The 55754-nt window shown below is 73.4% G+C and carries 53 protein-coding genes and 3 pseudogenes (1 of these 56 cut by a window edge); 27 read left to right on the top strand and 29 right to left on the bottom strand.

The features are described 5' to 3' along the window. Nucleotides 1-880: the 3' portion of a condensation domain-containing protein gene (locus tag ACFY3N_RS16385; protein WP_390817351.1), read on the top strand. The gene continues 440 nt to the left of window position 1, outside the view; 880 of the gene's 1320 nt are visible here — the last part of the coding sequence; its start codon lies off the left edge, out of view; the stop codon is at nt 878-880. 60 nt (nt 881-940) lie between these two features. Beyond that, complete coding sequence (locus tag ACFY3N_RS16380; protein WP_390817350.1) at nt 941-1459, top strand: RNA polymerase sigma factor; 519 nt, start codon at nt 941-943, stop codon at nt 1457-1459. 101 nt (nt 1460-1560) lie between these two features. Here the strand turns inward: ACFY3N_RS16380 and ACFY3N_RS16375 are convergent, their stop codons facing one another. After that, nucleotides 1561-2247, bottom strand: a complete 687-nt coding sequence (locus ACFY3N_RS16375) for a PAS domain-containing protein (protein WP_390817349.1) — start codon at nt 2245-2247, stop codon at nt 1561-1563. 681 nt (nt 2248-2928) lie between these two features. Between ACFY3N_RS16375 and ACFY3N_RS16370 the strand changes: the two genes are divergently transcribed. From ACFY3N_RS16370 to ACFY3N_RS16345, 6 genes are all read left to right on the top strand, one after another. Continuing rightward, nucleotides 2929-4215, top strand: a complete 1287-nt coding sequence (locus tag ACFY3N_RS16370) for a helix-turn-helix domain-containing protein (protein ID WP_390817348.1) — start codon at nt 2929-2931, stop codon at nt 4213-4215. Between the two features lie 331 nt (nt 4216-4546). Continuing rightward, entirely contained in the window at nt 4547-5101 is a 555-nt protein-coding gene (locus ACFY3N_RS16365) for a phosphatase PAP2 family protein (RefSeq protein ID WP_390817347.1), read from the top strand. A 220-nt stretch (nt 5102-5321) separates the two neighbouring features. After that, nucleotides 5322-5693, top strand: a complete 372-nt coding sequence (locus tag ACFY3N_RS16360) for a phage holin family protein (RefSeq protein ID WP_390817519.1) — start codon at nt 5322-5324, stop codon at nt 5691-5693. Next, complete coding sequence (locus tag ACFY3N_RS16355; RefSeq protein WP_390817346.1) at nt 5690-6172, top strand: DUF3618 domain-containing protein; 483 nt, start codon at nt 5690-5692, stop codon at nt 6170-6172. The genes ACFY3N_RS16360 and ACFY3N_RS16355 overlap by 4 nt, the downstream gene beginning before the upstream one ends. A 5-nt stretch (nt 6173-6177) precedes the next feature. Continuing rightward, nucleotides 6178-6315, top strand: coding sequence for a hypothetical protein (locus ACFY3N_RS16350; protein ID WP_390817345.1), 138 nt, complete (start codon nt 6178-6180; stop codon nt 6313-6315). Between the two features lie 110 nt (nt 6316-6425). Beyond that, nucleotides 6426-6701 (top strand): hypothetical protein, encoded by a 276-nt coding sequence (locus ACFY3N_RS16345; RefSeq protein WP_390817344.1) that lies wholly within the window; start codon nt 6426-6428, stop codon nt 6699-6701. Nucleotides 6702-6792: 91 nt separating this feature from the next. On the opposite strand, the gene ACFY3N_RS16340 is transcribed toward ACFY3N_RS16345, so the two are convergent. The 4 genes from ACFY3N_RS16340 to ACFY3N_RS16325 form a co-directional block, all read right to left on the bottom strand. Next, nucleotides 6793-8022, bottom strand: a complete 1230-nt coding sequence (locus tag ACFY3N_RS16340; RefSeq protein ID WP_390817343.1) for a protein kinase — start codon at nt 8020-8022, stop codon at nt 6793-6795. 8 nt (nt 8023-8030) lie between these two features. After that, complete coding sequence (locus ACFY3N_RS16335; protein ID WP_390817342.1) at nt 8031-8873, bottom strand: tetratricopeptide repeat protein; 843 nt, start codon at nt 8871-8873, stop codon at nt 8031-8033. Between the two features lie 97 nt (nt 8874-8970). After that, entirely contained in the window at nt 8971-12744 is a 3774-nt protein-coding gene (locus ACFY3N_RS16330; protein ID WP_390817341.1) for a protein kinase, read from the bottom strand. 9 nt (nt 12745-12753) lie between these two features. Further along, a complete protein-coding gene (locus ACFY3N_RS16325) occupies nt 12754-13437 on the bottom strand; it encodes a DUF7019 family protein (RefSeq protein ID WP_390817340.1) in 684 nt (227 codons plus the stop codon). Nucleotides 13438-13679: 242 nt separating this feature from the next. Here ACFY3N_RS16325 and ACFY3N_RS16320 point away from each other — a divergent pair, with 242 nt between their 5' ends. The 3 genes from ACFY3N_RS16320 to ACFY3N_RS16310 all read left to right on the top strand — a co-directional run bounded on the left by ACFY3N_RS16320 (nt 13680) and on the right by ACFY3N_RS16310 (nt 15670). Next, entirely contained in the window at nt 13680-14189 is a 510-nt protein-coding gene (locus tag ACFY3N_RS16320; RefSeq protein ID WP_390817339.1) for a DinB family protein, read from the top strand. A 333-nt stretch (nt 14190-14522) separates the two neighbouring features. Then, nucleotides 14523-14741, top strand: a complete 219-nt coding sequence (locus ACFY3N_RS16315; protein ID WP_390817338.1) for an EF-hand domain-containing protein — start codon at nt 14523-14525, stop codon at nt 14739-14741. Nucleotides 14742-14926: 185 nt separating this feature from the next. Further along, the gene (locus ACFY3N_RS16310; RefSeq protein ID WP_390817337.1) at nt 14927-15670 is read left to right on the top strand and encodes a hypothetical protein; all 744 of its coding nucleotides are present in this window, start codon (nt 14927-14929) and stop codon (nt 15668-15670) included. 250 nt (nt 15671-15920) lie between these two features. Here ACFY3N_RS16310 and ACFY3N_RS16305 read toward each other — a convergent pair whose 3' ends face one another. The 3 genes from ACFY3N_RS16305 to ACFY3N_RS16295 form a co-directional block, all read right to left on the bottom strand. Beyond that, on the bottom strand, nt 15921-18089 hold the full coding sequence (locus tag ACFY3N_RS16305) for an MMPL family transporter (RefSeq protein WP_390817336.1): 2169 nt from the start codon (nt 18087-18089) through the stop codon (nt 15921-15923). 26 nt (nt 18090-18115) lie between these two features. Continuing rightward, nucleotides 18116-18664: a TetR/AcrR family transcriptional regulator gene (locus tag ACFY3N_RS16300; protein WP_390817335.1), complete on the bottom strand. Its 549-nt coding sequence runs from the start codon at nt 18662-18664 to the stop codon at nt 18116-18118. A gap of 332 nt (nt 18665-18996) precedes the next feature. Beyond that, the gene (locus tag ACFY3N_RS16295) at nt 18997-19428 is read right to left on the bottom strand and encodes a hypothetical protein (RefSeq protein WP_390817334.1); all 432 of its coding nucleotides are present in this window, start codon (nt 19426-19428) and stop codon (nt 18997-18999) included. A 205-nt stretch (nt 19429-19633) separates the two neighbouring features. Between ACFY3N_RS16295 and ACFY3N_RS16290 the strand changes: the two genes are divergently transcribed. Then, entirely contained in the window at nt 19634-20377 is a 744-nt protein-coding gene (locus ACFY3N_RS16290; protein WP_390817333.1) for a VOC family protein, read from the top strand. Nucleotides 20378-20548: 171 nt separating this feature from the next. On the opposite strand, the gene ACFY3N_RS16285 is transcribed toward ACFY3N_RS16290, so the two are convergent. The 4 genes from ACFY3N_RS16285 to ACFY3N_RS16270 all read right to left on the bottom strand — a co-directional run bounded on the left by ACFY3N_RS16285 (nt 20549) and on the right by ACFY3N_RS16270 (nt 24522). Further along, the gene (locus ACFY3N_RS16285) at nt 20549-20842 is read right to left on the bottom strand and encodes a WhiB family transcriptional regulator (RefSeq protein ID WP_390817332.1); all 294 of its coding nucleotides are present in this window, start codon (nt 20840-20842) and stop codon (nt 20549-20551) included. A gap of 261 nt (nt 20843-21103) precedes the next feature. Then, a complete protein-coding gene (gene tpg / locus ACFY3N_RS16280; RefSeq protein WP_390817331.1) occupies nt 21104-21661 on the bottom strand; it encodes a telomere-protecting terminal protein Tpg in 558 nt (185 codons plus the stop codon). Between the two features lie 12 nt (nt 21662-21673). Then, nucleotides 21674-23905 (bottom strand): telomere-associated protein Tap, encoded by a 2232-nt coding sequence (tap, locus tag ACFY3N_RS16275; protein ID WP_390817330.1) that lies wholly within the window; start codon nt 23903-23905, stop codon nt 21674-21676. Between the two features lie 293 nt (nt 23906-24198). After that, the gene (locus ACFY3N_RS16270; protein ID WP_390817329.1) at nt 24199-24522 is read right to left on the bottom strand and encodes a hypothetical protein; all 324 of its coding nucleotides are present in this window, start codon (nt 24520-24522) and stop codon (nt 24199-24201) included. 235 nt (nt 24523-24757) lie between these two features. Here ACFY3N_RS16270 and ACFY3N_RS16265 point away from each other — a divergent pair, with 235 nt between their 5' ends. Further along, the gene (locus ACFY3N_RS16265; RefSeq protein WP_390817328.1) at nt 24758-25330 is read left to right on the top strand and encodes a hypothetical protein; all 573 of its coding nucleotides are present in this window, start codon (nt 24758-24760) and stop codon (nt 25328-25330) included. A gap of 353 nt (nt 25331-25683) precedes the next feature. Here the strand turns inward: ACFY3N_RS16265 and ACFY3N_RS16260 are convergent, their stop codons facing one another. Next, nucleotides 25684-26241 (bottom strand): TetR family transcriptional regulator, encoded by a 558-nt coding sequence (locus ACFY3N_RS16260; RefSeq protein WP_390817327.1) that lies wholly within the window; start codon nt 26239-26241, stop codon nt 25684-25686. Nucleotides 26242-26497: 256 nt separating this feature from the next. Between ACFY3N_RS16260 and ACFY3N_RS16255 the strand changes: the two genes are divergently transcribed. After that, the gene (locus tag ACFY3N_RS16255) at nt 26498-27370 is read left to right on the top strand and encodes an SGNH/GDSL hydrolase family protein (protein ID WP_390817326.1); all 873 of its coding nucleotides are present in this window, start codon (nt 26498-26500) and stop codon (nt 27368-27370) included. Between the two features lie 51 nt (nt 27371-27421). Here ACFY3N_RS16255 and nadE read toward each other — a convergent pair whose 3' ends face one another. After that, a complete protein-coding gene (gene nadE / locus ACFY3N_RS16250) occupies nt 27422-28252 on the bottom strand; it encodes an ammonia-dependent NAD(+) synthetase (RefSeq protein ID WP_390817325.1) in 831 nt (276 codons plus the stop codon). Between the two features lie 222 nt (nt 28253-28474). On the opposite strand from nadE, the gene ACFY3N_RS16245 reads away from it, so the two are divergent. Then, entirely contained in the window at nt 28475-29158 is a 684-nt protein-coding gene (locus ACFY3N_RS16245) for a LysE family translocator (protein ID WP_390817324.1), read from the top strand. Between the two features lie 55 nt (nt 29159-29213). Here the strand turns inward: ACFY3N_RS16245 and ACFY3N_RS16240 are convergent, their stop codons facing one another. Then, nucleotides 29214-30188 carry a MerR family transcriptional regulator gene (locus tag ACFY3N_RS16240; protein WP_390817518.1) on the bottom strand — a complete coding sequence of 325 codons (975 nt, stop codon included), beginning with the start codon at nt 30186-30188 and terminating at the stop codon, nt 29214-29216. Between the two features lie 121 nt (nt 30189-30309). Between ACFY3N_RS16240 and ACFY3N_RS16235 the strand changes: the two genes are divergently transcribed. Continuing rightward, nucleotides 30310-31830: an alpha/beta hydrolase gene (locus tag ACFY3N_RS16235; RefSeq protein ID WP_390817323.1), complete on the top strand. Its 1521-nt coding sequence runs from the start codon at nt 30310-30312 to the stop codon at nt 31828-31830. 331 nt (nt 31831-32161) lie between these two features. After that, a complete protein-coding gene (locus tag ACFY3N_RS16230) occupies nt 32162-32719 on the top strand; it encodes a hypothetical protein (protein WP_390817322.1) in 558 nt (185 codons plus the stop codon). Between the two features lie 120 nt (nt 32720-32839). On the opposite strand, the gene ACFY3N_RS16225 is transcribed toward ACFY3N_RS16230, so the two are convergent. Continuing rightward, nucleotides 32840-33505, bottom strand: a complete 666-nt coding sequence (locus tag ACFY3N_RS16225) for an NUDIX domain-containing protein (protein WP_390817321.1) — start codon at nt 33503-33505, stop codon at nt 32840-32842. After that, the gene (locus ACFY3N_RS16220) at nt 33502-33855 is read right to left on the bottom strand and encodes a DUF4406 domain-containing protein (RefSeq protein WP_390817517.1); all 354 of its coding nucleotides are present in this window, start codon (nt 33853-33855) and stop codon (nt 33502-33504) included. The genes ACFY3N_RS16225 and ACFY3N_RS16220 overlap by 4 nt, the downstream gene beginning before the upstream one ends. A gap of 247 nt (nt 33856-34102) precedes the next feature. Between ACFY3N_RS16220 and ACFY3N_RS16215 the strand changes: the two genes are divergently transcribed. Further along, on the top strand, nt 34103-34888 hold the full coding sequence (locus ACFY3N_RS16215; RefSeq protein ID WP_390817320.1) for a DeoR/GlpR family DNA-binding transcription regulator: 786 nt from the start codon (nt 34103-34105) through the stop codon (nt 34886-34888). Nucleotides 34889-34974: 86 nt separating this feature from the next. Here the strand turns inward: ACFY3N_RS16215 and ACFY3N_RS16210 are convergent, their stop codons facing one another. Further along, the gene (locus tag ACFY3N_RS16210) at nt 34975-36165 is read right to left on the bottom strand and encodes a PP2C family protein-serine/threonine phosphatase (RefSeq protein WP_390817319.1); all 1191 of its coding nucleotides are present in this window, start codon (nt 36163-36165) and stop codon (nt 34975-34977) included. Between the two features lie 616 nt (nt 36166-36781). Here ACFY3N_RS16210 and ACFY3N_RS16205 point away from each other — a divergent pair. The 3 genes from ACFY3N_RS16205 (at nt 36782) to ACFY3N_RS16195 (ending at nt 38932) form a co-directional block, all read left to right on the top strand. Then, the gene (locus ACFY3N_RS16205) at nt 36782-37411 is read left to right on the top strand and encodes an ABC transporter ATP-binding protein (protein WP_390817318.1); all 630 of its coding nucleotides are present in this window, start codon (nt 36782-36784) and stop codon (nt 37409-37411) included. Continuing rightward, complete coding sequence (locus ACFY3N_RS16200; RefSeq protein ID WP_390817317.1) at nt 37408-38172, top strand: hypothetical protein; 765 nt, start codon at nt 37408-37410, stop codon at nt 38170-38172. The genes ACFY3N_RS16205 and ACFY3N_RS16200 overlap by 4 nt, the downstream gene beginning before the upstream one ends. A gap of 136 nt (nt 38173-38308) precedes the next feature. Further along, entirely contained in the window at nt 38309-38932 is a 624-nt protein-coding gene (locus ACFY3N_RS16195; protein WP_390817316.1) for a hypothetical protein, read from the top strand. 177 nt (nt 38933-39109) lie between these two features. On the opposite strand, the pseudogene ACFY3N_RS16190 reads toward ACFY3N_RS16195, so the two are convergent. The 3 genes and pseudogenes from ACFY3N_RS16190 to rpmG form a co-directional block, all read right to left on the bottom strand. Then, nucleotides 39110-39229, bottom strand: a pseudogene (locus ACFY3N_RS16190) (50S ribosomal protein L36); the annotation flags it as partial. Nucleotides 39230-39266: 37 nt separating this feature from the next. Then, nucleotides 39267-39495, bottom strand: a pseudogene (locus tag ACFY3N_RS16185) (50S ribosomal protein L31); the annotation flags it as partial. 49 nt (nt 39496-39544) lie between these two features. Further along, complete coding sequence (gene rpmG / locus ACFY3N_RS16180) at nt 39545-39709, bottom strand: 50S ribosomal protein L33 (RefSeq protein ID WP_390817315.1); 165 nt, start codon at nt 39707-39709, stop codon at nt 39545-39547. A 349-nt stretch (nt 39710-40058) separates the two neighbouring features. On the opposite strand from rpmG, the gene ACFY3N_RS16175 reads away from it, so the two are divergent. Beyond that, nucleotides 40059-40283, top strand: a complete 225-nt coding sequence (locus ACFY3N_RS16175; RefSeq protein WP_390817314.1) for a helix-turn-helix domain-containing protein — start codon at nt 40059-40061, stop codon at nt 40281-40283. Nucleotides 40284-40508: 225 nt separating this feature from the next. Here the strand turns inward: ACFY3N_RS16175 and ACFY3N_RS16170 are convergent. Together ACFY3N_RS16170 and ACFY3N_RS16165 are read right to left on the bottom strand one after the other, a co-directional pair. After that, nucleotides 40509-40781: pseudogene (locus ACFY3N_RS16170) on the bottom strand (peptidase E); the annotation flags it as partial. 88 nt (nt 40782-40869) lie between these two features. After that, nucleotides 40870-41127, bottom strand: a complete 258-nt coding sequence (locus ACFY3N_RS16165) for a hypothetical protein (RefSeq protein WP_390817313.1) — start codon at nt 41125-41127, stop codon at nt 40870-40872. Nucleotides 41128-41616: 489 nt separating this feature from the next. Here ACFY3N_RS16165 and ACFY3N_RS16160 point away from each other — a divergent pair, with 489 nt between their 5' ends. Continuing rightward, complete coding sequence (locus tag ACFY3N_RS16160) at nt 41617-44442, top strand: SpoIIE family protein phosphatase (protein ID WP_390817312.1); 2826 nt, start codon at nt 41617-41619, stop codon at nt 44440-44442. A 149-nt stretch (nt 44443-44591) separates the two neighbouring features. On the opposite strand, the gene ACFY3N_RS16155 is transcribed toward ACFY3N_RS16160, so the two are convergent. The 4 genes from ACFY3N_RS16155 to ACFY3N_RS16140 all read right to left on the bottom strand — a co-directional run bounded on the left by ACFY3N_RS16155 (nt 44592) and on the right by ACFY3N_RS16140 (nt 46896). After that, complete coding sequence (locus ACFY3N_RS16155) at nt 44592-44954, bottom strand: peptidase inhibitor family I36 protein (RefSeq protein WP_390817311.1); 363 nt, start codon at nt 44952-44954, stop codon at nt 44592-44594. Nucleotides 44955-45000: 46 nt separating this feature from the next. Further along, entirely contained in the window at nt 45001-45333 is a 333-nt protein-coding gene (locus ACFY3N_RS16150; protein WP_390817310.1) for a hypothetical protein, read from the bottom strand. Nucleotides 45334-45527: 194 nt separating this feature from the next. Beyond that, the gene (locus tag ACFY3N_RS16145) at nt 45528-46361 is read right to left on the bottom strand and encodes an alpha/beta fold hydrolase (RefSeq protein ID WP_390817309.1); all 834 of its coding nucleotides are present in this window, start codon (nt 46359-46361) and stop codon (nt 45528-45530) included. 85 nt (nt 46362-46446) lie between these two features. Next, on the bottom strand, nt 46447-46896 hold the full coding sequence (locus tag ACFY3N_RS16140) for a DUF5707 domain-containing protein (protein WP_390817308.1): 450 nt from the start codon (nt 46894-46896) through the stop codon (nt 46447-46449). A gap of 237 nt (nt 46897-47133) precedes the next feature. Between ACFY3N_RS16140 and ACFY3N_RS16135 the strand changes: the two genes are divergently transcribed. From ACFY3N_RS16135 to ACFY3N_RS16125, 3 genes are read left to right on the top strand one after another with little or no spacing between them, the layout of a single operon-like run. Beyond that, nucleotides 47134-49473: a histidine kinase gene (locus ACFY3N_RS16135; protein WP_390817307.1), complete on the top strand. Its 2340-nt coding sequence runs from the start codon at nt 47134-47136 to the stop codon at nt 49471-49473. Next, nucleotides 49470-50153: a response regulator gene (locus ACFY3N_RS16130; protein ID WP_390817306.1), complete on the top strand. Its 684-nt coding sequence runs from the start codon at nt 49470-49472 to the stop codon at nt 50151-50153. The genes ACFY3N_RS16135 and ACFY3N_RS16130 overlap by 4 nt, the downstream gene beginning before the upstream one ends. Before the next feature lie 37 nt (nt 50154-50190). Then, nucleotides 50191-50502: an SCO4225 family membrane protein gene (locus tag ACFY3N_RS16125; protein WP_390817305.1), complete on the top strand. Its 312-nt coding sequence runs from the start codon at nt 50191-50193 to the stop codon at nt 50500-50502. Between the two features lie 54 nt (nt 50503-50556). Here ACFY3N_RS16125 and ACFY3N_RS16120 read toward each other — a convergent pair whose 3' ends face one another. Next, nucleotides 50557-51435, bottom strand: coding sequence for a GNAT family N-acetyltransferase (locus tag ACFY3N_RS16120; RefSeq protein ID WP_390817304.1), 879 nt, complete (start codon nt 51433-51435; stop codon nt 50557-50559). Nucleotides 51436-51668: 233 nt separating this feature from the next. Between ACFY3N_RS16120 and ACFY3N_RS16115 the strand changes: the two genes are divergently transcribed. Further along, a complete protein-coding gene (locus tag ACFY3N_RS16115; RefSeq protein ID WP_390817303.1) occupies nt 51669-52160 on the top strand; it encodes a hemerythrin domain-containing protein in 492 nt (163 codons plus the stop codon). Between the two features lie 253 nt (nt 52161-52413). On the opposite strand, the gene ACFY3N_RS16110 is transcribed toward ACFY3N_RS16115, so the two are convergent. Next, nucleotides 52414-55002 carry an MXAN_6230/SCO0854 family RING domain-containing protein gene (locus tag ACFY3N_RS16110; RefSeq protein WP_390817302.1) on the bottom strand — a complete coding sequence of 863 codons (2589 nt, stop codon included), beginning with the start codon at nt 55000-55002 and terminating at the stop codon, nt 52414-52416. Between the last annotated feature and the right edge of the window lie 752 nt (nt 55003-55754).

Below are 55754 nucleotides of genomic sequence, written 5' to 3'. Positions count from 1 at the left end.
GGCAGAGGCCGCCGAACCCGGCCTGCCGCGCTGGCCCGAGCCCGTCAGCCGGCTGCTGCCTCCGGCCGACGACGCCGACACCGCGAAGTACCTCGACGGCCGCCTCGAGGAGGCACGGCGGCGCCCGGTCGAGCTGGTTCCGTACGACGTGCGGCACCCGTCCGCCGCCGGCCCCGGGACCGGCCCGGACGGGCACATCGACGTCCGCAGACTGACCCTGGACGCGGACCTCACCTCGCGGCTGCGCCGGACGGCGCGCGGTTCGGGCGTCTCCGTGCACGCCCTGATCGCCGCGACGCTGCTGGCCACGGCCCGGCGGCGGCTGGACGGCGACGGTTCCCGCGTCCTCGGCTGCCTCTCCCCCGTCGACCTGCGCTCCCGGCTGTCCCCGCCGCTGCCCGCCTCCGCCCCGGTGCCCGCGGTCACCACCCACCTGCAGACCCTGGACGTGTCCGAGTCCTCCGAGCCGCTGGAGCTGGCCCGTACCGTGCACGCCAGCCTGAGCGACTTCCTCTCCCGCGGCGACCACTTCCACGAGGTGCGCATCACGCCGGAGATCCCCCGTCATCCCGCTCTGCAACTGGCCACGGTGATCGCCACCAACATGGGGGTCGTCCCCGGCCCGCGGCTGCCGAGCGGGCTGCGGGCGGTCGACGTGCGTCTGGTACCGGCCCGCGAGCACTACTTCCCGCAGGCGGGACGCAGCCCCGTCATGGCGTGCGTCGTCTCCTTCGAAGGCCGGCTCTCCATCGAGTTCCCGCACTCCACCGCCTGTTACAGCCCGTCCTTCATGAGGGCGTTCCGCGACGACGTGCGCGCCGGGCTCCTCCGCTTCGCGACCGCGGCGGAGGCCGGGCACGCCCGCGCCGCCACGGGCTGAGCACGGCCCCTCCCCGTTCCCGCACCCCCGCCCGGCTGCCGTAAGGAACCTCTGCCCGTCATGACCACCGTCAGCGAACTCCCCTCCCCCCTGACGCTGCTCCCCCGAGCCCAGGCGGGCGACGAGCACGCGATGAACCACCTGCTGACCGGCATCACGCCGTACGTCGCGCGCATCTGCCGGTCCATCACCCATGACGACGGCGCCGACGCCACGCAGGAGGCGCTGCTCGCCATCTACCGCGGCCTGGGTTCCCTGCGCGAACCGGCGGCGTTCTACGGCTGGGTGCGCTCGGTGACGGTCCGCGAGGCCGTCCGCACCGCCAAGCGCTACGGCGAGGAACGCTGCTGTTCCCAGGTGGAGTCGCAGCAGGAGACGAACCCCCTGGACGCGGTGCACATCAGCGACGTGCTGGAACGCCTGTCCCAGGCGCACCGGCAGGTCCTCACCCTGCGTGCCTACGGGCTCAACGAGGAGGAGATGGCCGAGGTGCTCGCCCTGCCCGTGGGCACCGTCCGCTCCCGTCTCTTCCGTGCCCGCCGCCGGTTCCAGGAGGCGTGGCAGCCCTCGGCGGCGTGAGACCGGCGGCGGCGTCCCGGGGCCGGACCCGTACGAAGGCGGCCGTGGCGGTGCGTCACCGCCACGGCTGCCGCCCGGGGCCCGACGAGCCCCGTTCCCCGCTACCGCACGCGGTCCGGGAGGACGCGCGGGGGCCACTGGCCCGCGGCGAACATCCCGAGCGCGTGCGCCCGCGCCACCAGGGCGGGGCGGTTGGGCGCGTCGAAGCGCCGCAGCATCTGCCCGACGCGGTACTCGATTCCCTGACGGCTCAGATAGAGACGGGAGGCCAACTGCACCGTGGACTCGCCACTCGCCACACCTTCCAGCACCCGCGCGTCGAGGGCGCTGAGCACGGGGCCGCCGGAGACCGCGTCCTTCGCCCGGCGCAGAAGAACGAGGAGGCCGACGATCTCACCCGAGGGTTTCCCGACGGCGACCGCGGTGACGTCCGCCGGGAAATTCCGGCCGGTGCCGTCCCGGCCCGTCACCCTTTCCGTGAATCGCCGACAGTGTCCCGAGGAAAGGGCGGCGAATCGTTCCCGCAGTCGTTCGGGAGCGGGTGAACGGAGAAGGTCGAGAAGGCCGTACCCGCTCATCTCGTCGACACTCAGGCCGAATTGGCGGGCGAATTCGGGGTCCGCGGCCGTGACGGCCAGGTCCCCGGGGGACACGTGGGCTGTGCAGGCGTCCGCCGGGCCGGCACCGTCCGGCGCGCCGCTTCCGGTGGGATCGCGGCGGGCGGGGGCAGCCGGTGCGGCGGCCTTCTTCCTGCGGGGCGAGGCGTCGGGGAAACTCGTGGTCGCCACGGACGTACCGTCCTTCTTCCTGCGCGTGGGGGGCTGGGAAGGGTGAGCGAACGCGGAGCGGACCGACGCGCTGTGCCTGGGTGTCGGCGAGCGCCCGGTGACGGCGCGCGCCACCTCGTCGGTGGCCGGGGCCGGGTGTCCGCGTCGCCCCGGGCCGGCCGGCGAAGGGCGCCGGACTCCCGGGTGGGTCAGGGTGAGCAGGGGCGGCGGCGGGGCGGCCGGCACCCGACTGCCGTGGATAACGTTGTCACGGCCATTCGATCTCGGTGTCCGACCTCGGAGGGAAGGCACCGGACGCACCGGCGGGCCATGCGTCCGGCCTTCGCGAGGGGCCCGGTCGGAAGCAGCGCGGCACAAGAACCTCCACATGACGAAGAGGGGATCGCATCAGGGGGGTGCCTTCGAGATTAAGGGTCGGCACCCCCCTTGGCAAGGGTTTGCCAGGTGACCTCGACAACCTGTCAACTCCCTTTCAACCGGACCGTTTTCGGGCAGCGTGAACCCCGATCCAAACCCTCCCCACGGAACCGGACACCGCCTCGGGAATGGCCGGTTGACCTGCACTTAACCGCTTGTCGCCCCATGCCGCGCTTCTTAGAGTGTTGGCAACCCGCGTGCCCGACCGGGCAGGCGGGCACCGCGAAGACCCTGCGGACCGCGCCACGGAACCAGAGGGGGGAGATGCTCGAACAGCCGCATTTCGGCCGCCGGTTGAAGAGACTCCGGCTGGCACGGGGCCTGAGCCAGGCCGGTCTCGTCGGCGAAGGCATGTCGACGGGATACCTGTCACGCCTGGAGTCCGGTGACCGGCGTCCCACCGAACGCGCCGTGTCCTACCTCGCCCACCGGCTCGGCGTCGACCCGTCCGCCCTGACCGGCCCGTCGGACGGCAGGTCCCTGACCGGGGTACTGGCCGCCGTGGCCTCGGCGCCGCCCGGGACGGACGACACGGCGGTTCTCAGCCGCGCGGTCGAGGAGGACGCGGGCGAGGATCCCGCCGCCCGCTGGCAGGCGCTGTGGCTGCTGAGCCGCGCCGCCGGCCGCGACGGCGACTACGAGCTGGAGCGCACGCGGCTGCGGGAACTCATCGAGCTGAGCGATCTGCTGGAGGCACCGGAGCTCCGGGTCCGCTCGCGCGTCCGGTACGCCCGCTGCACACGCGCACTGGGCGACATGCGCACGGCGGAACCGGCGGCCGTGGAGGCGCTGTCCGTCGCCCGCGCCGCCGAGCTGGGCGTGTCCGACACGCTGGCCGCCCTGATGGTGCTGATCAGCATCGAGACGGAACTCGGCAGGCTGGAGACGGCCGGCCGGCACGTCGCCGAACTGGAGCGGGACCTGCTGCCCCTGGCCACGGCCGCCCAGGCGGCCGAAGCGTTGTGGACGGCCGCCGTGGTCAGCACCCGACAGGGCGACGACGCGACCGCCCGGGCCAGGCTGGACACGGCCCTGGGCCTGCTGAAGAGCAAGGACGACCTGACCCTGTGGACCCGGCTGCGGGCCGCCGCCACCGCCGCCGCGCTGCAGATGTCACCGCCCCGGGTGACCGCCGCCGAGCGCTGGCTGGACGAGGCGGCCTCCGTCCTCCATCTGATCGGCACCCCTCTGCAGCTCCAGGAACTGCGGGCGCTCCAGGCCCATCTCGCCTTTCACCAGGGCCGGTTGGACGATGCCCGGGCCCTCAGTGAGGCCCTGCTCACCGAGGAGGACCTGCGCCTCTCCTACCGTGACCGGGTCCGGCTGTCGGTCCTCGACGGGCGGCTGATGATCCTGACGGGCCGCGCCGACGAGGGCATCGCCGCCCTGGAGCGGCTCGGACGGCAGGCGGCGGAGTCCGGGAACCTCGACCTGTCGGCCCACATCTGGCAGGCCCTGGCCACCACCCTGGCCGACGTCCGCTCCCCCGGGGCACGGACGGGGACACCGGGGCGGGGCGGCTCCGGACGGCATGGTGCCTCCGGCTCCTGAAGGGGCCGTGACCGACCCGGCCGCGGTATCCGGCATCGGAAGGGTGCCGGAGGAGAGTGCCGGGGTCGTCGTGCGTCCCGCGACGTTCGACGCCGACGGTCCGACGGGAACGTTCCAGGACGGGAACGGGACGTGCCCTGGTGGCGGGGCTGATCGCCGGCGTGGGCCGGTGGCCGCGTCGGCGCCGCACAAGAGGCGAAATCGTCCTCTCGTACCCCAACCTCAATCGACCGGACGCGCCGGGCGCTTGACCGAGGGTCGCCCGGCGCGCTCCGGCCCGGACCCGATGGTCTCGGGAATAGGTCGATGACCTGCGGGATACCTGCTTGCCATGAAGCTTCAGGCAGAGTTGCGCGACACCGACCGGTCGCTGACCAAACAGACGGCCTCGCGTGTCCCGCCCCGCGTCGGCAGGGTGCTCTCGGTGGTGGAGGAGGCCGCCGAGAGCTCGAAACTGTGGTGCGGCGCCGCCGCCGCGATGGGGTGGCTGGGCGGGTGGCGCGGCCGCAGGGCGGCGGTCGGCGGCCTGGCCGCCCTGGTCATCGCGCAGCTGACCTCGAACGGTCTGTGCAAGCAGCTGGCCGACCGGCCCCGGCCGCCGAAGGAGTGGTTCCCCCACGACGAGGTCGATGACCGCCCCGACTCCTCCTCCTTCCCCTCCGGGCACACCGCCGCCGCGGTGGCCTTCACCGCGGCCGTGGCGCCCGTGTGGCCGGCCGCCGGCGCGGCGTGTGCGGTACCGGCCGCCATGGTGATGCTGGAGCGGGTGCAGAGTGGCGCCCACTACCCGAGCGACGTGGCCGCCGGCGCAGTCGTCGGGCTGGCCGGCGCCTGGCTCGCCCGCCGCGCTCCGCGCCTGATCCTGCGTCATCGGCCCGGCGGTTGAGGGCCGGGGGCGACGGGCGGAATCCCACAGGGCCACCGACCACATCGCCTGTCCTGAAATCGTCGGTTCGGGGTACTCGCGTGGTCGTCGGAGACGGCCGGGCGCATGACGGGGCCCGGTCCGCAGGAACTCAGAAGGATGGGAGGTGATCGCCGTGTCGAGTACGCAGCCGCACCATGCCGGATCCGTCCCGGGCGCCGACCGCTCCGGCCAGGAACCGGTGAGCGAGCTGGTGCAGCGGGCCTCGCAGCAGCTGGCCGAGCTGGTGCGCGGTGAACTGCGCCTGGCTCAGGCGGAGATGAAGCAGAAGGGCAAGCTCTACGGCAAGGGCGGTGGTCTGTTCGGCGGCGCCGGCGTCGTCGGTTTCCTCATGGCGCAGGCACTGGTCGCCAGCGTGATCGCCGCACTGGCGGTGGCGCTGCCGGTATGGGCGGCCGGACTGATCGTCACAGCGGTACTGGGTGTGATCGCCGCGGTGCTGGCCATGAGTGGAAAGAAGCAGGTCGAGCAGGCCTCGCCGCCCGCGCCCGCGCAGACGGTCGAGAACGTGAAGGCCGATGTGGCCGAGATCAAGGAGAGTGCGCACCGATGACCCAGCCGCCCCACGACGAGCCCACCGCCGCCGACCCGGAGGAACTGCGCGAGCAGGTCGAGCGGACCCGCGCCGAGCTCGGGGAGACGGTCGGGGCCCTCGCGGCGAAGACCGACGTCAAGGCGCGCGCCCAGGAGAAGGCCACCGAGGTCAGGGAGCAGGCCGCGGCGAAGGCCGGGGAGCTGAGAGGGCAGGCCGCGCTCAAGGCCGGCGAGCTGAAGGAGAAGGCCGCCGGCCTGGCCCACCAGGTGCAGGACCGGCTGCCCGAACCGGTCAGGGAAAAGGCCGCACAGGCCGCCGGGCAGGCCCGGGAGAAGGCGGCACAGGCCGGTCGGATGTGGCAGGACAAGGCGCCCGAGCCGGTGCGGCAGAAGACCGCCCGGGGGACGCGACTGGCGCGTGACAACCGCAAGCCCCTGCTGCTGGCGGCGGGCGTGGCGGTGGTGGTGTGGCTGGCCCGCCGCCGTCGGAAGGGGTGAGCCGGGTGAAGGCGTCCAGGGCCGCCCACAAGCCGGCCGGTCCGGCGCCCGGTGCCGTCGGCGGCACGGCCGCGGGAACGCCGTTCGGGTGGTCGTGGAAGATGCCCGGCCACGCCGGGGACGCCCCGGACGCCACCGCCTGACCGGAACCCGGCCCGCCTGACGGGCACGCGGAGGCGGGAGGGCCGGCCGGACACGGACATGGCCGGCCCTCCCGCCCTCCGACCAGTACTCCCACGAAGGATCCCTCACAGTGATCTCCGATCAGCACGCGGCTGCCGCGCTGACCGCCGCGGCGGTCGTCGCCGCCATCCTGGTCGCCCGGGCGGCCGTCCTCCACCAGGGAGATCGAAGGCGTGTCGCCCGCGAGGCGCACCCGGTGCGCGGTCGCACCGCGCCTCGCGCCGACGGGGCCGCACCCTCCGCGGCCACGCTCTCGGATGCGGCCTCCCGCATCGTGCGGGAGGCCGAACAGCACGTTCATCACTGCTGGCAGCGGCTCCGGCCGCGGTTCGACCCGCCCGAGTGACCTGTGCGGGAGGGCCGGGACGGTCGGCGGCGCCGCGGGATCGGCGCGCGGCCGGCGGCCGCACGGATCCGCACCACCACGCCCCGGGCCTTCAGAGTGCCCGCAGGAGCGCGTGCTTGAATTCCTCGGCCGATGTGCCGGGCAGGCGCGGGCTGTCCACCAGCACCGCGTCGATCACCTCGGCGAGCCCGGGCGGGATCGAGGAGGAGCGTTCACGGATCGGCACCGGGGGCTCGCGCAGCACCACGGCGACCGGGTCCGAGCCGACCGGGAAGTTCCGCGGGGCGTGTCCGGTGAGCATCCAGTAGAGCGACGCCGCGGTCGCCCAGACGTCGACCTCGGGCCTGGCGAACTTGTAGTTCACGATCTGGGCACGCGGCATGAAGGCGACACTGCCGCCCACCGCCCCGGTACGGGTGAGGCCCGAGAGCCCGGCCCGGTCGAACGCCTTCGCGAGACCGAAGTCCGCGAGTTTCACCACCGGCGGGTCGCCCGGGCCGGACAGCAGGATGTTCTGCGGTTTGATGTCCCGGTGCACCAGTCCTCGGCCGGAATCCACGGAACCGTCCGCCAGCCGGACGCTGGGGATCGCGGCGTGGTGCGCGTACACGAGCGCGTCGAGCACCTGGGTGGCGATCGCGACGGCCTCCCCGGGCGGCATCGGGGTGCCTCGCCGCGCGATCAGCCGGTCGACGCTGCCGCCCTCGCAGTACTCGCAGCCGAAGAACAGGGTCTCTCCGAGGGTGCCGCTGCCCCGGAAACCGACCACGTTCGGGTGCCGGAGGGCTCTGGTGTTCTCTATCTCACGCAGGAACTGCCGTCCGGCCTCCGGCTCCGCGGCGACCTCGGCGGACAGCAGCTTCACGGCGACGAGCTCCCCGGTGCTCCTGTGGCGCGCCAGGTGGACGACGCCCTGTCCCCCGCGGCCCAGCTCCCTGAGCAACGCGTAGTCGTGGACGTCGAAAGGCGCGTCGTCGCCGGGCGCGGTGACGGACACGAGCAGCTCCGTGCCGCCGACGCGCACCACGTCGCCGTCGGCCAGCGCCCGTTCCCCGCCGGGCCGCGGCTCCGGCTGCCGGCCACCGATCTTCACGCCGTTGACGTAGGTGCCGTTCAGGCTCCCCAGGTCGCGGACCCGCACCTCGGGCGGATCGATGTCGAACCGGCAGTGCCTCCGCGAAACCCGCGCGTCGTCGCGCGGCATCCGCAGCTCGCAGTCACGCGCCCGGCCCGCGACGAGCGTCGTCGGGCGCGTGTACGCGTACGCCTTCCCGGCGGCGGGGGCGGTGCCCCTCACCGTCAGTGTCACCGTCGTCGGCACGGTCTCCGCTACTCCCCCTCACGCCGCCGGGTGTCCTCGTAGAGGCGGCGGGCGATGCGGGCCTCCTCCGGGCGCCCCAGCCGTTCGAGGGCGTAGGCCTTGTTGTGGTAGTTGTGGGCGAGGTCGGGGCCGATGCCGATGGCGGTGTCGATGGCCGCCACCGCTTCCTCGTACCGGCCGAGCTTGATCAGTGCGGCCCCCCTGGCGCCGTGGGCGTGGCCGATGGCGTGCGCGCCCCCGACGGCCTCGTTCGCGGCGTGCAGCCGGACGGCCTCGTCCAGGTCGGCGAGCGCCTCGGCGGGCCGGTCCAGGTCGGACAGGGTGACCCCTTTGTTGACGAGTGCGTCCGCGTAGCGGGGCTCGATGGCGACGGCCCGGGCGTAGGCCTCGACGGCGTTCTCCGGCTGCCGGAGGTCCAGGAAGACGTTGCCGCGGTCGAACATCGCCTGGGCGTGGGCCGGATCGCAGCGGTTGGCCTCCGCGAAGGCGTCGAGGGCTTCGGTGGGCCTGCCCAGTTCCCGCAGCGCGATTCCGCGCAGGAAGTGGGCGGCGGCATACCCCGGGCGCAACCGCACCGCCTCGTCGAACGCGGCCAGCGCCCGGTCGATCCGGCCCGCCTCGCCGAGTTCCTCTCCCCGGTGGTAGTGGACGGCTGCCTTCGAGGGGGGACGGTCGGAGGCTTCCTGCCCGGGGCGGGCCCTGTCCAGTCTGCCGCCGCAGGAGCCGCAGCCCCGGTTCCCCACCAGGCCGAACGCGCGCCCGCGCCGCCTGGCGGCGCACAGGTGGCAGAAGGCCTCGCCGCACTCCCGGCAGAAGAAGTACTCCGTCGACCAGTGTTCCGGGTCCGCCACGGCGACGGGATTCCCGCCGGGATGACCGGACACCGAGATGAGCCGCTCACAGGCCCAGCCTGAGCAAGCGAGTACGGTCACAGGTGTCTTCCCCCGTTCATCGTTTCCTCCCGGGCGTCCCCGGCCGGGTACGCCCGCTGTCGCCGCCCGGCCCCCGCATCCGCCGCAGCTCGGCGCGTACGCCCTCGGGCCGCAGCCATCCGAGGCCCGCGTCGGCCAGTGTGTCCAGCAGGCGCCGGAAGTCCTCCTCCGCCCTTTCCGGTCCACCGTCTCCACCGGGTGCCGGGAAGGCGTCCAGGTAGGGGCGTGCGCCCTCGTCCCAGTCGGCGGGCGCGGGGAAGTCGTACTCCCAGTCGAGCTCCCAGACCCGCATGATCCTGTCGGCGCCGCAGGTCAGCAGGGTGCGGCCGTCGGAGCTCAGCCCGGCCAGCCGGGTCGTCGCCGTGCGCCCCCGGACGACGTGCCGGTACGTGCCCGACGACAGGTCCCATACCCGGACCGTGCGGTCCTCCCCGGTGGACAGCAGGAAGCGGCCGTCCGCGGTGGCGATCGCCTGCGCGGCTTCGGCGTGGGTCAGCTCGTGCAGGCAGTCGCCGTTCCCGGGGTCCCAGACGCGGATCACCCCTTTCACGTCGACCGAGAACGCGATACGCCCGTCAGGGGTCACCTCCAGCGAGGTGACGCGATCCATGGTGATGCGGCCGGTGGCGGCACTCCTCAGCAGCGGTCCGTCCCGACCGGTCGTCAGGTCCCACGTGGGGATCATGCTGTACACGCACACCAGCCCGGTGCGGCCGTCGATGCTCATCGCGCACAGGAAGGCCCCGTCGGAGCACTCCATCAGGGTGTGCAGGCTGCGCCCGGTCGCCAGGTCCCACACGTGTATGCGGTGGTCGGCTCCGCCGGACACGGCGATCCGGCCGTTGGTCCGCAGCGTCACCGCCCGGGGGCCGCGCGGGCGCTTCCAGGTCCGCGGTCCCAGCCTGCGCAGGCAGCGGCCTTCGAGGATGTCCCACACCCGCAGTTCCCCGTCCCTGCCCGCGGAGACCGCGATCCGTCCGTCGGGGCCCACCTCCACCGCCGGCACCTCGTGGCGGTGACCGGTCAGGGTGTGGAGGCAGACGCCGGTCCCTGTGTCCCACACCCGGACCGTGCTGTCGTCACCGGCCGTCACCGCGCGTCGGCCGTCGGGGCTGAACACGAAGGCGTTGACGGCGCCCGTGTGACCGTCCAGAGTGTGCGAGCCGCGCCCGGTCCGCACGTCCCACATCCGCAGGCCCTCGATCCTGTGGTCGGACATCGCGAGGCGGCCGTCGGGGCTCAGGACCGCGCTCTCCGCGTCGATGTCGACTTCGAGGAGCTGCCAGGCGGCCCGCAGGCCGCTGCGCCGGCCGCGTCGGCCGGCGCGGGCCCACTGGTCGAGCACATCGCGGTTGCGCTCGTGGCCGGGTACTCTCCGGGCGGCACGGAGTTCCTCGGCGGCCGCGCCCGGCCGGCCGTCGTCGAGGAACCGGGCCGCCCGTTCCAGGGCCAGTCCCACGACGTCCGCCTCCCTGACCAGTTCGACGGCGGTCCTCGGCCGGGGATGGCTCCACGGCGACGGCGGACCGCCGGGCACCAGGTCGAGCACCTGCACGGTCCCCTCGGCGGTGGGGACGACTCCGGTACGGCCGTCGCTGCTCAACGCGGCCCCACGCGCGAACCGCGGACCGCGCAGCGTGCGCAGGCAGCGTCCGGTCCGCGGTTCCCACAGCCGCACGACGCCACCGGAATCCTGGGACAGCGCCCGGCTGCCGTCACCGCTGACCGCGAAGTGGCCGCCCGGATGCGTCCACGTGTTCGCCGCACTCCGCGAAGGGCCCGCCTCCAGGTCCCAGACCTCCGTCGTCCCGCCGTCCTGAACGGTCAGGGCGACCCGCCCGTCGGCGCTGAAGACCACACGGGCGCGCCACAGCTGTACGGAGTGCAACAGCTGACCGGTGGCCGGGTCCCACACGCGCAGCCGCTGCGTCGCCGCCTCGAAACGCAGCACTCGGAGACCGTCCGGGCTGACGGCGACGGCCCCGCCGTAGCCCGCTGACGGATGGTGCCGGCCCTCCTGCAGGGTCCGGACCAGGCGCCCGGTGCCGGTCTCCCAGACCAGCACCGCCCCGTCGGGGCTCGCCGACACCAGCAGACGGCCGTCCGGACTCAGCGCGACCGACTCGACGTTCGCCGCGTGAGCCGCGAGCCGGTGCAGCCGGCGTCCGGTGGCCACCTCCCACACCAGAACGGATCCGTCCGGGCCGCCGGAGGCGACCAGCCGGCCGTCCGGGTCCAGCGCGACCGCGTCGGTTCTCCGGTCGTGGCCGCGCAGGGTGCGCAGGCAGTGTCCCGCGGTCAGGTCCCACACCCGTACGGTGCCGCCTTCGCTGCCCGGCGGCGACGGGACGCTGTTGTCGGCGCCCCCTGACACGGCCAGCCGCCCGTCCGGGGTCAGCGCCACCGTTCCCACCCCGTTGAGGTGGCCCCGCAGTTCCAGGGGCGGCCGGGGCCCGGGCATGCGCTGGGCGAGTGCCAGGGCTTCGGCGACTCCCGGCTCGTGGCCCGCCTGCCCGGCCGCCTCCCGAAGCGCCGTCAGAGCGGCTTCCCGGTCGCCGCGTTCGAGGTGGACCAGGCCGAGGAGGTACTCGTCGGTCCCGTGGTGGTCGTGGCCGGCCCGGATGTCCCGCAGTTCGGTGATGAGCCGTTCGTCGGTCAGCCGGCCCTCGCGCCAGCGGTGCAGACCGCGGTTGTAGACCGTGTGCGGGTGGTGCGGATCGGCGCGCAGGGCCTGCTCCCAGAGAGCCGCCGCGCGCTCCGGGTGCCCGAGGTCGAGCATCGACAGTGCCTGGTTGGACAGTCCGTCGGCGAGCAGCGTCGCCGCCGCCGGCCGCTCACGGGGGTAGGGTTCGCCGGTCTCCCGGGCATAGACGCCCATCAACTCGTCGGCCAGTTCGTCCATCCGTGCGGGACGGGCGGTCGGATCCTGGCGGAAGCACCGTCCCAGCAGCTCCACCAGCCCGGCGGGCATCGGCGGAGCCGGCAGACCGTCAGTCCCCGCCCGGTTCCGGTTCCGGTCCCGGTCGACGAACTCCTCGAACGCCTCGGCGGCGGCCTGGCCGTAGCGAGTCGGCGGATGCCCGGCGAAGAGCTCCAGCACGCTCACCGCCCAGGACCACACATCCGTGGCGCGCGTGAGGCGCAGAGGCGCTCCCCCGGCGGCCCGGGCCTGCTCGGGTGAGCAGTACGCGGGGGTCATCCCGGCGAAGCTGACCGCGGGTCCGGCCGACGGCCGGGGGCCGGTGGGCTCTTCCGCCGCGGCCCGGGCCTTGGCCAGACCGAAGTCGGTGACCTTGACCGTCCCGTCCCGTGTCCGCATCACATTGGCGGGTTTGACGTCCTGGTGCACCAGCCCCCGCCGGTGGGCGTGGTCGAGTCCCCAGGCGAACTGGATCGCCGTGTCGAGGATCCCGCGCAGCACGCGCCGGGGGCCGCCCCGGTAGATGTGGCGGTTCCGGACCCCCTCCGCCAGACTGCCGCCGTCGACCCACTCGGCGAACACCCGGGGCACGCCGCCGAGCCGGCGGACGTACGCGCAGTGCACGGTGTGCGGATGGAGGCCGAGGTCGACCCAGGACTGGGCCTCGGCCTCGAAGTGCCGCAGCCTCCCCGGTGACGAGACCAGTTCCTTCCGAGGCACCTTGACGGCCAGATCCACGTTCCAGCCCCGGTGGCGGACCCGGTAGACCAGTCCCATGCCTCCGCTGCGCACGACGTCGAGGACCTCGTAGAGCCCGAGGACCACCTCGCCGCGCCGCCATTCGTCAACGACGCCCCGCCCGCCGTCCATCCGACGCCCTCAGTCCACGAGCGCGACGTACAACGGGGATCCCAGCAGCACCCTCATGCCGTGGCGGGAACCGGACCCGGAGGAGGGGCTGGGCCCGTGCAGCAGCCGTTTGGCGAGGAACTCGACCCTCTGCGCGGGTCCTCTCAGCAGGGCGGTCGCCCGCTGAACGGCCCTCAGCGGGATCAGCTCCGCGTCGGGGGACGCCTGAGCGGCGTCCTCGAAGAGTTCCTCGATCTCCGGGTGCTCGGCGAGCCCGTCGAGGAGCGAGGGCGTGAGGGAGCGCGCGAGAACGGCGTGGTCGCCGTCCGGTGCGGGGAGCGGCGAGCCCAGGACGTGCCGGCTGGAGCCGCCCAGCCCGACGACGGTGCGTTCGGTGCGGCCGCCGAAGTAGACCAGTGACGATCCGGTGCCGGTGGTGAACGGTCCCCACCGCATGTCCATCAGGCCCCTGAAGAACTGTCCCGGCTCGTCGACCGTGCCCACGTCGCCGGCTTCGTCGAAATGACGGACGACGCGCTCCAGCCGGGCGATCCGGTCGGTGCCTTCGGACACCTCCGTGCCCCGCTTGGCGCCGACGACCTTGAGACCGACGCTGACCTCCGACGTCCGCTTCCGGGTGAACGCGGGATCGATCTGCTGGAGCAGCATGTCCACCTTGGTGTCGCTCACGTAGAGGTAATAACGAAAGGACAACGGACTCCCCCGAATCAGCTCTCACTCCGCCCGTGCGCAGTCCGCGGACCGCCCGGACGCGCGCCCCGCCGCCCGCGCGCCCGGCCCGTCGGGTGGCCCGCCCCCGCGTGGACGCCGGTGCACCTGAGGCTACACCGCGCCGCAGAGCCGGGAGGAGGGAGGAAAAGCCAAATTCGGAGGGCGGGAGTGGAAAGGGATACTGGTCCTGTCCTGACGGCGAACACGGACGAGGAGCACGCCCAGTGGCCAGTGACACCCGGTTGGATCCGCCCGGTTTCGGCAGTGAACGCGACACGCTGCGGGCCTTCCTCGACTACCACCGCGCCACTCTCGCCATGAAGTGTCGGGGCCTCACCGATGAGGAGCTGCGGCGGCGGTCGATGCCGCCGTCCACGCTTTCGCTGCTCGGTCTGGTGCGGCACCTGGCAGAGGTGGAACGTGCCTGGTTCCGCCGGGTGTTCGAGGACAACGACGCACCCATGGTCTGGTCCGACAGGATCGACTTCCAGGCGGCGTACGACGTGGGCGCGTCGACCGGGGACGAGGCGTTCGCGGCCTGGGAGGCCGAGGTGGAGAACTCGCGCCGTATCGAGCGGGAGGCGCCCTCCCTGGACCGGGCCGGACATCAACCACGCTGGGGCAGGGACGTCTCGCTGCGGATGGTGATGGTGCACGTGCTCCTGGAGTACGGCCGCCACAACGGTCACGCGGACCTCCTCCGCGAGGGCATCGACGGGACCGTGGGCGCCTGAGTACGCGCCACCCCCTCCGCCGAGGTCCTGTTCAGCCGTCCGCGGGCCTTCGCCGATCGCGGCGGTCCCGTTTCGACGGTGCCGGTGGGCGGCCGGGGGAAGTCGGGTGCGGTCCGGGCGGCGCGCCTGGCGTGGTGGAGCAGCATGAGGGCGGGCGCGGGGTCGCACACCGGGTGGATCCGCGGGATCCGGTGTGCGGGTCCGGGGCGTGCCGCAGAGGGGTGACGCAACGGGCGGGGCGCCGGGCGAAGAGGGCGAACCCGCTCGTCCGGTCGCCCGGAGAGCGGCGGATAGGCTGGCGCCGCCAGTGAAGATCACGGAAGGAAGACGTACATGGCGGACAGGGTGGAGAAGGCGGCGCGGAGTGTCTTCGAGCGCTACGACCTGGACGGTGACGGCCTGGTCACCGCGGAGGAGTACCGGCAGGTCGTGACGGAGCTGGAGGGCAGCGGGATAACCGAGTCGGAGGCCCGGGCACTGATCGACTCGCTCGACACCGACGGTGACCGCCGGATGTCCTTCGACGAGTTCTGGGCCGCCATGAACCGCTGACACCGGCGGCCGGGCCCGGGCGGTTCCGGGTGGCCGTTCCACGGCCGCCCGGGCCCCCGGCGGGTGCGGCGGTCGCCCGCCGGTCCGCCCCCGCCCCGAGGAGCGCCGGAGCCGAGCCCGCCGGCACCGCCGGCTCGGCCGTGCCCCCGGCTCATCCGCGGACCGGTCTCTGCTTGGATCTCCGTATGACGGACTGGTCTCTGCTCCACCACGCCTACGGGACCGCGGAAGACGTTCCCGGCCTGCTCGACGCGGTCGGCCCGGACCCGCGGGATCCGGGCTGGGACGCACTCGCCTCCCGCCTCTACCACCAGGGCGGCGTCCATTCGGCCAGTTACGCCGCCCTGCCGAAACTGGCGGAGAAGGCCCGGCAGTGGTCGCTCGCCGAACGGCGTATGCCGCTCTACCTGGCCGGCCAGATCGTGGCCAGCCGCGACATCCGCGACGAGGCCGGGGATCCCTTCGTCACCCACTCCGCCGACATAGCCGAACTGCTGGCGCTGACGGAGGAGGCACTGGGCGATCCCGCCCTCGCCGACGACTCCCCGACCTACGTCCAGCTCCTGTCGTCCCTGCTCTGTTTCGAGGGGGTCGAAGGCTGGGGCGAGCACCTCGACCAGGTGAACGGAGAGGAGTACGAAGTCCCCTGCCCGGCCTGCTTCTCGGAGAACTTCATCGTCTTCGGGGAGGGCGGCCACTACTCCACCGCCGACGAGATGTACTTCCAGCGGCCCCCCGCTCACACGATCCCGCTCCGGCCCCGGGACCCGGCCACCGCCGACGGGCTGCTCCCCAGGCTCCACGCGCGCGCCCTCTCCGACGGTCATCCCGAGGTCGCGGGGAAACTCCCCTACGTGTTCGGCCGCGCCCACTGCGTCCACTGCGGTGAGCTCTTCAGCGTCCCGGAGGCGATCCTCGCCCGCTGGTAGGGCAAGCGCTTCCGCCCTCACGGGAGGCCGGGGTCCTTGATCTGCAGGGGTCGCCGGTCCTCCGCTCCGGTGGAGCGATCGGTCCCCGCACACGGGCCGGCGCCGGCTCTCCCCGGCTCCGGCCCGCTGAAGCGGTGGACGAACCGTTCGTGCACAGCGCTCGGTTCGTTCACCCGGGCGCGCGAGAGGACGGGACCCGCTGTGCGGGTCCCGTCCTCCGGGGTGCGGTCCGGGCCGGCCGGAACGCGGATCAGACCGGGACGGGGGTCTCGTCGGGGGTCTTCGCCTCCAGTTGCCGGTTCAGCTTCTCGCCCTCGATGTCGAGGTCGGGCAGGGCCTTGTCGACGGGCCCGGGCAGCCACCAGGCGGCACGCCCGAGCAGCGACATCACCGCCGGGACCAGCGCCATGCGGACGACGAAGGCGTCGATGACCACGCCTACGGCGAGGGCGAACCCGATGGATTTGATGATCGGGTCGTCCATCAGGACGAAGCCCCCGAACACGGACGTCATGATGAGCGCGGCAGCCGTGACGACGCGGGCGTTGTGGCCCATGCCGCTGACCATGGCCGCCTGCGGGTCGGCGCCGTGGACGAAGTCCTCGCGCATGCGGGAGACGAGGAAGACCTCGTAGTCCATGGCGAGGCCGAACAGGATGCCGATGAGCAGGATCGGCAGGAAGCTCACCAGCGGGCCGGGGGTGTCGACGCCCACCAGGCCGGCGAGGTGGCCCTCCTGGAAGATGGCGACGGTGATGCCGAAGGTGGCGCCGACGGTGAGCAGGAAGCCCAGGGCCGCCTTCAGCGGTACCAGGACCGACCGGAAGACCAGCATGAGCAGCAGGATGGACAGGCCCACCACCAGGAGCAGGTACACCGGCAGGGCGTCGGCGAGCTTCTCCGAGACGTCGATGCCCAGGGCGGTCGCACCGGTGAGGGCGATGTCCGCGCCCTCGATGTCCGCGACCCGGTCGCGGATGTCGTGGACGGCGTCCTCGGTGGCGGCGGCGGTCGGACCGGCCTCGGGGATGACGGCCAGCAGGGCGGTGGTGCCCTGCTCGTTCAGCTGCGGCGGGGCCACGGCCAGGATGCCGTCGGTGTCCTTGATGAGGGCGGTGGCCTTCTCGGCGGCCGCTCCGGTGGACCGCGCGTCCTCACCGTTGACGACGGCGATGAGACGGCCGTTGAAGCCCTCGCCGAAGCCCTCGGACGTCAAGTCGTACGCCTCGCGCGCGGGGGAGCCCTCCGCGGCGGTGCCCGCGTCCGGCAGGGCTATGCGCATGTCCTGGGCCGGGAGGGTGAGCGCGCCCAGCCCGAGGATGCCGACGACCAGGAGCGGGACGCGCAGCTTGGCGACGAGCCGGCCCCAGGTGAAGCCGAAGCCCTCGGCGGCGGCGCCGTCCTCGGCGGTGTATCCGCCCGCGCGGCGCTGCTTGCGCGGCAGGATCTTCTTGCCGGCGAAGGAGAGGAAGGCCGGCAGCAGGGTGAGGGCGACCAGCACGGCGACGGCGACGGTGCCCGCCGCGGCCAGGCCCATCACGCTCAGGAAGGGGATGCCGACGACGGAGAGGCCGGCCAGGGCGATGACGACGGTGGCGCCGGCGAAGACGACGGCGGAGCCGGCGGTGCCGGTCGCGCGGCCGGCGGCCTCCTCGGGCTGGATGCCCTCGGCGAGGTACTGGCGGTAGCGGGAGGTGATGAAGAGCGAGTAGTCGATGCCGACGGCCAGGCCCAGCATCAGTGCCAGGACGGGGGCCGTGGAGGTCAGTTCGATGACGCTGGTCAGGGAGAAGAGGCCGGCCATGCCGACCGCGACGCCGATCAGCGCGTTCAACAGGGTCATGCCGGCGGCGACCAGCGAGCCGAAGGTGACGACCAGGACCACCGCGGCGACCAGGACGCCGAGCGCCTCGGTGGAGCCGATCTCCACCTCACCGCCCATCACCTCGCCGCCGTGCTCGACCCGTAGGCCCTCGGCGTCGGCGCCGACGGCCTCGTAGGCCGACTTCTGCTCGTCGGTGACCTCGTCGGCGGCCTTGTCGAACTGCACCTGGATCAGGGCGTAGCGGCCGTCCTGCGAGACGGAGCCGGTCCGGAACGGGTCCATGGCGGCGGTGACGCCGTCGATCCCGGCGGCTTCCTTCACCACGGGTGCCACCGCGGCGGGGTCCAGCTTCTCGCCCTCGGGCGCGGCGACGACGATGGCGCCGGTGGCTCCGCCCGCCTGCGGGAACTGACGGTCGAGGTCGTCCAGTGCCCGCTGGGACTCGGTGCCCGGCATGGAGAACTTGTCGCTGGTGGGGCCCATCAGGGTGGCGGCTCCGACACCCAGCAGGATCAGCAGGAGCAGCCAGACCGCGGCTATTCGGCCTCTTCTGCGGAAGGAGAACCGCCCGAGCCGGTACAGCAAGGTCGCCATGGAGGAGGAGTCTTTCCGTTAGGGGGTCAACTGGGGGTGTGGTCAAGCGTCCGCAGCGCACTGCGGATCATTTCGGTGCGCAGCACCTCGTCCGGCGCCACCTCGTCGTCGGTGGCGCCGGTGACGAAGACGGCGCCCAGCACCATCCACGCCGCCACCCGGGCCGGTGCCTGCCGCGAGCGGCCCGCCAGCGCGTCCAGCAGCCCGTCCGCCAGTTCCATGACGTTGAGGTCCTGGTGGCAGGACATCTCGACGACGTCCTCGAAGAGGAGCCGGATCTCGCGGCGGAACCGCAGCGTCAGGTCGACGTATCCGACGACGGTCTCCTCCACCAGCCGGCCGCCCTCCAGCCCGGCCACGCGGTCGAGCAGCGTGGCGAGGGCGTCCTGGGCCGGGGTCAGCAGCTCGGTGAGGATCTTTTCCTTGCCGGCGAAGTGGTAGAGGAGGGACGCCTTCGAGCAGCCCGCGTCGGAGGCGATGTCCTGCAACGAGGTGCCGCGGAAGCCGTGCACGGCGAACAGTCGCAGTGCCGACTCCAGGATCTGACCGCGCATGGCGGAGGCGGAGCGTGCCATTCCTCAACCATAACTGTCCGATCGGTCAGTCCTGACCGATCGGACAGCACGACGCTATGACGTGCGCCACTCCTCCCGACCGGAACGTGCACGAGGCGCACCCGGCCGGCTTCGGCGACTCGCGCGCGGAGGCGCCACTCCTCGAAGAGCGCGGCACCGCGGGACTGTTCGCCGCGCCTCCGGCGCCGCGCCGGACCGGATGGCGCTCACTGCGGACCGGGTGAAGCCGTGGACAAGGACCCTGGCGGGCGGGTCGAGCCGGACGGGCGGCGGAGCGCCTCCGCCGAGGGTGCCGACCCGCACCGCACAGCGGGTGGCCCTCGCATGGAGCCCTACGCGACCCAGCAGTAGACACCCTGGCCCCGGGATCGGGCGTGGCCGGCGAGAGCGGCCAGCTCCCCCAGGATCACCTCGGCGATCTCCGCGCCGATGTCCTCGCCGTCCTCCGCGCGCCACGCGGCCCACGAGACGGCGACGTCCCGCAGCCTGGACCGCTCGGCATCGGCGAGTGCCGCGGCCAGGCGGGGCGAGAGCGCGAAGACGACGCACCCGTCATCGTCCCGGCCGGCGACGACACAGGGCTCGCCGGCTTCGACGAGCTCCTCGAAGCCGCCGCCCACGAGAAGGCATTCCCACTCGACCACGGCCTCTTCGGGATCGAAGTTGCCGAAGGAGAGCGACTCGGCGCGCCTCGGGCCGGCCCGGAGGGCCGCAGCGGCAGATGCGTCGTCCGGTGCCACGAAGAACTCGACGATGGTGCTCACCGGGGCATCATGCCCGACCGCCTGACCATCCGGCCGGGCCGATCGGGTTCCGTTGCGACCGTGCCGGTCATGACCACGCGCCGACGGCCGCGACCGGCGCGCACCCGGCCAGGGCGGCCTTCTCCGGCCGGGTGCGCGGTCGGCCCGGCTCCCTCCCCCGCTCCCGCCCGGCTCGCCACCGCGTCCACCGCTCTACGATCACCTCATGAGCATCCGCTGGACCTACGCCTTCGTCGACCGCCCCGCCGCGTCCTGCGGCCTCGCCCACGCGTTCTGGACCGTGGTGACGGACACCCGGTTGTCCGAATTCCGGGGCGAACGGCAGGAGTTCGTGACCCTGCTGCCGGAGGGCGGGGCCGACGCCTGCGTGAAGGCGCAGGGGGTCGGCGCGGGCTCCGGTGACGCGCACCTCGACTTCGCGGTGGACGACGTGCGGGAATTCGTGGGGTCGGCGCTGCGGCTGGGGGCGGGGACGGTGGCCGAGCACGAAGGGTGGGCCGTGCTGCGTTCGCCCGCGGGGCAGTTGTTCTGCGCCGTTCCCTGGCACGGGGAGTCGGTGCGCCCGCCCGTGGTGCGCGGCAGCCGCCTCGACCAGGTCTGCGTCGACGTGCCGCCCTCGATGTATGAGGTGGAAGTCGGCTTCTGGAGCGGCTTGCTGGACGACTGGAAGTCGAGGTCCGGCTCCCGCCCGGAGTTCCATGTGCTCGCGCCGCCACCCGGGCTGCCGGTCCGCGTCCTGCTGCAACGGCTCGGCGAGGAGCGCCCCGCCTCCGCCCATCCGGACCTCGCCTGCACGGATGTCGAGGCGACCCGCGCCTGGCACGAGGAGCTGGGCGCGAGCCTCGTGGCCCCGGGACCCCATTGGACGGTGATGCGGGATCCGGCGGGCGGGGTGTACTGCCTGACGGGACGGGACCCGGAGACGGGCGACCTGGCCGCCGGCGCCTGAAGGAGCCGTACGGAAAGACGGATCCTGATGCGGGCGTGCCGCGCCGACGACGGTGTCCGGCCCCGGATCGGCCGGATGCCCCGAGGTGACACGGCATGCCAAGAGCACGGACACCGGTCCGCTCCTGGCCGGACGGGGCCGGCCGGGAGCGGACCGGTCGCGGGGATCCTGCTACCTCCGTTCGACGAGCAGCGCCCGGCGGATGGCACGGCGCTGCGCGGCGGTCGTGGCACCCCAGATGCCCGCGTCCTCTCCGTGCCTGATGGCCCAGAGACGGCAGGGAAGCAGGACCGGGCAGCAGCGGCACACCGCACGGGCCCTCATCACCTGGGGATCACGGTCCCGCTCGACCAGCGGGAAGAACAGCTCCGGATCTTCGCCCACGCACGCGGCCTCGCGCAGCCATTCCCGTCCGGCACCGGACGGGCCCGCAACGGCGTGGGAGAGGGAACGGTCGCATGTCATGGCACACCTCCGCCTGCTGCCGGTCAAGCCGGCAGGTGGCTGCGGCATGAGGGTGCCGCAGGCCCGGCAGGGGTCGCGTTCTCCACTGTACGCAGCAACCGGCGGACGGACAGCCCTCATGCCGTGCGGAGCCGCTCACCCGCGACGGCCGAGGGCGAGGAGGTCCGCGTCGACGAGTCGTCGTTCTCCGCGGTCACCGCCGTGCGGCGCCGGATCCCGCGGTGAGACCCGCCCTTGTTCCGGCTGTTCGGGGCGCGGCTGCTACAGGTCGAACTCCAGGTGCTCGATGTCGGTGAAGCGGACTTCCTCCAGGGAGCCGGCGCGGCGGCCGCCGTCCTGGAAGTACACCTCCTTGAGCGCTTCGGCCGCGATGTCCCGCAGCTGCTGGTCACCGGCGCCGGCCTGCTGGGCGTCGAAGAGGCGGGCGGCGTACTGCGGAGGCAGGGCGACGGTCAGGTGCCGGATGCGGTCCTGGTCCGTCGACCCGATGGGTGCGGTGTAGCCGAGCCGGGCACGGGTGTCGATGACGATGCCGCCGGTCGTCGCCGCCCTCTGCCGTGCCCTGGCCCGGATCTGCGGCTGCCAGCGTCTCCTCACCTCGCGCTCCAGGCGGGCGGCGAGGTCGGGGCGGGGTTTCTTGATCTGGCCCCTCACGTACCGTTCGACGGTGCGCTGGGAGATGCGCAGCGTCCGGGCGACCGCCCTGGTGCCCTTGAGCTGCCTGACCAGGTAGCGCATCTGTGCGGGCGCGCTCTTGGGTGCCGGGCGGGTGAACGATTTCTGCACCGCGGCGTCCAGACCGTCCCCGAACAGGCTCATCGTCGCCTTCCCCTACTCTCCGTTGTCGATGTCGGTGACGGTGCCGTCCTTGATGTACCGGGCGAGGTTGAGCCCGGGGGCGTCGAACCGGTCGCGGATCTCTTCGCCCCACAGGACGGTCTGGGTGCCCTCGTGCTTGACCAGGCCGGGGTTGACGCCGAGCTTGAAGCCGCCGGGCAGCGGCCTGCCGTCACGGTAGGGCAGGAAGTCCAGCGGGCCGGCGCCGTCGGCCGCGTACACGACGCAGTCGGAGAGGACCGCCACCGGGTACTGGCCGGTGAACGCCGCGTGCTTGACGATCTTGCGGTGCAGGTTGATCCGGGTGCGGGAGATGACGGCCGCCCGGATGTCCGGCCGCCAGGTGGGCCGGGCAAGGGCCCGCCACGGCTGCCCGGGCCGCCAGCCCTCGCCGCGCGGACGCTCGCGCAGTTTGCCCAGGCCGCCCTTGACCGTCGCCTTGATCGCCGAGGCGACGACGGCCAGCTGCGGGTCGCGCCGCCGGTAGCCGTCCATGGCCGCGAGGAAATCGGCCGGCGCCATGTCCGCATGGACGCCGAGGTCGGCCATCGTGGCCAGGTAGGCGTCCCGCAGCCGCTGGTACCAGCCGTCCAGATAGCGGCCGTTGTCGTAGCGGACGTACGCCTCGACCGGCCGCACCTCGTAGCCGAGCTCCACCGCGTAGGCGACGGTGGGCGTGGCGTACCAGGCCGGGCCCCCGGGGCGCTCGCCCTTCGGCGTGAACGGGCTGGGCAGCAGGCTTCCGTCCAGCTCCGCCCACGTGTCCTTGCCGGTCCTCACCCTCGACAGGTCGACGTGGGACAGGTCGACCAGCCAGGAGCCGGGCAGCTTCGGGTCGAACACCGGCGCCCTGACATGCGTCGGCGCGCCGAGGCCGACGACCAGGCCGTTGGCGCCGGCGGCAAAGGCCATGTTCACGTCGATGCCGACCAGGTGCCGCAGGGCGCATTCGTCATCGGTCATCGGCCGCGCCCAGTCGTACGCCTCCTCGAAGAGCTTCTCCCCGGGGCCTCGGACGTGGAAGCGCGGCAGGTCCGCCAGGAGCGGGTGCCCGTCGGGGGCCTCGCAGGGGGCGCAGTCCACCGGGTCCTTGCCCAGCGAGCCGGGGTTGTGCTCGGAGCGGCGCCGGCCGTCGGCGTCGGGTTCGGAGGCGCGGGTCGGCGGGTGGAGCGCGGTCATCAGCTCCAGGCCGGTCACGGCCGTGGAGCCGCGCGGGGTCATCACCCGGGAGGCGTACACGCCCAGCACGCGGGCGAGGTCCGCCGGCGGGAGCTGCCCGGCCGCGCCCCAGTGACGGGTGTCCAGCGCGTGCCAGGACGGGACGCACAGTTGCACGCACTGGCGCTCCGAGCCGGCGGCGGGACGGTAGATCCGCGCCCACGGCCCGAGGCCGCGCTTGGTCAGCTTCCAGTCGGCGCGGATCAGTTGCTTGACGGCCTTGTGGCCCTCCGGGATCCGCCCAGCGAGCCGCTCCTCCTCGGTGAGGGTGACGGGCAGGCCGTAGCGCTCCAGGGCGGCCCCGGTGAGCACGAGCAGCGGGTCGGCGTCCTTGCCCGGTCCGGACAGCCTCGGCTGACCGAGCTTCGCCTCCTTGAGCGTCCAGTCCACCAGGGCCGGAAGGGACCTGGCGGGCACGTCCAGGACCAGACCGCCGGCGCAGTACGCCAGTACCCGCCCCTCGGCGTCGACGTCGACGACCGCGAGCGGCCCGTTCTCGAAGCGCGGGTCGGCGCCGCCCGCCGGGGGCTCGGCCGGGGCCGCCTTCCGCGCATCCGGGCGGCGCGGCGCCGTCGCGCCTCCGGCGGTGCGCGCCGGGCGCGGCGCGCCCGGCTCGGCAGGGGCGGGGGAGGCGGGAACGGCACGGGTGCTCTCCGATGTGGTCACGGCCGCACCGGCGGACGGCTGCTCCGCGGACAGCGCCCGCTCCCTCGGCTCGGGCCGACCGGTGAACGCGACCGGTACCGGGGCCGGGGCGGCGGGTGCGGGGTAGAGCTCCGCGAGCTTGTTCAGCAGCCGCGCGTACGCCTCACGCTCAGGGCCGCGCGGCTCGACGGGCTTCCTGACCGACTCCCACCCGGACACCGTCGCCCGGCGCACCTTCAGCGCGGTGGCCACCTCGTCCAGTGTCAGACCGTGGGCCTGACGCAGCCGCTTGCGCTCCTCCACCGGCGGCAGCGGAGCGCGGGACGCGACCAGCGCGTCGACCGCGTCGAACAACTCGGACATGGAACACCTCCTGACCCGGACCCTATCCCATCCACCGTACGGATAACGTAATTTTCACGTACGAAATGCGTACGATTCGCGCTCAAGGGACGCACCGGTTCATGGACAGCGGTGCCGGCCGGACGGATCGTCACGGTCCGGGGCGGTACGGGCGGACACCGTCACCCGGTCACCCGGGAGCGGGTACGGCCTTCGGCCGCAGCACGCGGCTCACGGCCTCCCCGTCCGGCCCGGTGTCCCCGTCGGTGGTGTCCCAGGGGCGCTGCCGGTGGTGGCGGGTGAGGCCGGCGGCCTCAGTTCCGCGCGTCGGCGTCGAGGTGCGCGAGGCCCTCTTCCCAGCGCCGGCGGCGCTCGTCCTCGGGCTGGTCCCACCAGGGGGTGCCGCGCTCCCCCAGCGCGACCTTCGCCCGGTGCACCCGTGCGCGTGCCGCCCGCTCGGCCTTCGGGTCGCCCGCGGTGGTCGCGGAACGCACCGCCCGGCGGGCCGACATGAGATGACGCCGGAGGCGGGCGGCGATCTCCTCGGGGACGGACGGATCGGTCGCCCGCCACTTCCGTCCCCTGATGACCAGGAAATGCCCGTCGGGGGTCTTCTCCGGCGGCCGGTGCGCTTCCACGGAAATGATTCTGCCCGCTCCGGCGGTCGGCGTGCGGGACCTCACCGGCCGGTCACGGCACCGCCGGCCGAGACGGAGCACCGACGTGTGCGGGCACGTGCACGCGCGGGCGGCCGGTGCCGGCCATCGGGCGGCGGGCCGTGTCATCGGAATGCGGAACGGACGGCGTTACAAGGGGTGGAGAGGCGCCCTCCACCCTGTCCGATCGGAACGATCCACAAGGAGTCCCCCATCCATGACACGGATGACGGTAACGAACAAGTGCGTGGCCGCCGTCGCGGTCGCGGTCGCGCTGGCGGCAGTGCCGGGCGTGGCGCAGGCCGGCGCACCGGCTCAGGTGCCGGCCGCGGCGCATGCCCACCACCGGACCGGCGAGCCGACGTCGGACGCGGCCGGGTCGGTGCGGGTGGTGGCACCGGGTGAGCGCGTCCGGGCCGGGGCGGGTGTCGAGCTGTGGCTGACGGAGGAGGGCAGGCACTGGTCGACACCGGAGACGGACCACCAGTTCCGGAGCGTGGTCGACGGCAACATCGACCTGCGCAGCCCCGGCATCGGCCTGACGGCGGAAACCGTGGGCGACCGCTACTTCCTTTCCGGCATCTACGTGGCCAAGCACCACTCGGTCCGGGTCGTCGTCGACACGAGTGAGGGCGAGGTCACCGCTTCCGTGGTGCGGCTGCCCGGCAGGCCCGGCTGGGGCGTCTGGTACGCCGACGTCCCCCTCCACGAGGACCTCGCCGTCAACGGCGTCACCCTCTACGACGGGCACGGGAGGGACATCGCCTCCCTGACCCCCTCCCGGCCCTGAGCCCGCGTCCCCTGGGGTGCGGCGAACGGGTCGCTCACGGCGGCACGGGGCTCCCCGCCACCCGAATCGACCCGGGTGGCGTCGGGACTCCGCGTCAGGACGGGGCGAGGACGCGGAACTCGCGGCCCTCCGGGCCGAGAGCCTTCGTGTTCACCTGGACAGGACTCGGCGCCATGCCGGCGACCCTGTCCACCCGCTCCCCCGTGCGGGTCGAGCGGGGGCCGGCGCGGGTCCGCGGCACGCGAGGACGGCACCTGGGAGCCTTCGTCGGCAGCCGGGAGTGAACCGACTGTTCCTTCCTGCCGGGCTGCGCACCGGACCTCGACCCCGTGGAGAGCATCCGGTCACCGCCGTCAGTGGTTCCGGGGCGTCAGCACCCCTTGGAGCAGCGCACCGTACCGTGACACCAGTTCCGTGCGGTCCATGCGGAGCAGTCCTTCGTCCCCGACCACCCACAGGGCGTACAGCAGTCCCCCCGCCAAGGCGGCCGCCATGCGCGCGCGGACGTCGGCGTCGGGGCCGGACAGGCGGCGGCGCAGTGGTGCGAGGAAGAGGTGCTCGTGCGTGTCGCGCAGACGTTCGCGGATCTGCGGTCCGTTGCTGCCGTGCACCAGGGCCAGGAAGACGCCCCGTGCGGAACCGTCGAGTTCCACGAGGAGTTCGGCGAGCCGGTCCCCCAGGCGCTCCAGTGGCACGCCGAGCAGCGGCTCGTCATCGATCGTCAGGTGCATCGTCTCCAGGAACAGGAGTTCTTTGCTCTTGAAATGACGGATCACCAGGGCGGGATCCGTGTCGGCCGCCGCCGCGATCTGGCGGACGGTCGTCCCGGAGAAGCCCTGGTTCCGGAACAGCCGGGCAGCGGCCGAGTGGATGGCCTCGCGGGTCGTGGTACTGGAGCCGGTCTGCAGCATGCGGGACACGATAGGGGGCCCGACGCTTCGCAACTGCGGGTTCGCGCGTTCGCGGAGGCGGGCCGGGGGCCTTTCGTGAGCGTTTCGAGAAGTCCGGTCAACAATGTTGACTCCTCGTCGGGGGGCCTGCACATTACCTGTCGGTAGAACCGTTCGGTAATGGCGCGGTCCGGCACTCCCCCGGGTTCGAACCGTCCCGTGCCCGCCAACGGCACACCCCGCCGACCGCCGCCCCACCACCGAGAAGAGGGATCACATGCCGAAGCGCGTCCTGCGGAATGTCATGGCCACATCATCCGCACTCGTCAGTGCGTTCGCCCTCAGCCTCACGGGCGGCACCGCGCACGCCTCCGCCTCACTGGACTACGTCGCCCTCGGCGACAGTTACAGCGCCGGCTCCGGCGTGCTGCCCGTGGACCCCACCAACCTGCTCTGCCTGCGCTCCACCGCGAACTACCCCCATGTGATCGCCGCCCGGACGGGCGCCCGGCTGAAGGACGTGACCTGCGGCGCCGCCCAGACGAAGGACTTCACCTCATCGCAGTACCCCGGGGTCGCGCCCCAGGTGAACGCGCTCGGTGCGGACACCGACCTGGTGACGCTGACGATCGGCGGCAACGACAACGGCACCTTCATCAACGCCATGACGGCCTGCGGCGCCGCGGGCGTCCTCAGCGGCGGCAAGGGCAGTCCCTGCAAGGACACGTACGGCACCTCCTTCACCGACCAGATCGACGCGAACACCTATCCCGCCCTGAAGAGCGCCCTGCAGGCCGTACGCGCCAAGGCCCCCAACGCCCGGGTGGCGGTCCTGGGCTACCCGTGGATCACACCGGCCGAGGCCGACCCGTCCTGCTTCGTGAAGCTGCCCGTCGCCGCCGGTGACGTGCCCTACGTACGCGGCATACAGGCCCACCTCAACGCGGTCGTCGAACGCGCCGGCGAAGAGGCCGGCGCCACCTATGTGGACTTCTCCCGGGTCTCCGAGGGGCACGACGCGTGCAAGCCCGGCGGAACCCGCTGGATCGAGCCTCTCCTCTTCGGCGGCAGCCTCGTGCCCGTCCACCCCAACGCCCTCGGGGAGCGGCGCATGGCCGAGCACACCATGAACGTCCTCGGCCTGGACTGAGGGCGGCGGGATTCGGCGGAGTGCTGTTCCGGGCCGTGTGGAGACCGCCCGTCAGGGGGCGAGGGGCATCCGGCGCTTGTGGTCGGTGAGGCGGTAGCGGCGGACGATCGTGTCGAAGTCCCGCTCGTCCACCGGTTTGCCCTCCAGGAAGTCGTCGATGGCGTCGTAGGTCACCCCGAGCGCGTCCTCGTCGGCCTTGCCCTCGTCGAGGCTCTCCAGATCGGCCGTCGGGACCTTCCACACCAGCTCGGCCGGCGCGCCCAGCGCGTCCGCGAGGGCGCGCACCCGGCGCTTGGTCAGGCCGGCCAGCGGGACCAGGTCCGCGGCGCCGTCGCCGAACTTGGTGAAGAACCCGGAGACCGCCTCGGCGGCGTGGTCCGTGCCGACGACCAGGCCGTCGTACGCGCCGGCCACCGCGTACTGGGCGATCATGCGCTGGCGTGCCTTGATGTTGCCGTGCGTGAAGTCCTGGTGGTGGGCGTCGCGGAAAGCCACCCCGGCGGCCAGCGCGGCCTCGAGCGCGGCATCACCGGCGGGCTTGACGTCCACGGTCAGCACATGGTCGGCCCGGATGAAGGAGAGCGCGAGCTGGGCGTCGTGCTCGTCGGCCTGGACCCCGTAGGGCAGGCGCATCGCGTAGAACCGCGCTTCGTGCCCGCCGGCCCGCGCCCGCTCGACGGCGAGCTGGCAGAGTCGGCCGGCGGCGGTGGAATCGACGCCACCGCTGATGCCGAGCACGAGGGACCGCCGGCCGGTGGACGTCAGCCGCTCGGCGAGGAAGGCCACCCGGCGCTCGATCTCCCGCTCGGCTTCGAATGCCTCGGCCACACCCAGTTCCCGGGCGATCTCCTGCTGCAGGGCGATGGACGCCGACTCGCTCACGTCTGCTCCTCGTTCCGGCTCACGATGTGCTGTCGCCTCCCCTGCTACCCCGGAGCTCCCCGGGGAATCCGGACGGGAGGGACGAGCGACCGGAACGGCCCCGCGGGGTACTCGGCGAGTCCATCGCCCCGGTCGCCGGCGGGCGGATCCCGTCGCCCGACCGGCCTCATGACCGACGCCCCGGGCGGCGAACCGGCCACGGGGCCGACGAAAGGAGAACGGGTGGCGGTCGATCCGGTGGGTTTCCTCGGTGTGGTCCTGGTGGCGTACGCGGTGCCCGGCCCGGACTTCCTCGTGGTGGTGAGATCGGCCGCCGAGCATCCCGCCAAGGGCCGGGCCGCGGCGCTGGGTGCCCAGACCGGGCTGTGCGTGCACATGCTCGCCGCCGCCGTCGGGCTCTCGGTGATCGTCACCCGTTCGCCCATGGCCTACGACGCCGTCAGACTGCTCGGCGCGCTCTACCTGGTCCACTTGGGCGTTCGGGCGGTGCTGGGCGCCCGGAGGGCCGCTCGCGGGCGGTCCTCCGGCCGGAGGGCGACCGGCGTACCGGAGGAGGGCCTCCCGCCGGGGACCGGGAAGGACGAGCCGGCCGGCGGCCGGTGGCGGTCCGGCTTCGGCCAGGGTTTCCTCACCAATGTGCTCAATCCCAAGGCGGCGCTGTTCTTCATCAGCGTCCTGCCGCAGTTCGTCGACGGCGAGGGGAACGGCGACGGCTCGACGGCACGGCAGATCTTCCTCCTCGGCACCCTGGACGTCCTCATCGGTGTCGTCTACTGGTTCGTCCTTGTCACCGTCGCCGCGCGGCTGCGAGCGCTTCTCGCCCGTCCGAAGGTCCGCCGTCGCTGGGAACTGACGACCGGCTGGCTGTTCATCGCCCTCGGCATCGGGGTCGCCGCGGCGTCCTGAGGCGTCCTCACCGTCACTCCCCGTGCCCGTCGTATCCCCCGGTACCGGGCACGCGTCAGGCCGTGGACGGCCCTTCGGCGAGCGGATGCGGCGGCCCGGCGGTGTCCCGCTCCAGCGCCGCGCGCAGCCAGTCGTCCGCGGAGCCCGGGGTCGGCTCCGGCCGACCGCCCGGCGGGGTGAGCACCACGGCCGTCAGCTCCCAGTACCGGTCCAGACGCGGCCCGGCCGCGAGCCGCGCGGCCAGCAGACGGCGGAACTCCCGGGTGTCCCGGCTGCCGTACGCGCTCGCGTACGCCGCCACGTAGGCGTCCAGCGCCTCACCCGGGTGAGGATCCCGGGCCCGGCGCAGCCGCGGGCCCGCGAGCTCGTACGCCTCGGCGAGGCCCGCGTACAACGCGGCCGCCCCGCGGGCCCCGGCCACCCGGTGCACCTCCGGCTGGGGCTGCCGGCCGTCCGGGCAGGGGGCCGTCGTCATCGCGTACAGCCGGGCGAAGGCGAGCACCTGTACCGGGGCCGGCTCGTCGGGCGGCTGCGGAACGGCCGCCTCCAGGAACGCCGCCGTCGCCCGGGCCGGCATCCTCGGCGGCAGCCAGGCACGCCAGAACCGGGCCAGCGGCGCCGTGCTCGGCGGGGTGCCCACCGCACCGATCAACCGCAGCCGGTCGGCCCGCTCCGCGGGCGGGCACTCCCGCACGAGCCGCAGCGCCGCCTCCCTCCAGCGCAACGTCCTCAGCTCACCGCCCAGTTCGCGCAGGCGGCCCGCGACGGCGTCCTCCAGCGCACGGCCCGCCGGATCCTCGTCCTCGAGGACCCGGCGCACCTCGGGCAACGACAGGTCGAGGGTGCGCAGGGAGCGGATCAGACGCAGCCGCTCCAGCGCTTCGGGACCGTACCGGCGGTGTCCGCCGCCGCTGCGGGATGCCTCGGGCAGCAGACCCCGGTCGGAGTAGAAGCGGACGGTCTTCACGGTGACACCCGCGCGCTCGGCGAGCTCGCCGATGCTCCAGAAGACCTCGTGCGACGTGGGCAGTTGAACCTCCCTCCGGGGGAGTTCCTACGGTACCGGCGCGCGCGGGCCGGACGTACCCCGGTCCGCGGGCCACGGCGTGCGCGACCGGCGCGACGTCATGCGACGGACCCGAGGAGGGGCCATGACCGTATTCATCATGGTGGCGGGCGCGTTCACCGGCGCCCAGGTGTGGCAGGAGACGGCCGCGCGGCTGGCCGCGGCGGGCAGCGAGGCGCGTGCGGTCCCGCTCACCGGACTCGACGCGGGCCGCCCCGCCGCGTCGGCCTCCGTCGACCTGGAGACACACATCGCGGACGTGATCGCGGCGATCGACGCGGTGGACGCGGCGTCCGGCCGGGAGATCGTGCTCGTCGGTCACGACTACGGCATCCATCCGGTGCTCGGCGCCGCGGACCGGCGGCCACAGCGCGTCGCCCGCGTCGTGCACCTGGACTGCGGGCTGCCGCAGAACGGCGTCCCGGCCCTGGCCGCCGTACCGGACCGGGCCCTGCGTGAGCGGTTGGCCGAGCGGGCCCGGCACGGTGGGAACGAGGGCGAGTTGGCGCCACCGTCCCGTGACGAGTGGCAGCGCTGGGGCAGCGTCGCCGGCCTCTCCGACGCGGTGCTGGACCGGCTCACCGCTCTCGCCGCGCCGCAACCGCTGGGCACCCTGCTCCAGCCGCTGCGGCTGACCGGAGCGGTGGCCGCGGTGCCCAGCACCGGGGTGCTGTGCACCCGTAACGGCGTCAGCGTCGACCTGGTGCAGCGACTCGTCGACTTCGGCGACCCCGCGCTGGCGGCCCTGACCGGCCCTCGGGTCACCTTCTTCGAACTGCCCACCGGCCACTGGCCGATGCTGTCCGGCCCCGCCGAACTGGCGGACGTCCTGCTGCGGGCCGCGGCCGGCGGGGGGCGCCGCCTGCGGCCGGTCGGCGCCGGTGCGCCGCCCGCCCATCTGCGCCCGTTCCCGCTGGACGTACCCGAACTGCCCCGGGACCGCAGGGGGCGGACCGACCTCTACGTTCCCGGCGCCGAGGGCCCGCGACCGGCCGTGGTCTTCGTGCACGGCGGCCCGGTGCCCGCCGGGGCCCGGCCGACCCCGCGCGACTGGCCGACCCTGGTGGGACACGCCCGCCTGGCCGCCGCCGAGGGCGTGGTCGGAGTGACCCTGGACCACCGGCTGCACGACGTCGCCGACTACGAGCGCGCCGCCGACGACGTCACCGCCGCGGTGGAACTGGTGCGGGCCGATCCCCGGGTGGACCCCGACCGGATCGCCCTGTGGTTCTTCTCCGGTGGCGGTCTGCTCGCCGCGGACTGGCTGACGAAGCCCCCGGCCTGGCTGCGCTGCCTGGCCGCCTCCTATCCCGTCCTGGCGCCGCTGCCCAACTGGGGTTCGACCGGCAGCCGGTTCCACCCGGTCCGGGCGGTCGCGCACGCGGGCGCCCTGCCCCTCGTCCTCCTCCGTGCGGGGCTGGAGACACCCGAGGTCGCCGCCACCGTGGAGGCGTTCGTGACCGCGGCCGAGGACGGTGAGGCGCACCTGGAGCTGGTCGACGTCCCGAACGGCCACCACGGCTTCGAGACCCTCGACGCGCCCGAGGAGACCCGCCCGGCCCTGCTCCACGCGATGCGCTCGGTGGTGACCCACCTGACCGGCTGACGCCCGGGCTGCGCACCGTACCGCCCCGCCCGGTTCCCACCGGACCGGGGCGGTACGGTGCCACCATGTGCATCTCGACCGGCGAGGCCGCGTTCTCCGGCACGATCGTGTACTGCGGGCGGCAGCACCATCCCGTGCACGGCCTCATCCACGTCCTGGGCTACCAGAACACCGCCGTCAACCTGGCGGACGGCCCGAACGCCATGCTGCTGCACCTGCCCACCAGGCGACTCACTCCCCGGCACTTCCTCTCCGCCGGGCGCACCGCCGACGTCCTGCACCGTATGGTCGCCGCCGTCGAACACGTCGCCGCCGCGGCCGACGGCATCGCGTGGATGAGCGCGGAACCGCAGCCCGTCCAGTCTTCGACCACGACGTCTACACCGTGCTCCTGGCCGCCGACCCCACCGCGGTCCCCGCCGCGCTGCGGCAGGTGCCGCCGCACCGGCGCCCCGCCCTCGACGCGGACCTCCTCCGCTTCTACGCCGACCACTTCCCCGACCACACCGTCGCCGTGTGCTGCTTCGACAACGCCGACGCGCAACGCGCCAAGCCCCTGCTGCTGTGGTACCCGCCCCTCGACCCCGACCTGCTGACCCTGCCGTCCCTGGACAGCCACACCGGTGAGGCGCCGGACCTCGACGCCGCCGTGCCCGTGGACCACTGGGTCCTGTTCTCGACCGACCGGGCCCCCGCCGGCTGGGGCGCCTCCGTCGACCACCCCCGGAACATACGCCATGACCTGCGCGCCTTCCTCCCCACCGCCGTCATGGGCCGGCACTACGGCGCAGGGCGGACCCTGCCCAACGGGGACTTCGCCCTCAGCCACCGCGACCTGCTCGCCGGCGACCTCGACCGCATCGGGCGCCTGCGACCGGCCCGCCGCTGAAGGGTACGTACGGCCCGGGGCGCACACCTCGGTCCGGCACGGTGCCGCCGGCGCCTTCGGTGCCGTGACGGGGCATCGGGCCATCCGCGGTCCCGCCGTGCGCAACGGCAGCGCGCGGGGTCAGCCGGCCAGGTGCCTGAACGGTCCGTCGAGAGCGGCCCACTGCAGCAGCATGATCGTCTTGGCGTCCGCGATCCCGCCCCTGCGGATCATGCCGAGGGCCGTACGGAAGGGCAGGTCCAGGACCGTGATGTCCTCGCCTTCGCCGGCGAGGCCTCCCCTTCCCCCTGCCGGGGTGGCCGTCTCGTAAGGAGCGGCGAAGAAGTGCAGACGTTCGGTGACCGAGCCGGGGCTCATATACACGTCGAAAATATGCTCGACCGCGCCGACGGTGCAGCCCGTCTCCTCGGCCGCCTCCCTGCGGATCGCCTCCTCTGCCGTGTCCCCGTCCAGGAGGCCGGCCGCGGTTTCGACGAGCATCCCGTCGGGATGGCCGTTGACATAGGCGGGCAGCCGGAACTGACGGGTCAGCAGAACGCTGTCGCGGTCCGTGTTGTAGAGGAGGAGGGTGGCGCCGTCGCCGCGGTCGTAGGTCTCGCGTTGCTCGCGGCTCCAGTGACCGTCGCCGTGCCGGTAGTCGAAGGTCGTCCTGCGGAGGACGTACCAGTCGCACGACAGTACCTCGACGTCGAGGACGCGCACCCGCGGGTTGCCCCTGAGATCGCGGCCGTGCCGGTCGAGACCGGTACGGCCGCGCCGGTCCGGCGTGCCGGTCCCGGCGGTCACCGGGCGGCCGGGATGTCGTCGACGCCGGTGTAGACGGCCTTCCCCCGGGCACGCGCCCGGGCGACCATCAGGTCGGCGCCCTCGGACGGACCGCCGATGCGCAGCACCGCGTCGCAGCGCAGGAGGAGCTGCTCGGCCACGGGGTGGAATATCTCCTCGTAGGCGGCGTCGCCGGGGCCGGTGCTGCCGGCCGTCTCCAGCAGCGGGAGGGCGAGCGCCTCGCCGGTGACCCCGAGGTGGCCGGCGCGGAAGAGCGCCAGGGCGGTCTCGTTCATCGCGCGGACGTTCGCCTCCAGCTTGCGGGGATCGTCGCCGGTGCCCGATCGGTACGGTCCGGCGACCAGGATCATCAACGAGTGCGGGTGGGTGTTCACGGAGCGGCTCCTCGGCCTTTCACGGGATCCGGTGCCGGGCGGACCCCGACAGGGGAAGACCTGCCGGAGTCCTCGCCGACCGCGGATCAGGTGCGGTCGGTCGACGGCACCCGGAACCCGTTTCTAACATGACAGTGTGCTTTCGAACAACGACATGTGCGAACTGGCACGTCACTCATCGACCTGAGCGTTCAAATGAACACGACTGTGTTAGAAATGCGCCATGAGTGTCGCGAATCGACTAGACCTGACTCTGCGCCTGGTCCAGGGCTCGGGCACCTTGTCCGTGTCGGAGCTCGCCGAGCACCTCGGGGTGTCCGAGATGACCGTGCGCCGGGACCTGAACGCACTGGAACGCCAGGGCCTGGTGCGCAGGGTCCACGGTGGCGCGGTCGCCACCCGTCGGCGTGAGGAGGGCGGAGGTTTCGCCGCCCGGGGAGAGTGGCAGACCGCCACGAAGGACCGGCTGGGTGCGGCCGTGGCCGCGATGGTGGAACCCGGCTCGCGCGTCCTGCTGGACGCGGGGACCACGACGGTGCAGGTCGCGGAGCACCTGGCGGAGCGTGCACCGCTGACGGTCGCCGTGCTGAGTCTGCAGACGGCGGCCGTTTTGGCGGACCGGCCGGAGATCGAGCTCGTCGTCGTGGGCGGGCGCTCGCGACCGGGTGAACGCTCACTGGTGGGGCCGTTGGCCCTGCGCACCCTGGAATCGCTGAGCTTCGACTGCTTCGTGATGTCCATCGGAGGAGTTCACGCCGAGCGCGGCTGGTCCGAGTTCTCCTTGGACGACGCGGCCGTCAAGCAGACCGGGCTCGCGCAGTCCGCCCGCACGATCACCGTCGCGGACGCCACCAAGCTCGGTGTACGGGCGTTCAGCCGGGTCGCCCCCCTCGGTGCCGTGGACCATTTCGTCACCGATGCCGCCGCCGACGACCCGCAGACCCATCCCAACGGACCGTCCACCCTGCAGGCCCTGTGTGAATCAGGTGTCGAGGTCCACCTGGTCTGAGCGTCCGTCGGGGAGACGCGGCCTCCCGGGGCGACGCCGGTCGCCTCCGGGACGGCCGGAAGGGTGCGGCGGGCCGCCGCGGCTCATCACTGCGGATCCGGTCCGGTCCCGGCCGGTCTGCGGCGTGTGCCGTGCCAGTCCAGTATCAGGACCGTGGCGTCGTCCCTGAGGTTGCCGTGGCAGGCCTCGAGCACCGCGGCGGTCAGGCTCCGGACGGCTTCTCTCGGATGCAGCGAGCGGGTGTCGTGGGCGAGTGCGGCCAGGTCGACGGCCGCGGCACCGCGCTCCTGCATTCCGTCGGTGAGCAGGATCAGGCGGTCCCCGGGCCGCAGTTGCAGTTCCTGCAGACGGTAGGGGGTCGGTGCCACCACGCCGAACGGCAGGTTGACGGCGAGCCGGATCTCTTCGACGGTGCCGTCGCGCAGCCGCAGCGGCCGGGGATGCCCGGCGTTGACCAGTTCGCAGAAACCTGTTTCGAGGTCGACGCACAGCAGCTGTCCGGTGGCCAGGCCACGGCTGTGGCTCAGCAGGGCCTGGTGGGCGTGGTTGGCCTGCATGAGGGCGTCACAGCCGCTGCGGCGCGCCCGTCGCAGTGCGCCGACCAGCAAGGTGGCCAGCAGGGCCGAGTTCGTGTCGTGGCCCATGGCGTCGGTGACGGACAGGTGCAGGGTGTCGCGGTCGAGGGTGTAGTCGTAGGTGTCGCCGCCGATGTCGTCGGCCGGGATCAGCCCGGCGGCGAGGGTGAACTGGGCCGCCTCGCAGCAGGAGGCCGAAGGAAGCAGCTGGTGCTGGATCTCCGCGGCCAGGCTGGTCTCGGTGGTGCGCCGGCCCAGGTGGTAGAGGTCGGTGAAGCGGCGGTCCGTGACGATGATGTAGGCCAGCGCGTGGGCCGCGTCGCGGACCTGCCGGAGCACGGTGTCGTCGGCGGACTGCAGGGTCACCTCCAGCACACCGATGCAGTCGCCGCGGTTGGTGACCGGCGTGATGACGCGCCGTCCGCCCTGGCTGTCCGGTTCCACGTGCTGGCGCTGACTCCGCAGTACGCGGTCGTAGACGGTTCCCTGCAGTCCGATCGGCCGGTCGGACTCCGTGACATCGCCGCCGGCCGCGGTGAGCCGTACCAGCCGCTGACCGACGAGGTCGGCGAAGAGGAAGGACACACGCTCCGCACCGAACCGCTTCTGCAGATCGTGCGCCACCACGTCGACGGACTCACCGGGCGGCGCCGCCTCCGCGGCGGCCAGCAGCTCGCCCAGTTCCACGTCTCCACCCTTCACAGCAACCTCCTGTCAGCTGCCGCATCTTTTTCCCCGAGTTTCCGCGGCCTCACCCGAAGTGCCCGTCTTTCCTGGTCAGGGCGGTGGGCCAGGTCGCCGTGAGCGGAACCCCGTCCCGTCGGGTGGCGTCCGCGGGCGACCGGGCAGCCACGACGCGAGGGGGTGAAGAGACCGGACACGAACAGTACGGGGGCACCCCGGCCCCGGGCGTCCCGCCGGCCGGACGCGGCCCCCGCGGCGAACGGGACCGCCGCCTCGGACCTGCCTCCGGGCCGGCCCGCTCCCCGGTTCCCCGGCGCGCCGGAAGCGTTCGTGACGTGTCCCGACAGCTCGTACCTCGTTGGCTGGTCGGAACCTGTGCACTCCACCGCTCTCGAGGAGCCCCCGTGGCCAGTCCGAGCCCGCTGTCCGTCGACCGGGACGAGGGCACGCCGTCCCTCCGGTGTCCGTTCACCGAACGCGCGTGCACCCGCGCCGCCGGCCTCGACGCGGCCTTGCCGCAGCGGACCGGCGGATCCGGTTTCCCCACCGGTGTCCCGTCCCCGCACCGGAGATCCGGCCGCGGCCGGGATCCGCGGGACCGGCAGCGCGCGCGCTCGGCCGTCCGGGCCCGGACGTGAGGCGGCAGGCGGCGGTGCTGCGCGTCGTCGGGGTCCGCAAGAGCTTCGGGTCCCGGCAGGTCCTGCGCGGGGTGAGCTTCGAGGCGCGGGCGGGGCAGCTGGTGGGCATCGTCGGGGAGAACGGCTCCGGGAAGACCACCCTGCTCCGCATCCTCAGCGGCGACCTGCGCCCCGACGACGGACACGTGGACCTGGTGGGCACCCGGGGCTACTGCCCGCAGCACCCGGTCCTGGACGAGGAACTGACCATGCGCCAGCACCTGCGCCTCTTCCAGGTCGCCTACCGCCTCCCGAGTCCCGGCCGCGCGCTCCGGCTGATCGACGGACTCTCCGCGGCCGGCTATCTGGACACGCCGGTGAAAGTCCTCAGCGGTGGCACCCTGCAGAAGCTGAACCTGGTGCTGGCCCTGATGCACGACCCGGACGTCGTGCTGCTCGACGAGCCGTACCAGGGGTTCGACTGGGAAACCTACCTGCGGTTCTGGGACCTCGCCCAAGAGCTGAAGGACCGCGGCCGCACCGTGATCGTCATCTCCCACCTCGCCCACGACACCGAACGCCTGGACGTCCTGCACCATCTGCACGACGGCGTCCTCGGCCCCTCACCCACGGCGGACACCGCATGAACGCCTACCTGGTCGCCAGCCGCTACGCCCTGCTGGCCATGGCGAAGAACCGGCTGGCCGCCGTGCTCCTGATCGTCTTCATCCCGATGTGGATCACCGTGGCGAAGACCCTCACCACGCCGAAGACGTTTCCCTTCCGCCTGCGCGCCACCGGAACCTGGCTGCGCGCCGGCGGAGACGAGATCACGATGATCAGCGGCTCCCTGAACGCCGTGTCCCTCCTCGTGGGATTCCTGATGTTCAGCGCCGCGCGCCGCACCAGGGCCTTCGACCGCCGCCTCACCGCGGCCGGCTACCCCCGAACCGCCCTCGTCGGCGCCAAGCTCACCACGCTCCTGGTCGCATCAGTGCTGGTCAGCACCTATGCCACCGCCTGGATGCTGCTGTTCTGGTCTCCCCTCCAGCCCTTCCTCCTCGGCGTCGCGGTCCTGGCGATCTGCCTGGTCTACGGCGCCATGGGCATGTGCCTGGCCCTCTTCCTGCACGGCGAGGTGGAAGGACTGGTCACGATCATCATGACCAGCATCATCGACCTCGCACCGCAGAATCCCGTCGCCAGCACCACCGCCGACAAACCCCTGGTCGAGCTGCTTCCCGGCTACGGCTCCCTGCAGACCGGCCTCGCCGCGGGCTTCACCCGGAACGCCATCCTGAGCCCTCTGCTGCACAGCACGGTCTGGCTGACCGCCATGACCACCACCGCGCTCGCCGCCTTCGTCCTCCGCACCCGTACCCACCGGTCGTCCGCGCCCCCGCCGTGACGGCCGGGCGTCGCACCGTGCGGAGACCTTCGCGCCCCCGGCGGGAACCATCCGGCCGGAACGACTCGTCACTGATCATTGCCGCCGTCCCGAACGGCGGGAAACGACACGATCGAAGCGACAGCGGGGGGATTTCATGAAGCGTGCGTCTGCGGCGAGAACGGGCCTGACGGCCGTGGCGGTGCTGACGATGCTGGCGGTCGGCGGTTGCCGGGCGGAGGACGTGGAGCTTCCCGCCGCCTCCCCGAGCGGGCGGATCTCCGAGTCCGCGTCGCCGGCGGCCCCGGCGGAGCGGAGTGGTCCGCGGACCCTGGTGGACGCTTCCGTGGCGGGTGGCCTGGACAAGCTGACCGGGGACGGAGCCCTGACGGACGTCCCCGTCGACCCGGGAGAGATGCGGGACGGCATGAAGCTGGTCACCGGCACCTACGGGAAGCCGGGCGGGCAGGGCGCGCCGGTGCTGTTCGAAGGCGTCGATCACGTGCCCGAGGACACCAACGAGCGTCGTGAGCACTTGTTCCGCGGCATGCTCGAGTACATCCAGTGGGACCCGGAGCTGGGGCATCCCGAAGCCCGGCCGGTGGAGCCCGGACCGCTCGGCGGCTCGGTGGAGTGCCTGCTCGCCTCGCTGAGCGAGGACGGCAACGTCGTCTGCGGCTGGGCCGACGAGGGCACGGCGGCCGTCGCGCTCTTCGAGAACAGCACGCCCGCCGATGCGGGGAAGCTCTTCGTCGAGATGCGCGGGGACCTCGAGCGCTGACCGGCCGACGAGCGGGGACCACGTCGCGGGCCGGGACGCACCACGGCCGCGGGCACCTCCGTCGGGAAGCCCGCCCGGCCGGGGCCGGTTCCCCGGCCCGCTCCCCCGCCGGTACGGCGGACGGCCCGGCACCGCGAGTGCGGTGCCGGGCCGTCCGGTCGGTGAAGCGGCTCGTCGGCCCTGGCGGGCCTTGAAACGCGGATCCTTCTTGTTGTTCACGAAGATCACGCCCCGCCGACGCACCACCTGGGCGCCGGGCCCGGCCTTCAGCGAGCGCAAGGACGTGCGTACCTTCATCACGCTCTCCTTCCGCGGGTGCGGGCGGTGCCGTAGGCCGTCCGAAGCGCTCCACGCGTCCCGCGGTGTCCACGACGCGAGGGGTGGCCGGTGCGGAACGGGTGACCGGTCGACGAGGTCTCGACGTCGACGACCGGATGGGGGGCGCCGTCCCCCCACTCGACCGTGTGCGGTGCCCGGGGGGCGGAGCGGGTCAGCGGCTGGAGGCCGGACGCGCGGTCGCGGAACACGACCGGGCGGTGGACGGGACGGATGCCGCGCCTCACGGGCTGTCCTTCCCGGGGTGCCTCCGCCGCCGGGCGGCGGAGGCGGGTCTCACCGTGTCTCGCGGAAGAGGACGTGTCCGCCGGCGACCGGGTCGTACTTCCGCAGGGCCAGCCGGTCGGGGTCGTTCAGCCGGTTCTTGCGGGTCACGTAGGTGACCCCCGTACCCGCCGTCGACTTCAGCCTGACGACCGGTCGCGCGGTGCTGCGTGCCATGAGGTGCTCCTTCCGCCACCGTCCGAGTCTATTGACTCGGACATGTCATACATGGTGTCCAGTGGCGTCGGCGGGCCGAAGCCACTGGGTGCGTGACCGTGGAGGGCGGTCGCCTGCGCGGCGAAAGGCTCCGCGGGGCTTCGGCCGAACGATCGTCCCCGCGGGCAGGGGGTGAGGCCCGGGGACACCGTCCCCTCCACGACCACGCCCTCCCCAACCACACCCGCCCGCGGTTTGTTCCCCCTCCACGACGACGAGTCCCGGCAATACGCTCCCGTTCTGTGGCTCACCCCTTGTCGGGGGTAGACGACGATCACGACCGGACGTCGATCACCGAAGGAGACGAGTCGTGGGCAAGGGCAAACAGATCACGGGCACGGCCCGCAAGGAACTCGCGCGGGAGATGAAGGAGCAGTACGAGAACGGCCTGTCCATACGGGCCATCGCCGAAGCGCACGGGCGGTCGTACGGGTTCGTCCACCGTGTCCTCACCGAGGCGGACGCCCCGCTGCGCAGCCGGGGCGGGAACCGTGCACACCACCGGCTCGAGGAGGCCGGGCGTCCACGGAGGTGACCGCGGACCTTTCGGCGAGGGCTCGCCCCGGGCCGCGGGACACGCGGACCGCAGCGGCCCGACCGGCCGGATCGGTCCCCCGGACGGCGCGACCGGGCGGCACTCCGACGAGCGGGGCGGGACGGTCCTCGAGGACCGTCCCGCCCCGCTGTCCGCCAGGTGCGCCGACACTCCCCTGGACACCGGGGCCCACACGGGCTTCCGGCCAGTGGGTGAGAGACCCGGTCATCGCCCGGGAGGGGCCGGTCTGCGGGGTTCGATGCGTTCTTCCACCGCCCCGGCTCCCTCGCTCCTGACGATGTAGGCGCCCTCGCCGGGGATCTCCGTCACCGCCTCCACCAGTTCCATTCCGCGGTACACCAGGCCGACCCCGTCGTCCGCGCAGTGAGCGGTGGGCATGGTGCCGTCCGCCACGAGCCGGTGCGTCGACGGACGCCGGCCCTCGTCCGAGTCGTAGTGCACGCCATTGCCGTACGGCAGGAAACCGAGCGCGTTCGTGAAGCGCGAGCACCTCGGCTTCCCGAGCAGAGATCATCGCAGTGGACACCGGGTCATCATCCGCGGTGCCGTCCACCGCAGGTCCCTGTCACGGGATGGTGCCGTGGAGGTACTCGGTCAGGGCCTTGCCCGGCTGGAAAGCCGCGGTGCCTCCGTCGGTGTGGAAGCGACCGAAGCTGCCGGCCACCACCGTCTCCCCGTGCTTGAGCGCCTCGGCGATCACGCCCGCCATCTCGACCGTGCCGAACAGGGCGTCGATCACCTGCTCCGCGTCCTCCTCGCGGATGTCGTGGCCACGCTCCGCGGCCTTGCGCACGCCGGCCCGAGCCAGTTGGGACTTGTCCATGTCGCACCTCTGCTTTCCGGTCCGTCCGCATCGGGACAGCGGGCCCGGACCTCGGGGGCTGGAACGGTCTCCGTGACCGGGCGCGGGCGGACTGCCCGCTGCGGCAGGAGATCGGCCGGCACCACTCACCTCCCGCCGGCCGACCGGGCGAGCCCGCTCCCGAAGAGGGCCGGTGCCCGTTCGCCGACGAAGACGCCTCGGCGGCCGGCGCCTTCCTCGCCCTTCTCCTCCGCACCGCGTGCGGCACACCGGGACAGGACCGGCGGAGGGGAGGAGCAGGACTCGTGCGCCCATCACAGTCACCTGTCCGGGCGGCTGCCAGCGCTTGCGGCCACATGGAGCAGGCACACCCTCCGTTCGGCACCGGCATCCGGGACGGGCGCTCCACCCGGGCCGGAGCCGGCCGGGAGGAACGGCGAGGCCGGAACTTCCGCCTCCGGGACACCCGCGATCGAGCACATGTCCCATTTGCCCGATTACCCTGATGCTGTGAACCCGTATCCGACCCCTCCGGGCAGTGGTCACGGCGACCGGACGCAGCCGGTCGCCGGAGTACGTCCGGAGATCCTCGCCTCCTGGCAGCGCTCGCAGTCGCTCGGCATCGACCGCGAGAGGGCGGTCCTGCCGGTCGAGAGGGACCTGGATCCCGACTCCCGGCTGGTCAGGGCCGCCACGCCGGTGCTGAACCGCCTGTGCGAACGGTTCTCGGGCGTACCGGTCACCGTGACACTGATCGACTCACAAGCCAACATCGTGGACCGGCGGGGCGACCCGGCGGGGCTGGAGCTGATGGACGCCGCCTCCCTCGTACAGGGCGCCAACGTCGACGAGCGGTTCATGGGCACCAGCAGCGTCAGCATGGTGCTGAGCACCAGGGCACCGTTCATGGTCGTCGGCCACGAGCACTTCCTGCACCGCCTCCAGAAGCTGACCTGCGTGGCCGCGCCGGTGCGCGACCCGGTGGGGGGCACCGTGCGGGGCGCGGTCAACCTCTCCGTGCCCCGGGAGCTGGCCGACCCCGGCATGGCGCTGGTTTTGCAGGACGCCACCGAACGCATCGGGGAACGTCTGCTGGAGCTGAGCGCGGCCCGTGAGCTCGAGCTGATGCGCTCCTTCTACCGGGCCAGGGAGCGCGGCGGGCACGCCGCGCTGAACCTCGGCTCGGGTGAGCTGTACCGGTCCGGCGGACCGGCGCCCCGCCTGGCCTCGCAGGAGCAGCTGATGCTGCTGGAGCGTGCCGTCGAGCTGATCTCCTCGGACGGCGAGGCGTTCGCCGAGGTGCCCCTGGCGGGCAGCCGCGTGGCCGTGCTGCGCCGCAGGGAGCTGCACCACGGCGACGCGGAGGGCGCGGCGGTCGAGGTCAGCTTCGAGGACGCCCGCGGCACGGGGGCACGGGACCCGGCCACCGTGACCGCCCCCGACGGCCGTCATGTGCCGCTCCTGGAGCGTCCTCCCGCGGCGGCGGGGGCGGACGCGCCCGGTGCTCCGGCGGAACCGCACGCCGCCGGACCGGCCGACGCATGGCTGCTGCTGGTCGGCGAGCCGGGCGTCGGCCGGCTCGCCGCCGAGGCACGCGGGCGGCTGTCCCTGCTGAACGAGGCGGGCGTACGGCTCGGCACCACCCTGGACATGGGGCGCACCGCCGAGGAACTGGCGGAGATCGCCGTACCGCGCTTCGCCGACCTGGTCGTCGTCGACCTGGCGGAATGTGTCCTGGCGGGCGAGGAGCCACCGCCCGGGCGGCTGCGCCCCGGCGTGGCACTGCGCCGGGTGGCCGTCTGGGCGGGCGAGGACTCCGGCGATGCCCCGGCCGGGGACGTGGACGAACCGGCCGGCTACCCCGCCGGTACACCCCAGGCCCGGTGTCTGGAGACCGGGCGGCCGGTGACGGACTCGGTGCTGACCGCCGCTCTGTCCGGGCCGTCGGCCGGCCGGACGCACCCCGTCGACCTGCTCGGCGAGGGCGTGCACTCCTATCTGGGCGCGCCGCTGTCCGCACGGGGCTCCGTCCTGGGCCTGGCGAGCTTCTACCGCCGCGGCAGGGCGAAGCCGTACGAGCAGGACGACCTGACGCTGGCGGGCGAACTGGCGGCCCGTGCCGCGATCAGCGTGGACAACGCCCGCCGCTACCGCCGGGAGCACCACGCCTCCCTGACTCTGCAGCGCAGCCTGCTTCCGCAGGTCCTGCCCCGGCTGAGCGCCGCCGAACTCGCCTCCCGTTACCTGCCCGCGGACGCCCGGACCGGTGTGGGCGGGGACTGGTTCGACGCGATCCCGCTGTCCGGGATGCGCGTGGCACTGGTCGTCGGGGACGTGCCCGGAAACGGTCTGCAGGCGGCGGCGACCATGGGCCGCCTGCGTACGGCGGTGCGGACACTGGCCGGGCTGGACCTGCTGCCCGAAGAGGTGCTGGCCCACCTGGACGACCTGGTCAGCCGCACTCCCGACGAATCGGCCGACGACCAGGACCCCGCGACGGGGGCGACCTGCCTGTACGCGGTGTACGACCCGGTGTCGTGCCGCTGCACGGCCGCACGGGCCGGTCATCCGCCGCCCGCCGTGCTGACACCGGGCGGGCGGGCGCGGTTGATCGACCTGCCCGGCGGTCCGCCGCTCGGGCTCGGCGGGATCCAGCCGTACGAGTCCGCCACGGTCGACCTGCCCGCGGGCAGCCTGCTGGCGATGTACACCGACGGCCTGCTCAAGGAGAGCCGCGGCTACGGGGACACCGACGTGCGCACCGGGCGGCTGCTGGCCTCGCTGAGTGACGGCGGTCCGGCGCTGGAGGACATCTGCGACCGGATCGCGGGCACGCTCCCGCCCGGCAGCCCGTACGACGACGTGGCCCTCCTGCTGGCCCGTGTGCACGCGCTGCCCGAGGACCGGGTGGCGACCTGGGAGTTCCCGTCCGACCCCTCGGTCGTGGCGCGGGCCAGGGCGGTGACCCGTGCCCAGCTCGCCGCCTGGGACCTGTCGGAGCTGGACTTCAACACCGGGCTGGTGGTCAGCGAGCTGGTCACCAACGCCGTGCGCTACGGCGGCCAGGGGCCCGTGGGCCTGCGGTTGCTGCGCGACGACTCACTGATCTGCGAGGTCTCCGACCGCAGCAACACCTCTCCGCGCATCCGGCGGGCGGCCATGACCGAGGAGGGCGGGCGCGGCCTGTTCCTGGTGGCGCAGTACACCAGCAGCTGGGGCGCCCGCTACATGCCGCAGGGCAAGACCGTGTGGGCCGAGCAGATGCCGCAGCCGGAGCAGCCCGCGCCGGAGACGGACGAGCAGGCGCTGCTGGCCATGTTCGACGACCCCGGCTGACCGCCCGGCCTCAGCGGTGGCGGCAGCCCCGGGGTCCGTTCCCCGACGTGGCGGCCGCGGTCGGAGCGGCCCGGAGGACCGGGGATCGCGGGCGGCCCGGCTGAGGGGCGGGGCCACCCGCGACGGCGTTCGCTTCCCGGCGGTCGTGCCTACGCGGAGGAGAACCGGAAGCTCGTCAGCTGGTCGTTGTGGATCTGCAGGGCCGCGGAGGAGGCACCCGGCGCGTAGCAGCCGAGGTCGTAGCCGTAGTTCTCGTGCCGGTACAGGCAGACGACACGGCTGCTCCGGTTCCAGAACGAGGTCGTGCGGTCGTTCATGTGGCTGCCGACGTTGGGCGTGTCACGGTCGCTCGAGAAGAAGCGGCCTTCGTAGCTGCTGTGCTGCCAGACGCAGAAGTGCCCGGAGGGACACTGGCTGTAGTGGGCGTGCGCGGCCGGGGCGTCGAGCGTCGCCAGGGCGCCGGCGAGCACCGCCGCGGAGAGCAGGACGCGGCGAAGCCGTGGACCTTTCACGGTTGTTCCTTCGTTCCTTCTCGTGGTCGGACACCGGCACGGACGGTCAGTGGATCTGCAGGGCGTACAGCGTGGCATCGAGGTTCTCGACGTCCCTGAGGGAGGACCACTTGCCCATGGACCTGATCTCGTCGCCCAGCCACACGTGGATGCTGTTGCTGCCGGACGTGATCCGTTCGACGTCGGTGAGACCGGGGGTGAGGGTGCCCGCGTTGGCGAAGCACCTGGTGCCGGCCCCGCCGTCGTACCAGACCTTGACGAAGTCCGTCCTGGTGCCGCAGTCGGTCCGATTGATTGCGGCGGCCGGGGAGGCGGGCAGCACGACCGTCATCGTCCCCGCCGCCGCGGCGAGCGAGAGGCGCCGGAGGGAACGCTTCACGGGTGGAATGTCCTTTCGGGAGGGTGCGGTGCCGCGGAGCAGCACGGTTCGGGACGGCGTGTGCCGTCGTCGTTCCGGCCGGCCGGATGCGCAGGGACATGCGCTCGAAGGGCCGGCGGCACCCCGCCCCGCCGCAGTGGCGGCGGGGCGGGTGTGGTGCGTGCCCCGGCGGCGGGAGGCCGCCGGGTGTTCGTCTACTTGGCGAGGAAGGCGAGCAGGGCGTCGGTGACCTCCTGGGCGTGGGTCCACAGCAGGCCGTGCGGGGCGCCCTCGACGACGACGTACTCGGCCTGCGGCAGCGCCCGGTGGAACGGCTCGCCGGTGGACTCGATCGGCAGGATGCGGTCGGCGGTGCCGTGCAGGATCAGCGCGGGGACGTCGATCTTGGCGATGTCGGTGCGGAAGTCGGTGGTCCAGGTGGCCACGCAGGCCAGGGAGGCGTACCAGGAGGCGCCGGCGGCGGTGTTCCAGCTGTGGCGCACGGCCTCCTCGCCGATCCGGGTGCCGAGGTTCTCGTCCAGGTTGTAGAAGTCCTGGTAGAACGCGGTGAAGTAGGCGTAGCGGTCGGCGGTGACGGCCCGCTCGATGCCCTCGAAAACGCTGCCGTCGACGCCGTCCGGGTTGTCGTCGGTCTTGAGCAGGAAGGGTTCCAGGGAGGCGAGGAAGGCGGCCTTGGCAATCCGGGCGGAGCCGTAGGTGCCCAGGTAGCGGCCGACCTCACCGGTGCCCATGGAGAAGCCGACGAGGACGGCGTCGCGCAGGTCGAGGGTCTCCAGGAGGGTGTTCAGGTCGGCGGCGAAGGTGTCGTAGTCGTAGCCGGTGGTGGGCCGGCCGGAACGGCCGAAGCCGCGCCGGTCATAGGTGATGACGCGGTAGCCGGCCTCCAGCAGGGCCGCGGACTGCTTCTCCCAGGACTGCCCGTCGAGGGGGTAGCCGTGGATCAGCACGACCGGCTGCCCGGTGCCGTGGTCCTCGTAGTAGAGCTCGATGTCGGTGGTGTTCTCCTGGCCGACGGTGATGAACGGCATGGTGGTTGCTGCCTTCCGGTGCGGGACGTGGTGCGGGAGTGGAGTCGGGTGCGGCCGGCGGCCGTCCGCCGGCCCTGCCGACGGGTCAGCGGGTGACGTCGAAGGTGGCCGCGCGGGGCACGAAGGTCGTGCCGCCGTCCTTCGCCGTCGCCAGTACCGACACGTACCAGGTGCCTTCCGCCAGGTCGGCCGCGTCCTGCGGCGTCACCTCCGGCGTGTAGGTGCAGCGGGACGTCCTGTCCGAGACGCTGCGGCAGGTGGCCTTGTCCACGTGCCGCAGCTCCGGCTCGGTCGGGTCGAGCTCGGAGCTCGCCGGCCACGCGATGACCCTGACCTCACGGACACCCGAGTCGTCGCTCACGTCCGCGGTGTAGGAGAGCTTTCCCCCGCCCTGCTGGGAGGGCGCGACGTAACGGGCGGAGCCGTTCTCCACGGTCGGTGCCGTGGTGGTGGAGGCCATGGCGTAGCCGCCGGCGGTGACGGCGCCGAGGGTGGCGAGGCCGATGAGGGACGGGACGAGAACGCGCTTGGACATGGTGGATCCCCCTGCTGAGAGTGAGGTGTCGAGGTGTGGGAAAGCTCGGAAGAACCGCTGGTCGGCCGCTTTCCCGACGTGATCGAGCCTAGGGCCGGGCGCAGGGCGCGGTCCTCACGCCGCGGAAGGATCATCGTGTCGAACCCGGGGTGCAGCGTCTGCACCCCGGGTAAGAGATCGCGGTCCGCCTTGAGCCCGAGGACAGCCGCTCACCCGCGGTCCTAGTCTTGATCCCCTATGAAGAGAACCGACGACCGGCTCCTGCCCCTCGTGCTGCTCGGCCTCCAGGCCGCGGTGTGGCCGGGGGCGGACGTGATCCGCGGGACCGTTCCGGCGGGCTCCGCCCTTTTCGTGGCGGCCCTCGTCGCCGGACCGGTGACGGCCGCGCTTTCCCTGCGCCGCTCGAAACCGGTGGTCGTCCTCGTCCTGGTCGCCGCCGCCTGTGCGCTGGGGGCCGGGCCCCTGCCCGCCGGCGCCATGGCGGTGCCGGGGACGGCGGGGGTGGCCCTGGCCCTCTTCACCGTGGCCGACGAACGGGACACCTTCACCGCCCTGTTGTGCGTGCTGGCCCTGGCCTCCTGGCAGTCCCTGTACGGCATCACCCTGCACGGGCTCAGTGACCGCGACGGACTCGACCTCGTCCTGACGGCGGTGCTGTACGCCGCCGCGTCCGCCGCCGGAATGCTGGTACGGCGCAGCCGGTTCGCACGGCAGGCCGCCGAACAGCGGCTGAAACGGGCCGAGATCGAGCGTCACCGGCTCCCGGCGGTCGAACGGCAGCGGATGGAGAGGGAGTTGCACGATGTCAGCGCCCACCATCTGACGGCCGTGGTCGTCACGGCGGGTGCGGCCCTCGGGCTGCGCGAGCGCCGCCCCGAACTGGCCGACGAGGCCCTTCGGTTCGCCGCCGAGACGGGCCGTGAGGTCACCCGGGCGCTCGGCGCGGTGAGGACGCCGGCACCCTCACGGGAACAGCAGCCGTCACCGAGGGAGCGGCTGCTGGGGCTGGTCGCCGGGTTCTCCCGGCTCGGCCGGCACGTGGAGTGCGAGATCGACGAGCTGCCGGACGGTGCCGTCGGGGACGCGGTGTACGGCATCGTGCGTGAGGCGCTGACCAACGTGGCGCGGCACGCGCCCGGTGCGCACACCACCGTGACGTGCCGGTACGGCGACGCCCGCACGGATGTCGTCGTCACGAGCGCCGCGCCGCCGGCCGGTTCGCCGGCCCACGGCGCCGGCCTCGGCTCGGGGCGCGGCCAGGGCTTTCTGCGGTCGCGGGCCCGGGAGGCGGGCGGCACCCTGACCAGCGGCCCGACCGCGGAGGGCGGCTGGGAGGTGAGCGCGGTGCTGCCCGGCCGGGTCGCCGCCGCCTCGGTGAAGCGGCCGGTCCCGTGGCGGTACCGCCTGGCCCAGGTGACGGCCGCCGTCGGTCTCGTCGTGCAACCGCTGCTGCCCGTGCTGCTCGTACGGACCGGATCCACGTCGACCGGTCCGGGTGTGTCGGCAGGGGTGCTCTTCGCACTGCTGGCCGCGGGGCAGGCGCTCGCGCTGCTGTGGCGGCGCCGGGCGCCCCGCGCCGCCCTGAGTGCCGTGTGCGTTCTGGCCCTGCTCTGGCCGGTGGCGATGGCCGTGGGCGAGTACAGCGGCCCGGTGCTCCTGCCGCCCCTGCTGAGCATGGCCGCCACCTGCGCGGTGGTCGCCTCCGCCGCGGCCCGCACGGCTGCCGCCGGTCCGTACGCGACCGAAGGCCGCCCGCGCCGGTCCGGGTGGGCCGGCCCGGTCGTGGCGGTGGCGGTGCACGCGGCGGCCACGACCGCCGCGTCGGCGCACCGGGGCGTGTCCTTCCCCGTCTGGGCACTCGCCGCGGGGGCGACGGCGTCGGCGGCACTGGTGGTCGGCGCGGCCTGGTGGGGCGGGACCCTGCGCGGGCGTCACCGCCGGGCCGCCCACGGCGCGCAGGCGGAACATCTCGCGGCCTGGACCGAGGAGGCGGTGCGGGACGCGTGGGCCGAGCGCAGCCGGATCGCCACCGGGCTGGAGACCACCGTGCTGGCGCGGACCGCCGACATGGTCGCGCAGGCCGAGGCGGGCCGGCTCGACGAGGTCGCCGGGCGTGCCCGCGAGGCCCTCGCCGCGATGCGTGCCCTGCTCGACACGGTCCGGGACGCCGGGACCGCGCCCGCGCTGCGTCCGCAGCCCACTCTGCAGGCCCTCGACCTCCTCGGCCATCAGGTCCGGGCCACCGGCCGCGACGTCGAGATACGCCTGGCCGACCGCATACCGAGACGGCTGCCCACCACCGTGGACCTGGCTGCCCACCATGCCTGCGAAACGGTGCTCGCGGCCGGCGGCGAGGAGCCGATGGTGGTGGAACTCGACGCGGACGAGGCCACGTTGACGCTCACGGCGACCGGGGTCCCGGACACCGTGCGTCCCGCCCTGTGCCGGCGGTTGTCGGCGCGGACGGCGATGGCCGGCGGGACGGTCACCGGCGGCCCGGCGGGTCCGGTCCGCGTCCTGCTGCCGCTGACCGCGGTACCTTTCGTGCCGCAGGAGGACGAGGAGGGACAACGATGAGCCTCAGGGTGCTGGTCGTCGACGACCAGGGCATCGTACGGGCGGGGTTCGCCGCCGTGATCGACGCCGAGGAGGACATGACGGTCGTCGGTGAGGCCGCCGACGGCGCCGAGGCGGTACGGCTCGCCGGGGAACTGGCGCCCGACGTGGTGCTCATGGACGTCCGCATGCCCGAACTGGACGGCATCGCCGCCACCCGGATCATCACCGGCCGCTCCGACGCCCCCCGGGTCCTGGTGCTGACCACCTTCGACCTCGACGCGTACGTGTTCGACGCGCTGCGCGCCGGCGCCTCCGGTTTCCTCCTCAAGGACGTGCACCCCGGCGAACTGCTGAACGGCATCCGGGTGGTGGCCGCGGGCGAGAGCGTTCTCGCCCCGTCCGCCACCCGCCGGCTGATCGGCCATTACGCGTCCGGACCGGGCCCCGGGATTCCGGGCGGCAACACTCCCCGCCAGCTGGACAGCCTGACCGGCCGTGAGCGCGGCGTCCTCGGCCTGATCGCCGCGGGACTCACCAACACGGAGATCGCCGAGCACCTCGGCATCACCGTCGGCACGGTGAAGTCCCACATCAACGCGCTGCTGCGCAAGCTCGAACTGCGCGACCGGGTCCAGGCGACGATCCTCGCCTACGACCTCGGCCTCGCCCGTCCCAACCCGCCCCACTCCCCCGCCTGACAGCCCGTCGGCCATCACGATCCAGGAGCCCCTCCCCATGACCGGTCCAGGTCCCGCCGTTCTGCGCGGTGTGCGCCGCGCCCTCGGCACCGTCGCCGCCCGTGTCTACCTGACGGCCTGTGCGCTGCTGCTCGGGTGGGCGCTCCTGGCCGCCTCCGACGGATCCATGGCGATGGTCGTCCCGCTCTTCGCCACCGTCCCGGCCGGTCTCGTCCTGCTGCTCGTCCTGCCCGAGGGCGACACGACGTTCCTGCTCTCCATCGTTCTCGGGGCACTCGTCAACGCCCTGGTCATCGGCTGGTGCGCCCGTGCGCTGCGCCGCGGGGGCACCCCGGACACGGCGTCCTGACGGCGGGCACCGCCCGGGACGGCCGGGCGGGGGCCGAGGTGTTCCCCACCGGGCTCACGGTGTGCCATAGGAGAACCTGTACCCGGCGAAGTCGGCGACGTGGACGTATCCGATGCGCCGGTAGAGGGCGTTGCTGGTGGGGTTGGCCGGATCCGTGAACAGGACGACGTCCGTCGCGCCCGCGGCCAGCGCGGCACGGCTCACCTCGACCGTCACGGCGCCCGCGTAGCCGCGGCCCCGCAGGAGGGCCGGGGTGTAGACGGGGTCCACCCGGACCATGCCGCCGACGGCCGAGGTCGCGGCCGCCATGGAGACGGGGGTGCCGTCCGGGGTCTCCCAGAAGGTGAAGTGTCTGTCGCCGAAGCGCGAGTCGGCCCAGGAGCCGGAGTCGATCAGGTCGATGGAGGACCGCTCCCCGACGTCGACGCAGAACTCACGGCACCAGCGCACGACTTGCTCACGGTCCTTGCCGCCCGTGAGGCGCCCTTGGCCCTCCAGGCGCGGCCGCGGCGGGGTGAGCGTGCCGAGACGGTAGAGATGCGTCCGCCAGAAAGGTTCCGGCGCCGCGCCCGTGTGCCGCTGCCAGGAGTCGGCGAAGGCGCCGGCGGTGTCGTGGTCCGCGATGACGTGGGCGGGGGCGTGGTCGAGACCGGCCAGGTGAGCGGCGAGGGTGTCGGTCTGCTCGGCGGAGAGGGGCGTGAGGCCCAGGCGGCCGCGCGAAGTGAGATAGAAGACCGCGTGGACCTCGCCTCCGGCCTCCAGTCGGCCGAAGACGGCGGTGACGGGGCCGTGTGCGTCCGGCCTGCGTATCCGCAGTTTCTCGATGTCCGTCAGCGGCGTGTTGTGCAGGGCGGGCCGCGAGCGCAGGAAGTCTCCGGCACGGGCGAGGAAGTCGTCCACGTCTTCGGTGAGGTGCCAGCCGTCCGGGAGCATGCTTCATGATCCCGGATGTGCCCGGCCCGGGGAAGCCCTGCACCGGGACGCGCACCGTCGCCGCGACCGCTCCGCTGCCCGGCCCGGCGGTCTCGGCAATGCGCCGGACGTCCCGCGCCCGTACGCCTGCGGACCCGGTTTCCTCGCTCACGGATTCGGGGCGATCAAGTCGGCGGGAGCGGGCAAGCGGTAGGGGCACCACCTTTCCTCACACATGAAGGAGTACGCGTTCCATGGCCGAGACACAGGACGTCGTCGAACTCATCCTCCGAGACCACCGGCGCATGGAGGATCTCTTTCGTCGGATGCGCAGCGTCGAGGCCGACCGGGCAGCCGCGCTGCAGGAGTTCGCCCACCTGCTGGTCGCGCACGCGCTGGCCGAGGAGAGCGAGGTCTATCCCGCCCTCAAGCGGTACAAGAACGTCGACGACGAAGAGGTCGAGCACGGCGAGCACGAGCACGACGAGGGCAACAAGGCCCTCCTGGAACTCCTCGAGGTCGACGACATCGGCTCCGAGGAGTGGGACTCGAAGCTGGAGGCACTCGTGGAGGCCGTCACCCACCACGCCGACGAGGAGGAGCGGACCATCCTGAACCAGGCGCGGGAGAACGTGGCGATGCGGCGGCGGGAGGAGCTGGGCGCGGCGTTCCTGGAGGAGCGGGAGCGCCTGCTGAAGGCCGACTGCGGCTCCGTGGACAACGTGCGCCGGATCGTCGAGGGCTGATCCGCGGCGGCGCGGAGCGGGGCCGGCGCCGGGAGCACGCCGCCGTCCGCGGGCGGACCGGCCGCGCCTTCCCGGTCCCGGCCGGTCGTCCTCGGCCGCAGGGGAGGCCGGCGCCGCGGGACCGCTCCACCGGAACGTGCCTGCGCGCCCCGGGGGGAACCACGGCCCCCCGCTCTTCTGTGAGATCCCGGCGCGTCCGACGTCACCGCGGCCTCTGGTCCCGTACGACGGGACCAGAGGCCGCGGTGACGGTTCATCCGAGCTCGGCGACCATGTCGCCGGCCGTTACGCGGATCAAGGTCTCCGAGGCGTCCCCGGGGCCGGGGAACAGCCGGTAGCGGGTGCCCGAGGCCTGCGCCGGTCCGATGTTCCCGTGCACCGTCGCCAGGAAGACCCTTCTTCCGGAGGCGAGTCCGGCCGCCGCCGCGTCGGGGTCGGGGTGCGGGAGGGTCTCCTCGCTGTCCGCCGTGGAGGACACCCTGGCGGCGAACGCGGCCACGTCCTCGTCCGGCCGCCGCCGGTACCGCAGCAGGGCGGGCTCCGGTTCCCGGGACAGCACGGCCACCTCGGCGGAGCGGGCCGCCGCCCGCCAGACCGCGAGGTCCCACAGGGTGGTCCGGCTGCCGGAGCCGAACTGGTCCCACAGGTCCCGGGCCACCGTGGCGAGCGCGCCGCCGTGCGAGCGGATGCTCTGGAAGCCGCCCGTGGGCGGCAGATGAGTGTCCGTCCACAGCGCCCGCCGACGGTCCAGGTCCACGATCATCGGCAGGCACACCCGCGAGTCTCCCGCCAGGTCGAAGCGCTGGCGGACCGTACGCGGATCGTAGGCGGCGTCCCGCGGGCCGTGCGCGGGCAGTGCCATGAAGCCGGCGAAGGCGTCCGGCAGCTCCTCGAACGGCACGTTGTTGAAGCTGAACACCAGCGGGACGGCATACGCGTCCCCCCGCTGCGCCAGGCGTTCCAGGTCCAGGTCCACGTACTCGGTGGCGCCCTGCGGCGCCGGGGCGGAGGTGAGGTCGCCGGAGTGGACGGCGGCGTCCGTGCCGTGCACGAGGCGGGTGTAGTCGCACAGGCCGGTGAACTTCCACTCCGCGTCGAAGAACGCGACGGAGAGGTCCAGGTCCGTACGGTCGCCCTGCGGTTCGGTCCAGTGCAGGAACAGCCGCAGCACCGCGCCCTCGGGCAGGTTCTGGGCACTGCCCCGCGGCAGCGCGACGAGGGTCTTCGCGGTGGACCGCTCCGTGAACGGCACGGTGAGGTCGGCCAGGCCGGCGTCCAGCACCGACAGCTCGTACGGCTCCCCCGCGGCGAACCGGCGCAGCACCTCCGCCCGCAGCAGCGCGACCGCCTCCGTCACCAGCCCGGCGGGCAGCGGGGCCCGCCGTTCCGGGACGGACAGGGCCCGGGTGACCTCCCCGCGCGGGAAGAACACGCGTCGGCGGCCGGTACGGTCCTCGGCACGTACCCGCAGCGCTCCGAGCGCCGACAGCAGCGGACCCGGCCCCACCTTCGGCAGTCCGTGCAGGAGTGCTCTCCCGAGCTCCGGCTCGAGGGTGTCGCCGGTGTGCAGGCGGAGCAACCGGTCGAGGCGGCGCACCAGTTCGCCGGGGCGTTCCCCGGCGAGGGCGGCGGCTTCGCCGGCATCGCCCTCGGCCACCGTCTGTTCCAGTCGTCCGGCCCAGGTCGCCGGGCGGATCCGGGTGCCGTCCACGCGGACGGCGTCCAGGTGCGCGGCGGCCGTGTCCAGCAGGGCGGCGCCGAACGCCGTGCCGGGGTCCGCCTCGGTGCCGCGCAGCACCGCGAAGGCGAGGGCGGCGCGCGGGTGCCGGGCGTGGCGCTCGAAGGGGTGCAGGATCTCCGCGGCCCGCTTCCATGCCGTGGGGTGCCGCAGGACGTCCTCGACCAGGTACGGCGTCGGCAGGCCGTCGAGGACCGAGAGCAGTGCGCGGCGCAGCGGGCGCGGCGGGCTGGTGAGGCGCGACGGTGTCACCAGCCCGGCGTCACCGCCGGAGAGCACGGTGAGCAGCCGCAGTACGTCGGTGGCGGTGGTGAGCCGCTCGGTCAGCAGTTTCCGCACCGGCAGGCCGTCCGGCGCCTCGCGCAGCAACGCGCCCAGCACCGTCGCCCTGGTCTCCCGGACCGGGATGTCCTGCGGCAGCAGGCCCCGGCCGGCCGGAGTGAGGGGCAGCAGCGTCAGCAGGTCGTCGCGGTCCTGCGGGGAGAGCGGGGTGCGACGGGCCAGCAGGGCGTCGACCACGGCGGTGGCGTCGGCGGCCCGGTCCGTGCCGAGGCGCAGCAGGCGCAGCGGTCCGGGCACCGGAGCCTTGGCGGCGCCGACGGCACGGACCGGCCGCAGGAAGGGGTCGTCCGCGTCGATCCGGCGGTGGCAGACCGGGCAGCCCGCGTAGTCGGATCCGTCCCAGCACAGCCGGCACACCAGGTGCGCGCAGGGCGAGACGGGGAACACCGTGCGCGCCTCGCCGCACAGCACGCAGGGCTGCTCCGGCTGCTGCAGCAGGAAGGCGAAGACCCGGTCCACGTACAGCGCCTCGGTGTCCCGCGGCACGACGCGGGGGAAGCGGCGGAGGAGCGGGACATGGGCGCGGTCGGATCCGAGCAGGCCGTCGGCGAGTCCGACCAGCCGTGTGTGGGCGGCCGCCAGTTCCCCCGGGGCCAGCGAGCCGAGTGCCGCGTGCAGCCGAGGGGTGAGGACGTGACCGCGGGCCAGCAGTTCGGCCTCGAGCCGGCGCAGTGCCGGTCCTGTGCCGGCCTCGGACACGGACGTGCCGTCCACGTAGACGGTCTGAACACGGCGCAGCAGTACGGACTCGGCGGCGAGCACCAGGGGGAATCCTCCACGACGACCCGGGACGGGGGAACGGGGGCGGAGAGTGGGCGCGCCGGATCTTTTCGCAGAAGGTGAGAAGGATGCGCGTCAGGGAGCCGCCCCCGTTGCCCTGATCCCATCACACGCGCGCCCGGGCGCCAAACGGATTAACGGCCGGTGCCGCCCGCCTGCGTCCTGCACGGACACCGGGGGCAGGGGTGCCGTCAGGGGGTGGTGAGGCCGGCGTCCGGGATGGCGGTGCTGAGCCGCTTCGCGTAGGGGAGGGGCGGCCACCGGACCCCGGGTGCGGCGCGCGGGAGCCGTGGCGCGGCGCGCAGGGACAAGCACGCGCTCGCGGCGTTCCCGCACGGCAGGAGGGAACGGCTGCCGCCGACGCCGGCCGGGACACGTGCCGGTCCGGAGCGCAAGCCGCCGGTGCCCGACGTCACCCGCGGGACGGACGGGGTTCCCGCACGCGGATCAGGCCGGGTTTCACGACCCGGCCGCAGGGTGAATCCGAGACTGGCGTGGACACCGCCCCCCGCGCGGGTCGACCACAGCAGCGTCACACCGTACGCGTCCCACCAGGCCGACACCCCCGGGGGCCCATGTTCACCTCAGCCGCCGACGTGATCCGGACGTGCGCCCCAGCCGTACCGGGACCGCCCCCGGAGCACCCCGTCGGGGGGGGGGCGGGCGCCCCCCCCCCCGGGGGGGGGCGCCCCCCCCCCCCCCCCCCCCCCCCGCGCGGCGCGCCCCCCCCCCGT

Source organism: Streptomyces sp. NPDC000348 (genome assembly GCF_042898795.1).
In the GTDB taxonomy this organism is placed as follows: domain Bacteria; phylum Actinomycetota; class Actinomycetes; order Streptomycetales; family Streptomycetaceae; genus Streptomyces.
Note: the sequence above shows the minus strand (reverse complement) of the source record. Positions and strands in the feature narration are given on the sequence as shown.

Excerpts from the sequence above, each read along its gene's own strand:
- ACFY3N_RS16220 (WP_390817517.1), bottom strand. The coding sequence starts at position 33,855 with ATGATCCTGGTCGCCGGACCGTACCGATCGGGCACCGGCGACGATCCC.
- ACFY3N_RS16260 (WP_390817327.1), bottom strand. The coding sequence starts at position 26,241 with ATGCTGCAGACCGGCTCCAGTACCACGACCCGCGAGGCCATCCACTCG.
- ACFY3N_RS16305 (WP_390817336.1), bottom strand. The coding sequence starts at position 18,089 with ATGGCGACCTTGCTGTACCGGCTCGGGCGGTTCTCCTTCCGCAGAAGA.
- ACFY3N_RS16235 (WP_390817323.1), top strand. The coding sequence starts at position 30,310 with ATGACCGTATTCATCATGGTGGCGGGCGCGTTCACCGGCGCCCAGGTG.
- rpmG (WP_390817315.1), bottom strand. The coding sequence starts at position 39,709 with ATGGCACGCAGCACCGCGCGACCGGTCGTCAGGCTGAAGTCGACGGCG.
- ACFY3N_RS16200 (WP_390817317.1), top strand. The coding sequence starts at position 37,408 with ATGAACGCCTACCTGGTCGCCAGCCGCTACGCCCTGCTGGCCATGGCG.
- ACFY3N_RS16300 (WP_390817335.1), bottom strand. The coding sequence starts at position 18,664 with ATGGCACGCTCCGCCTCCGCCATGCGCGGTCAGATCCTGGAGTCGGCA.
- ACFY3N_RS16135 (WP_390817307.1), top strand. The coding sequence starts at position 47,134 with ATGAAGAGAACCGACGACCGGCTCCTGCCCCTCGTGCTGCTCGGCCTC.
- ACFY3N_RS16165 (WP_390817313.1), bottom strand. The coding sequence starts at position 41,127 with ATGGACAAGTCCCAACTGGCTCGGGCCGGCGTGCGCAAGGCCGCGGAG.
- ACFY3N_RS16115 (WP_390817303.1), top strand. The coding sequence starts at position 51,669 with ATGGCCGAGACACAGGACGTCGTCGAACTCATCCTCCGAGACCACCGG.
- ACFY3N_RS16255 (WP_390817326.1), top strand. The coding sequence starts at position 26,498 with ATGCCGAAGCGCGTCCTGCGGAATGTCATGGCCACATCATCCGCACTC.
- ACFY3N_RS16290 (WP_390817333.1), top strand. The coding sequence starts at position 19,634 with ATGAGCATCCGCTGGACCTACGCCTTCGTCGACCGCCCCGCCGCGTCC.
- ACFY3N_RS16265 (WP_390817328.1), top strand. The coding sequence starts at position 24,758 with ATGACACGGATGACGGTAACGAACAAGTGCGTGGCCGCCGTCGCGGTC.
- ACFY3N_RS16310 (WP_390817337.1), top strand. The coding sequence starts at position 14,927 with ATGACGGACTGGTCTCTGCTCCACCACGCCTACGGGACCGCGGAAGAC.
- ACFY3N_RS16330 (WP_390817341.1), bottom strand. The coding sequence starts at position 12,744 with ATGGACGGCGGGCGGGGCGTCGTTGACGAATGGCGGCGCGGCGAGGTG.
- ACFY3N_RS16380 (WP_390817350.1), top strand. The coding sequence starts at position 941 with ATGACCACCGTCAGCGAACTCCCCTCCCCCCTGACGCTGCTCCCCCGA.
- ACFY3N_RS16195 (WP_390817316.1), top strand. The coding sequence starts at position 38,309 with ATGAAGCGTGCGTCTGCGGCGAGAACGGGCCTGACGGCCGTGGCGGTG.
- ACFY3N_RS16120 (WP_390817304.1), bottom strand. The coding sequence starts at position 51,435 with ATGCTCCCGGACGGCTGGCACCTCACCGAAGACGTGGACGACTTCCTC.
- tpg (WP_390817331.1), bottom strand. The coding sequence starts at position 21,661 with ATGAGCCTGTTCGGGGACGGTCTGGACGCCGCGGTGCAGAAATCGTTC.
- ACFY3N_RS16315 (WP_390817338.1), top strand. The coding sequence starts at position 14,523 with ATGGCGGACAGGGTGGAGAAGGCGGCGCGGAGTGTCTTCGAGCGCTAC.
- ACFY3N_RS16145 (WP_390817309.1), bottom strand. The coding sequence starts at position 46,361 with ATGCCGTTCATCACCGTCGGCCAGGAGAACACCACCGACATCGAGCTC.
- ACFY3N_RS16130 (WP_390817306.1), top strand. The coding sequence starts at position 49,470 with ATGAGCCTCAGGGTGCTGGTCGTCGACGACCAGGGCATCGTACGGGCG.
- ACFY3N_RS16285 (WP_390817332.1), bottom strand. The coding sequence starts at position 20,842 with ATGACATGCGACCGTTCCCTCTCCCACGCCGTTGCGGGCCCGTCCGGT.
- tap (WP_390817330.1), bottom strand. The coding sequence starts at position 23,905 with ATGTCCGAGTTGTTCGACGCGGTCGACGCGCTGGTCGCGTCCCGCGCT.
- ACFY3N_RS16370 (WP_390817348.1), top strand. The coding sequence starts at position 2,929 with ATGCTCGAACAGCCGCATTTCGGCCGCCGGTTGAAGAGACTCCGGCTG.
- ACFY3N_RS16365 (WP_390817347.1), top strand. The coding sequence starts at position 4,547 with ATGAAGCTTCAGGCAGAGTTGCGCGACACCGACCGGTCGCTGACCAAA.
- ACFY3N_RS16125 (WP_390817305.1), top strand. The coding sequence starts at position 50,191 with ATGACCGGTCCAGGTCCCGCCGTTCTGCGCGGTGTGCGCCGCGCCCTC.
- ACFY3N_RS16215 (WP_390817320.1), top strand. The coding sequence starts at position 34,103 with ATGAGTGTCGCGAATCGACTAGACCTGACTCTGCGCCTGGTCCAGGGC.
- ACFY3N_RS16140 (WP_390817308.1), bottom strand. The coding sequence starts at position 46,896 with ATGTCCAAGCGCGTTCTCGTCCCGTCCCTCATCGGCCTCGCCACCCTC.
- ACFY3N_RS16355 (WP_390817346.1), top strand. The coding sequence starts at position 5,690 with ATGACCCAGCCGCCCCACGACGAGCCCACCGCCGCCGACCCGGAGGAA.